Source organism: Synergistaceae bacterium (genome assembly GCA_031272035.1).
Taxonomy (GTDB): Bacteria; Synergistota; Synergistia; order Synergistales; family Aminobacteriaceae; genus JAISSA01.
In genome coordinates this window covers 1-48,182 of record JAISUO010000095.1, presented here as the reverse complement: position 1 = coordinate 48,182, position 48,182 = coordinate 1, and the positions used below count along the sequence as shown (strand labels likewise).

46 protein-coding genes are annotated in these 48,182 nt (G+C 56.0%); 1 reads left to right on the top strand and 45 read right to left on the bottom strand.

The window, feature by feature from the left end:
* Positions 1 to 244: 244 nt before the first annotated feature.
* Complete coding sequence (locus tag LBR61_11260) at positions 245 to 1,159, bottom strand: dihydroorotate dehydrogenase (GenBank protein MDR1732659.1); 915 nt, start codon at positions 1,157 to 1,159, stop codon at positions 245 to 247.
* Between the two features lie 109 nt (positions 1,160 to 1,268).
* A complete protein-coding gene (locus LBR61_11255; protein MDR1732658.1) occupies positions 1,269 to 1,988 on the bottom strand; it encodes a dihydroorotate dehydrogenase electron transfer subunit in 720 nt (239 codons plus the stop codon).
* A 181-nt stretch (positions 1,989 to 2,169) separates the two neighbouring features.
* Here LBR61_11255 and greA point away from each other — a divergent pair, with 181 nt between their 5' ends.
* A complete protein-coding gene (gene greA / locus LBR61_11250) occupies positions 2,170 to 2,676 on the top strand; it encodes a transcription elongation factor GreA (protein MDR1732657.1) in 507 nt (168 codons plus the stop codon).
* A gap of 18 nt (positions 2,677 to 2,694) precedes the next feature.
* Here greA and LBR61_11245 read toward each other — a convergent pair whose 3' ends face one another.
* The 43 genes from LBR61_11245 to LBR61_11035 form a co-directional block, all read right to left on the bottom strand.
* Positions 2,695 to 3,408, bottom strand: coding sequence for a hypothetical protein (locus LBR61_11245; protein MDR1732656.1), 714 nt, complete (start codon positions 3,406 to 3,408; stop codon positions 2,695 to 2,697).
* A gap of 46 nt (positions 3,409 to 3,454) precedes the next feature.
* Positions 3,455 to 5,164 carry a hypothetical protein gene (locus tag LBR61_11240; protein MDR1732655.1) on the bottom strand — a complete coding sequence of 570 codons (1,710 nt, stop codon included), beginning with the start codon at positions 5,162 to 5,164 and terminating at the stop codon, positions 3,455 to 3,457.
* A complete protein-coding gene (locus LBR61_11235; protein ID MDR1732654.1) occupies positions 5,143 to 5,634 on the bottom strand; it encodes a hypothetical protein in 492 nt (163 codons plus the stop codon). The genes LBR61_11240 and LBR61_11235 overlap by 22 nt, the downstream gene beginning before the upstream one ends.
* A gap of 102 nt (positions 5,635 to 5,736) precedes the next feature.
* A complete protein-coding gene (locus LBR61_11230; protein MDR1732653.1) occupies positions 5,737 to 6,972 on the bottom strand; it encodes a hypothetical protein in 1,236 nt (411 codons plus the stop codon).
* Between the two features lie 2 nt (positions 6,973 to 6,974).
* Entirely contained in the window at positions 6,975 to 8,105 is a 1,131-nt protein-coding gene (locus LBR61_11225; GenBank protein ID MDR1732652.1) for a hypothetical protein, read from the bottom strand.
* Between the two features lie 103 nt (positions 8,106 to 8,208).
* Positions 8,209 to 9,813 (bottom strand): CTP synthase, encoded by a 1,605-nt coding sequence (locus LBR61_11220; protein ID MDR1732651.1) that lies wholly within the window; start codon positions 9,811 to 9,813, stop codon positions 8,209 to 8,211.
* 254 nt (positions 9,814 to 10,067) lie between these two features.
* Positions 10,068 to 11,729 carry a LysM peptidoglycan-binding domain-containing M23 family metallopeptidase gene (locus tag LBR61_11215; protein MDR1732650.1) on the bottom strand — a complete coding sequence of 554 codons (1,662 nt, stop codon included), beginning with the start codon at positions 11,727 to 11,729 and terminating at the stop codon, positions 10,068 to 10,070.
* A gap of 307 nt (positions 11,730 to 12,036) precedes the next feature.
* Positions 12,037 to 13,725 (bottom strand): transcription termination factor Rho, encoded by a 1,689-nt coding sequence (gene rho, locus LBR61_11210; protein MDR1732649.1) that lies wholly within the window; start codon positions 13,723 to 13,725, stop codon positions 12,037 to 12,039.
* 566 nt (positions 13,726 to 14,291) lie between these two features.
* Positions 14,292 to 15,131, bottom strand: a complete 840-nt coding sequence (locus LBR61_11205) for a DUF4392 domain-containing protein (protein MDR1732648.1) — start codon at positions 15,129 to 15,131, stop codon at positions 14,292 to 14,294.
* Positions 15,132 to 15,232: 101 nt separating this feature from the next.
* Positions 15,233 to 16,189 carry a 6-phosphofructokinase gene (gene pfkA, locus LBR61_11200; protein MDR1732647.1) on the bottom strand — a complete coding sequence of 319 codons (957 nt, stop codon included), beginning with the start codon at positions 16,187 to 16,189 and terminating at the stop codon, positions 15,233 to 15,235.
* A 64-nt stretch (positions 16,190 to 16,253) separates the two neighbouring features.
* The gene (locus LBR61_11195) at positions 16,254 to 17,087 is read right to left on the bottom strand and encodes a hypothetical protein (protein MDR1732646.1); all 834 of its coding nucleotides are present in this window, start codon (positions 17,085 to 17,087) and stop codon (positions 16,254 to 16,256) included.
* Positions 17,088 to 17,143: 56 nt separating this feature from the next.
* Complete coding sequence (gene flhB, locus LBR61_11190) at positions 17,144 to 18,307, bottom strand: flagellar biosynthesis protein FlhB (protein ID MDR1732645.1); 1,164 nt, start codon at positions 18,305 to 18,307, stop codon at positions 17,144 to 17,146.
* Positions 18,265 to 19,053: a flagellar biosynthetic protein FliR gene (locus tag LBR61_11185; protein MDR1732644.1), complete on the bottom strand. Its 789-nt coding sequence runs from the start codon at positions 19,051 to 19,053 to the stop codon at positions 18,265 to 18,267. The genes flhB and LBR61_11185 overlap by 43 nt, the downstream gene beginning before the upstream one ends.
* Before the next feature lie 27 nt (positions 19,054 to 19,080).
* Positions 19,081 to 19,356: a flagellar biosynthesis protein FliQ gene (fliQ, locus tag LBR61_11180; protein MDR1732643.1), complete on the bottom strand. Its 276-nt coding sequence runs from the start codon at positions 19,354 to 19,356 to the stop codon at positions 19,081 to 19,083.
* Between the two features lie 29 nt (positions 19,357 to 19,385).
* The gene (fliP, locus tag LBR61_11175; GenBank protein ID MDR1732642.1) at positions 19,386 to 20,393 is read right to left on the bottom strand and encodes a flagellar type III secretion system pore protein FliP; all 1,008 of its coding nucleotides are present in this window, start codon (positions 20,391 to 20,393) and stop codon (positions 19,386 to 19,388) included.
* A gap of 280 nt (positions 20,394 to 20,673) precedes the next feature.
* Positions 20,674 to 21,036, bottom strand: a complete 363-nt coding sequence (locus LBR61_11170; GenBank protein ID MDR1732641.1) for a response regulator — start codon at positions 21,034 to 21,036, stop codon at positions 20,674 to 20,676.
* A 261-nt stretch (positions 21,037 to 21,297) separates the two neighbouring features.
* On the bottom strand, positions 21,298 to 22,434 hold the full coding sequence (gene fliY / locus LBR61_11165; protein MDR1732640.1) for a flagellar motor switch phosphatase FliY: 1,137 nt from the start codon (positions 22,432 to 22,434) through the stop codon (positions 21,298 to 21,300).
* Entirely contained in the window at positions 22,435 to 23,475 is a 1,041-nt protein-coding gene (gene fliM / locus LBR61_11160) for a flagellar motor switch protein FliM (GenBank protein MDR1732639.1), read from the bottom strand. It abuts the gene before it with no gap.
* Between the two features lie 33 nt (positions 23,476 to 23,508).
* Positions 23,509 to 23,958: a flagellar basal body-associated FliL family protein gene (locus LBR61_11155; protein MDR1732638.1), complete on the bottom strand. Its 450-nt coding sequence runs from the start codon at positions 23,956 to 23,958 to the stop codon at positions 23,509 to 23,511.
* A gap of 21 nt (positions 23,959 to 23,979) precedes the next feature.
* Complete coding sequence (locus LBR61_11150) at positions 23,980 to 24,714, bottom strand: flagellar motor protein MotB (protein ID MDR1732637.1); 735 nt, start codon at positions 24,712 to 24,714, stop codon at positions 23,980 to 23,982.
* A gap of 12 nt (positions 24,715 to 24,726) precedes the next feature.
* Positions 24,727 to 25,509 (bottom strand): motility protein A, encoded by a 783-nt coding sequence (locus LBR61_11145; protein ID MDR1732636.1) that lies wholly within the window; start codon positions 25,507 to 25,509, stop codon positions 24,727 to 24,729.
* Positions 25,510 to 25,539: 30 nt separating this feature from the next.
* On the bottom strand, positions 25,540 to 25,773 hold the full coding sequence (locus tag LBR61_11140) for a flagellar FlbD family protein (protein ID MDR1732635.1): 234 nt from the start codon (positions 25,771 to 25,773) through the stop codon (positions 25,540 to 25,542).
* Positions 25,774 to 25,824: 51 nt separating this feature from the next.
* The gene (locus LBR61_11135; GenBank protein MDR1732634.1) at positions 25,825 to 27,861 is read right to left on the bottom strand and encodes a flagellar hook-basal body complex protein; all 2,037 of its coding nucleotides are present in this window, start codon (positions 27,859 to 27,861) and stop codon (positions 25,825 to 25,827) included.
* 230 nt (positions 27,862 to 28,091) lie between these two features.
* On the bottom strand, positions 28,092 to 28,544 hold the full coding sequence (locus LBR61_11130) for a flagellar hook assembly protein FlgD (GenBank protein MDR1732633.1): 453 nt from the start codon (positions 28,542 to 28,544) through the stop codon (positions 28,092 to 28,094).
* Positions 28,545 to 28,578: 34 nt separating this feature from the next.
* Complete coding sequence (locus LBR61_11125) at positions 28,579 to 30,132, bottom strand: flagellar hook-length control protein FliK (GenBank protein ID MDR1732632.1); 1,554 nt, start codon at positions 30,130 to 30,132, stop codon at positions 28,579 to 28,581.
* A 34-nt stretch (positions 30,133 to 30,166) separates the two neighbouring features.
* Positions 30,167 to 30,865, bottom strand: coding sequence for a hypothetical protein (locus tag LBR61_11120; protein ID MDR1732631.1), 699 nt, complete (start codon positions 30,863 to 30,865; stop codon positions 30,167 to 30,169).
* Positions 30,865 to 31,449, bottom strand: coding sequence for a lytic transglycosylase domain-containing protein (locus LBR61_11115; protein ID MDR1732630.1), 585 nt, complete (start codon positions 31,447 to 31,449; stop codon positions 30,865 to 30,867). Before LBR61_11115 ends, LBR61_11120 begins: the two co-directional genes overlap by 1 nt.
* The gene (locus tag LBR61_11110) at positions 31,446 to 31,970 is read right to left on the bottom strand and encodes a flagellar FliJ family protein (GenBank protein ID MDR1732629.1); all 525 of its coding nucleotides are present in this window, start codon (positions 31,968 to 31,970) and stop codon (positions 31,446 to 31,448) included. Before LBR61_11110 ends, LBR61_11115 begins: the two co-directional genes overlap by 4 nt.
* Before the next feature lie 26 nt (positions 31,971 to 31,996).
* Entirely contained in the window at positions 31,997 to 33,322 is a 1,326-nt protein-coding gene (gene fliI / locus LBR61_11105; GenBank protein ID MDR1732628.1) for a flagellar protein export ATPase FliI, read from the bottom strand.
* The gene (locus LBR61_11100; GenBank protein MDR1732627.1) at positions 33,315 to 34,334 is read right to left on the bottom strand and encodes a hypothetical protein; all 1,020 of its coding nucleotides are present in this window, start codon (positions 34,332 to 34,334) and stop codon (positions 33,315 to 33,317) included. The genes fliI and LBR61_11100 overlap by 8 nt, the downstream gene beginning before the upstream one ends.
* Positions 34,327 to 35,346, bottom strand: a complete 1,020-nt coding sequence (fliG, locus tag LBR61_11095; protein MDR1732626.1) for a flagellar motor switch protein FliG — start codon at positions 35,344 to 35,346, stop codon at positions 34,327 to 34,329. Before fliG ends, LBR61_11100 begins: the two co-directional genes overlap by 8 nt.
* Positions 35,347 to 35,389: 43 nt before the next feature.
* Positions 35,390 to 36,952, bottom strand: a complete 1,563-nt coding sequence (gene fliF, locus LBR61_11090) for a flagellar M-ring protein FliF (GenBank protein MDR1732625.1) — start codon at positions 36,950 to 36,952, stop codon at positions 35,390 to 35,392.
* 47 nt (positions 36,953 to 36,999) lie between these two features.
* Positions 37,000 to 37,311 (bottom strand): flagellar hook-basal body complex protein FliE, encoded by a 312-nt coding sequence (gene fliE / locus LBR61_11085; GenBank protein ID MDR1732624.1) that lies wholly within the window; start codon positions 37,309 to 37,311, stop codon positions 37,000 to 37,002.
* A 316-nt stretch (positions 37,312 to 37,627) separates the two neighbouring features.
* Positions 37,628 to 39,460 carry a response regulator gene (locus tag LBR61_11080; protein ID MDR1732623.1) on the bottom strand — a complete coding sequence of 611 codons (1,833 nt, stop codon included), beginning with the start codon at positions 39,458 to 39,460 and terminating at the stop codon, positions 37,628 to 37,630.
* Between the two features lie 170 nt (positions 39,461 to 39,630).
* Positions 39,631 to 40,230 (bottom strand): nitroreductase family protein, encoded by a 600-nt coding sequence (locus tag LBR61_11075; GenBank protein MDR1732622.1) that lies wholly within the window; start codon positions 40,228 to 40,230, stop codon positions 39,631 to 39,633.
* Positions 40,231 to 40,415: 185 nt separating this feature from the next.
* Positions 40,416 to 41,234, bottom strand: a complete 819-nt coding sequence (locus LBR61_11070; protein ID MDR1732621.1) for a glucose 1-dehydrogenase — start codon at positions 41,232 to 41,234, stop codon at positions 40,416 to 40,418.
* Positions 41,235 to 41,246: 12 nt separating this feature from the next.
* Positions 41,247 to 42,764 carry a tripartite tricarboxylate transporter permease gene (locus tag LBR61_11065; protein ID MDR1732620.1) on the bottom strand — a complete coding sequence of 506 codons (1,518 nt, stop codon included), beginning with the start codon at positions 42,762 to 42,764 and terminating at the stop codon, positions 41,247 to 41,249.
* 14 nt (positions 42,765 to 42,778) lie between these two features.
* Positions 42,779 to 43,351, bottom strand: coding sequence for a tripartite tricarboxylate transporter TctB family protein (locus LBR61_11060; protein MDR1732619.1), 573 nt, complete (start codon positions 43,349 to 43,351; stop codon positions 42,779 to 42,781).
* Positions 43,352 to 43,421: 70 nt separating this feature from the next.
* Entirely contained in the window at positions 43,422 to 44,486 is a 1,065-nt protein-coding gene (locus tag LBR61_11055) for a hypothetical protein (protein ID MDR1732618.1), read from the bottom strand.
* Positions 44,487 to 44,548: 62 nt separating this feature from the next.
* Positions 44,549 to 45,433 carry a 2-hydroxy-3-oxopropionate reductase gene (gene garR / locus LBR61_11050; protein ID MDR1732617.1) on the bottom strand — a complete coding sequence of 295 codons (885 nt, stop codon included), beginning with the start codon at positions 45,431 to 45,433 and terminating at the stop codon, positions 44,549 to 44,551.
* Between the two features lie 63 nt (positions 45,434 to 45,496).
* Complete coding sequence (locus LBR61_11045) at positions 45,497 to 46,432, bottom strand: transketolase family protein (GenBank protein ID MDR1732616.1); 936 nt, start codon at positions 46,430 to 46,432, stop codon at positions 45,497 to 45,499.
* A 16-nt stretch (positions 46,433 to 46,448) separates the two neighbouring features.
* Positions 46,449 to 47,285 (bottom strand): transketolase, encoded by an 837-nt coding sequence (locus LBR61_11040; protein ID MDR1732615.1) that lies wholly within the window; start codon positions 47,283 to 47,285, stop codon positions 46,449 to 46,451.
* Positions 47,286 to 47,326: 41 nt separating this feature from the next.
* Positions 47,327 to 48,037 (bottom strand): FCD domain-containing protein, encoded by a 711-nt coding sequence (locus LBR61_11035; GenBank protein ID MDR1732614.1) that lies wholly within the window; start codon positions 48,035 to 48,037, stop codon positions 47,327 to 47,329.
* Between the last annotated feature and the right edge of the window lie 145 nt (positions 48,038 to 48,182).

Sequence of the window (48,182 nt, the reverse complement as noted above, 5' to 3'; positions counted from 1 at the left end):
CGACCTTCGGCTTCTTTCCGCGGCTCTTCAGCCTTTCGACCTCCGAACGGACTTCCGCCTCACTGCTCTTTTACCTCTTTTGGCTCGCCTGTAATTTTGTCAAGTTGCTTTTGCCTATATAGGCTCACCCTATAAACACCGATTATCACCGTGTTTTTCGGGCTTCGTCGTTGCCGTTCTCGCTGACAACGTTCGGTATAATACCACGTACAGCAAAAGTGTCAATACCTTTTTTGAACTTTTTTTATATCGATCCGCGAATTTCTTCGAGGCTCTCGATGCGCTCCTCTTTCATGAAGGCCGCCGTCCCTTCGATGACATCCAGCGCCACATCCGGCTTTATGAAGGTCGCCGTGCCGATCTGAACGGCTGTGGCCCCCGCCATGATGAACTCCACCGCGTCCTGCCAGGTCGAGATCCCTCCGATGCCCATAACCGGAATCGAAACCCCACGGGCCACCTGATGGACCATCCGCAGGGAGATCGGCTTTATCGCCGGGCCGGAAAGACCCGCGTAGGTGTTCTCGAAGACCGGACGGCGCCGGTAAATGTCCACGGCCATGGCAAGGAAGGTGTTCGTCAGGGACAGGCCGTCGGCGCCCTCTTCCTCACAGGCGCGGGCCAGCTCGACAATATCCTCCGCGTTCGGCGACAATTTTACGCTCAGCCGGTGACGGCAGACCCCCCGGACCCTGCGGACCACCTCCCGGGCCACCTCCGTCTTCACCCCGAAGTTCATTCCTCCCTGTTTCACGTTGGGGCAGGAAATATTGAGCTCCAGAATGTCAAAATCCAGGTCGTTCAGGAGCGATACCCCTTCCAGGTAGTCGTCCAGGCAGTGTCCCCCCAGGTTGACGATTCTGGCGGTATTGAGGCTTCCGAACCAGTCCAGTTCTTTCTCGATGAAGCCCTTTACCCCGGGATTTTCCAGCCCGATGCTGTTCATGATCCCGCTGGGGGTCTCCCAGATCCGAACTCCACTGTTGCCGTCCCGGGCCTTCAGCGTCAGCCCCTTGGAGGCCAGCCCTCCCAGTTTTTCCACGTCAAAGCGCTCGGCCAGCTCTCTGCCGAAACCACAGGTCCCGGAGGCCAGAACCACCGGGTTCTTCATTTTTATGCCCGCAAAGTCCACGGAAAGATCCACCGCTCCGCCTCTCATGGCGCAAACCTCTTCCTCATACCGGCACCCTCACCCCGTAAAAGATCTCTTCATAATATAAGTACAAATATTGCATCAAATAAAAACTTCTCTCACATAAAGACTTCTCTCATATAAAAACTTCTTCGGCGGGAAAAACGGGGCCGTCCACGCAAACTTTTTTCCTGCCCCGGCTCGTGTCGCAGCCGCAGGCCAGGCAGACGCCGAAACCACAGGCCATCCTTCTTTCCATGGAGACGTAGAGTTTCGTTCCGGCCTTTTCACATTTTCCGTAAAGGGCCCGCATCATCGCCTCCGGACCGCAGGTCAGCACCCAGTCGTAGTCCTCCGGGGAGATTCGGTCGGTGATGAACCCGCCCACATCGGTCACCACCCGGTCTCCCACCTTTTCGAACTCGCCGCAGAGCACCGCTTCGTCGCTGAAACCGAGATACAGGTCGAGTCGAGTGGAGGCGTCCATTTTTTTAAGCGTTTTAGCCGTCAGGTAAAGGGGCGCGATGCCGACCCCTCCCCCCACCAGCGCCACTCTGCCCGTCACGACGGGAAAAGTGTTGCCGAGAGCCCTGCCCGTGGCGACAGAATCCCCCGCCCTCAGCCCGGAGAAAAGTTTCGTCCCCTGCCCCACCACCTTATACAGGAACGTCAGGGTTTCGGGGTCCGCATCGTACACGCTCAAGGGCCGGGAAAGCAGAGGATACATCCCCCAGGAGCGCAGCATGTAAAACTGCCCCATCTTTGCCTCGTTGGGTTCCGCAACCCGCATGAGAAAAAAATCCCTCGAAAGCTGCAGGTTCGACAGCACCCGGGACATTCTTGCCGTATCCGTCACGCAAACACCTCCTGCAAAAAATCGCTGCCGCGTTTTGTCTGTAATCTTAGCATCGAAAAAGGTAATTTGACGTGATTCGATTCCTATTGCCCAGCCTGGCGATACCTGTTAAAATACCACGCGATTTTGAAAATACGGAGCATGAAATATATGAAGTTTGAAATATATGGAGGACGGATGAATGGCAACTTCTAAAACAGTCGACAATGAAGCGACAATGACGCGAAGCGGCTACGAGCGCCTGACCGCGGAACTGGTGGAGCTGAGGACGGAACGCCGGGCGGAAATTGCGCGACAGCTGGAAGAGGCGCGATCCTTTGGAGACCTGAGCGAGAACGCGGAATACGCCACGGCCAAGGAAGAACAGAACAAGCTCGAAACCCGGATTCTTCAGCTCGAAATGCAGCTCAGCAAGGCGCGAATACTGGACGAAGACACACTGGACACGGAAAAAGTCTCCATCGGACTCACCGTCACACTCAAGGAAATGACCAGCCCTTCCAAAGTTTACACCTATACCATCGTAGGCTCCGAAGAAGCCGACCCCAAAAACCACAGCATCTCCCAAAAAAGCCCCGTGGGGCAGGCCATTTTGGGTAAGAGCGTGGGCGAGGAAGTTTTCGTCAAAATCCCGAAAGGCGTACGCCACCTGAAAATCACGAAGATCGCCCTGCTGGACAAAAAATGACCGACGCCCGCCCCCTCGTCAATACCCCTGAAAGATCCGGATAACCTCCTCTACAGACTCGGCGTCGAGAATTTTTTTCTGCCTTTCCCCTTCGTCCAGAATCATTTTGCGGCCATTCTCGACCACCTCCGCCAGTCGGTCGGAGGGAAACTTCACCGCCCCGTTCTCGTCCATGTGGATGACGTCTCCCGGCGCCACGTCCATGCCGCAAATATTCACCGGCACGTTGACCCCGTATATCGCAAAATCTCCGTGCCCCGGCGTGACCCCCGTGAGCATGTACTGAATGCCGAAGGGGCGTACCTCGTCCAGGTCCCGGGAAGGGCCGTCCGAAAGTACCCCCACCGTCCCCAGAGACTTGAAGGAGGACATCATCATCCCTCCCGCCAGCCCGTTGATATTTTTGATCTCGTCGGGAAAATCCTGTTTGATTGCCAGGATGACGGGCTTGGGAGAGGCATCGATGGCCCGAAAAATGTCGGCGATCGTCAGTTTTCCGTTGAAATCCGGGTCGCTTGGACCGTAGACGCAGGTGACGGCATAGCCCGCCCGCCGGCCAAGCTCCGGAAACATGCACTTCAGACTCTGATTCGTATACCATTTGCCCTTCCAAGGGTGGTATAGCTTCAGGCAGTTCGGATTTTTCGGATAGGTGGCGATGACGTTGGTGATGGTCGGGGTGTCAAAATCCAGAAGCCGTTCGATCAGTTCGGGCGTTTCATACTTAACCATCTTAAATGCCCCCTCAATAATAAAAGAATAAAAATCTGCACAAAACTCACTTTTCCGGAAGATCGTCCGGAGAAAGAAAGGGATCTTCCTCCTCGTACTGCCCAAAAGACGCGGGAGTCCGGGGAAACGCCAGAAGGGACACGCTGAGGCTGACCCGATCCTCTCCCCCCGACGTGCGATCGTTCAGGTAACGCAGCTCCCATTTCATGCAGTCGTTGATCCACTGCAAAGCGTAGTTGACCTCGTCGATCATGGATTCGTTCAGGTCGTAGCTTCCCCGTACCTGCAAAAAGAACTCCCGGCCGACGGGAAACCGTATTTTTTGATGGACCCGTTCCGCCTCTTTGAAGCTGTCCCAGAGCATTGGAGAATACCCGTCGACATAACGCCGCTGATAACCGGTCCCCAGCTCAAAAATGCCCAGCCGGTACCGCAGCCCTCCAAACACGTCCAGAACCCGCTGCTCGTCGTCGCTTTCTCTGTAAAACCAGGCGCTGCCCGTAAGATTCCAGAAAAAATCCAGGTTCCGGCCCGCCGGCGTTTCAAACCAGTGCTGCAGCTGCGCGCCGCTTCGGGTGGTCCATCCGCCGGAAAAATCGAGAGTTTTTTCCCGGTATTGTCCCCAGAAGGCGTTGAGGCGGAGCCAGGAGCCCTGAACGGCCGGGTCCCTGATCCAGGGCGAGGCAATTTCGATTTCCGGTCTGCGATCCAAGCGCCCCTGATACTCATAAAGGGATGTTTTTCGATCCTCCACGAACTCGTTGCGCCTCCAGGAGACGGAGGCCCGCCAGTCCTTCCAGCCGTAAAACAGGCTCGCCCACGGACGCCACTCTTTTTCCCTCCAGGCCTTGTCCCAGGAGTATTCCACCCCTGTCCGGACGCCCCATCCTCCGCCCAGCTCCTGCTCGATTTCCGCCATTCCCTCCAGGTCCACCCGGCTCCACCAGGACAGCCCCAGATCCAGAGCTCCCGTGCTCCAGCCGAAGGTTCCGCTGAGGCCGAAGCCCGTCCCCTTGCTGCCGCTGCTTTGAATGTAAGGCGTCACCGACTGCCGCAGAGCCCTGCGGTCGATTTCCACGATGTAATCCGCTGGCCAGGTGAGCAGATAGGTTTCCCCCAGGTAAAGGCGCGGGCGTTTCGCCACCACCAGACGGCCGGGAATGAAGGTGATGCTTTTTGTCTCGATGCGGTAGTGGGGATGATCCAGAGCGCAGGTCGTGGCTGTGACCTTCGTCCACCGGGCAATGAGATCGGGAGCGTCCTTCAGGGAGTTTCCCCTGACGAGCCCCCGCTCCCGGGCCATATCCCAGGGGATCACGTCCAGTCCTCCTCCGAAAACGTAAAGCGTCCCGCTGCCCAGAGGGACGGCGCTTTTCGCCCCCTGCAGGAGCCCCTCGCCGGTATCGAGGTCGTACTCCAGAGAATCGCCCATGAGAGTCCGTCCGCCGTTGCGCAGCACCACCGATCCCCCCGGAGGGGAAGATGCCCTCACTTTTTGAGTGGAGGCGTCATAATCGATGCGTTCGGCCTGGATGGTGGTCTCTCCCCAGGTCAGATGCGCGTCGCCCTCGGCCGTCGTCGTGCCCGATTCGTCGTCGTAGCGAACCCTTCCCGCCTCCAGGCGGAGACTTTCCGGCTGCTCCGCCAGGGAAAAAGCGGCGGCGGGAACCGGAGAAAAAAACGAAGCCGCAAAAATTCCGCGGAACAAAACCGCCAGGAGAAAGCACCGAACTGTCATTTTCCATTTTGTGTCCACCGGATCGTGCCTCCCCTGTCCAGCAATACGATGCCGCTGCTGTCGATACTCGCTGTATCGGCTTTCAGTATAAATTCCGCATCGTAGATCGTAAACCCCCCGGAAAAGAGAAACTCGTTGGTTCCTTCCGACCAGGAGAGAAAGGGACTCTCCAGGTTCCACACCCGCGTTCCTCCCTCCAGCGTCCCCAGAAGGGAGTACAGTTCCGCCTTCCGGGAGGCCTCGCGAAAAACGCCCCGCCCGCTTTTGAAGTACCATTCTCTGCCGTCCGGCATCTGACGCAGAATGTCGATGGAAGACGCGCTGACCACCCCGTCGCTTCGTCGGGCGAAAGGAACCCGCACCCGCCAAAGGTCTCCGGAGATTTCCCGTTCAAACTCCAGGTTCTCCAGCACGATCTCCGGCAGCCCCGTCTCCAGCCCCAAAAGGGCCACGTCCAGGTGAAAATCGCGCCAGGCGTATTGAATCATCAGCCCTGCCCCCAAAAGGAACAGCAGCAGATAAAAATGAGTTTTTTTTACCTTCATATTTTTATGTTTTACTTATATTTTTTGCGTTCAGGCCGCTCCGCCTTACCATACGATCTTCCAGGCCGACCCCTCCCGCAGAACTCCCAGCGTCCGCACGGCCAGCGTTCGAATCACGAGCAGGCGCTTAACCGCCGTGATTTTCGCGCGGTCGGGCCCCGTCCAGTTTATGCTGTAGCCATCCCTCAGCGCCGCGCGAAAATCCGCGCCCTTCCGCATCTCCTCTCCGAAGGCCTCCGGAGAATAGCTCTCCCTTGAAGAAGAGGACAGCATCGCGTACATTCCGTCGGAGTCGCCCTTCATCCAGAGATCCAGGAAGGAGCGAATCGTTTTTTCTCTGGAGACGTAGACGTTATCCTTATTTTCATCTTCCCGGGGAGCTCCCGTTTCGTCGGCGCTGCTCAGGCCTTTTTCCTCCCCGCGCACGGACGCGATAAAATCGGCCATGCTCTGGGGTTCCGGCTCGGAGATGACAATTTCAGGAACGTTTGGACGGGTCACCAGAGGCGGCGCCGGCTGAGGCCGTTCGATGACTTTGGGGGCGTCGGGGAGACCGGCCTTCCGGACCGAATTTTTCTCGGGCGGCGCCTTTTTTACTCCAGACTCTTTGGAACCGCCGTTTGCCCTGTTTCCGTCCTTCGCCCGCGGAAGCTCCACTACCACGACTTCGGGCTCCGCCTCACCGGCCGCGGGAGAGCCGTAAGGCTGGGAAGGATGGCTTCCAAAGGCGAAAAGGCGCTCGTCGTAGACCCCCATTCCCTGCACCGCAAGGGCATATTCCTCACCTTTCTGCTTCGGGAAAAAAACCAGCCCCTGAGCGATGCCGGACACGGGCTGATCCAAAAAACGGTCATAACGCACAGGTTTGAAGCGTTTCCCCTCGGAGGTCACCAGAGCCACCTTTTCGGAAAAGGGGGCAAAGCTGAGGGGGCGGGGACCAAAAGCGTAAACGGTGAACAGGAACGCCTCCGCCTTCCCCATGGAAATATCGGACATAAAACTCTCCCTGTAGGCCCGCCGCTCGGCCTCCGACATGCCGGCCCGGCCCGCCTCGGCGTCCACCCAGGGGTCCACCAGATCCTCCGGGTAATGGACGATCCACACCAGGCAGTCGCGCCCCCAGTGGAACGAGGTTTCCCGCTCCAGAATCCGTACGGTGTCCTCCAGGGGGCCGGCAAAAGCCACGGAGAAGCTCCACAGAGAAAAAAGCAGGAGCGGAAACGCGCTTAAACAGAGTAACGAAAATTTTCGCGCCGGCGTCCTGTTTTTCACTCGAACCACGCTCAGTTGATCTTCTGCTCGGGAGGCAGTTCGATGGTCTCCCTGCCGCCTGTCCCCGTGCCGTGAGTGGTGGTTGTTGTGGTAATGGTGGTGGTTGTGGTGGTGGTCGGCACGACGCCCTCTTTGATGGTGGCGTTCGGGTCGATGTGGAGACTTTCCGGAACCGGCCAGCCGGAAATTCGGACGTCGCCGGAGGTCTCTACGAAGGTAACGGATCCCTCCGGAATTTTGACGGCGTTACCTCGAACGAGAGCTCCTCCGATGAGCCCCACGGGCCCCAACAGAACCGCTCCGCCAATGCTGGCTCCGGCCGCGCCGATGATGCCGCTCTCTCCCTTGTCCTTACCCTTCTGAGCCTCTTCAGTGGCTTTTTTGGAGGCGTCTCCCACGGTCACAGGCGGTTGCTGCGGCCCCAGCGGAACCAGGGAGCGAAATTCCAGAAGAACCTGACCGGGAACCCCAAAAGCCCGAGGCTGTTTCACCTCCCGAACCCGGGTGTCGATGAAGCTGCCCCTGGGAGCGACCAGTATTTTATCCACAAAAAGATCGTCCGCCAGCACAAGTTTCACCGAATCTCCTTTTTTGGAGGTGGCCGGCCCGAGCTCCTCAAGGAATTTTGCCTTCAGCACCGTGGCTGTGGGCAGGATAGCCTCCTGAAAAGTTACAGGATCGGCCACCAGGGTGGCAAGAATCCGCTCAACACGCATGGCTACAGGTTTTCCATACTGCATTTCGCCGTCCAGCTCTTTTTCCAGACTCTCCACCCGCTTCAGAGCGGATCCATCGGGCTGTATGGCCTGCCGGACGATCCACTCGGCCACGCCCAGCTTGAAAAGCATGGAGGGCTGATCCGCCGTCCCGACCTCAAGAAAATTGAGAATCGCCGTATGCCGTTCGGAGATGCTCCCCGGCAGGCTTCGTCCAAAAAGCTCCTTCTCCAGCGTGTTCAGACGGTCGATGAGTCCTCCCTTGCCCGCTTCTCCGTAGACCACCATCTCCACGCGTTCCATCATCTGCATGGAAGAAGATTTGCCCTCGTTTTCGGCGGCATTGGCAACTCCGCCGCAAAGCAGGAATACCAGCACAAAGAGTGAACTCAACACCTGCTTCTTTATAATCCTTACTTTTTCCAAACTTCATCCCTCCGTTCTCATGAAAACTCTCCTGAAAACCCTCCAGAAACCCCATCGCGGATACGAGGCAAAAACACGCGCAAAGGTCGCCCTGCGTATTTTATCAGTTTGAGTCGCGATTTTTTATGGAAGCTCCGACAAAAGCGGCAAATAACGGATGAGGCCGGATGGGGCGGGACTTCAGTTCACCGTGAAACTGCCCACCCAAAAACCAGGGATGTCCCGGCAGCTCCACGATTTCCACCAGGTTCCGCTCCGTACAGATTCCGGAAATCCGCAGCCCGGCGTCTTCCAGGCGTTCTCTGTAGGTGTTGTTGAACTCGTAGCGGTGGCGATGGCGCTCGCTGATGCGCTTCGCGCCATAGGCCAGGGCGGCCGCGGACCCTTCGACCAGGTCGCAGTCGTAAGCTCCGAGGCGCATGGTTCCTCCCATCTTCTCAAGGCCGATCTGCTCCGGCATTCTGTGGATAACGGGATGGACCGTGGCGGGGTCCATTTCCTCGCTGTGGGCCCCCGCCAGGCGGCAGACGTTGCGGGCGTACTCCACCACCATCATCTGCATTCCCAGGCAAATGCCGAAAAGGGGAATTTTGTTTTCCCGGGCGTAGCGAACCGTGGCGATTTTTCCCTCGATGCCCCGGGAGCCGAACCCTCCGGGGATCAAAATGCCGTCCACGCCCTCCAGCATGGCGTCCACGCCCTGTTTCTCCACGTCCGAGGACTCCACGGAGCGAACCTTCACCTTCACGTTGTGATGAATCCCCGCGTGGTGAAGGGCCTCCACGACGCTGAGGTAAGCGTCCTTGTGCTGGATATATTTTCCCACCAGCGCAATTTCCACGGACTCAGGGGCGTTCATGAAGCGGTCCACCACGAGACGCCAGTCCTCCAGGTCCGGGCCGCTTTCACAGGGGATGGAGAGGTACTGAAGAACGAGGGTATCCAGGTTCTGCCGGTGGAGGCTGATGGGGACGTTGTAAATCGTGGGCTCGTCCCTGACCTCGATCACCGCCTCCGGAGGGACGGTGCAGAAGAGCGCGATCTTGTTCTTCATGTCCGTGTCCATGGGATGGCTGGTCCGGCACACCAGAATATGGGGCAGTATGCCGATGCGGCGAAGTTCCTGAACGCTGTGCTGGGTGGGTTTGGTCTTCAGTTCCCGGGCGGCCTCCAGCCAGGGGACCAGCGTGACATGGCAGTAAATGGCGTTTCCCCGTCCCACCCGGTCGGACATTTGGCGGATCGCCTCCAGAAAGGGAAGGCTTTCGATGTCCCCCACGGTGCCGCCGATTTCCACAATGACCACGTCGCGGCCCTCTCCCGCTCGAATCAGGCGTTCCTGAATATCGTTGGTGATATGGGGAATGACCTGAACGGTGCCCCCCAGATAGGCTCCCCGACGCTCTCTGTCGATGACGCTGGAATAGATTTTCCCCGTCGTAATGCTGTTTTCATCCCCCAGAGACTCGTCGATGAACCGCTCGTAGTGCCCCAGATCCAGGTCCGTCTCCGCGCCGTCGTCGGTGACGAAGACCTCTCCGTGCTGAAAGGGATTCATCGTCCCCGCGTCCACGTTGAGATAGGGGTCCACCTTGATGATGGATACGCGAAAGCCTCGTTTCTTCAGCAGCGTGCCTATTGACGCCGCCGTTATCCCCTTGCCCAATGAAGAAACCACACCACCCGTTATAAAAACGTATTTCGCCATCTTCTTCACTGATCCTCCCATAAACTAAACATAAAAAACTGAAACATAAAAACCGATTAAATCATACTCGTACACAAAACAAAAACCGGACCAGAAAAAAAAAATTCCAGTCCGGTGCTATTCTTGAAAAATCACATTCTGCGTTTTGAAATATTCTATTTAAGATATTCTAACCGTTCAGGGCTCACTTCGTCAAGAAGCCAATTTCCCCGATTGTCAATCTCCCAAAAATCTTCCCAAATTTCTGCGGGATTTTACCTCAGATACTTGAGCGGATTTTCGGCCCTGTTGCCCAGGCGCACTTCAAAGTGGAGGTGAGGTCCGGTCGTCCGGCCCGTGGTACCCACTCTGGCGATATTCTGCCCAACGGAGACCTTCTCCCCCTTCTGCACCAGAAGGGAATTGCAATGGGCGTACAGAGTGGACTGACCGTTGGCGTGCTCCACAACAACGACCTTACCGTAGCCTCCCATCCATCCGGAGTAAGCCACCCTGCCGTCCCGGGCGCATCGAATCACCGTATCCCGGTTGGCCTTGATGTCCAGCCCCGTGTGGAAGTCCTTCCGCTTCGTGATGGGATGACGGCGCCATCCGAAGGGGCTGTTGATCTTTCCCATAACCGGCCACCGGTAGAGACGGGCTCCCTTATTTTGAACCGTCGCGGCCGGGGAAGCGGTTTTCTTTCCGGGCGTATCGGCTTTCTTCGCCTCGACAATGGCCTCCGGCCGGGCTCCCGGCAGGAAAATTTCGTCCCCTGCCTTCAGAGAAACCACGTCCACCGTCGGATTTACCTTTTTGATCTTGCTGAGGGACACCTGGTATTTTCTGACGAGGCTGTCCATTGTGTCCCCTTTTTTCAGTTTGTAAAAAATACCATCCTGATTGGGGATTCTCAGCACCATGCCCGGCTTCAGAACGGTGGATTCCCTGAACGTGTTGCTCCCGATGAGCGTATCCAGTTCCAGATCATGAGAGTTGGCGATGGACCAGAGGTTGTCCCCCGCCGTCACCACGTAGGCGGCCACCTTCAGGGGAACCACCTGTTCCCGAAGCGCCGCCACCCGGGACTGCCGAATGCGCACCTCTTCCAGCGTATCTTCAATGTATCCGGCATCGTCCGGAATGAGAAGAATCTGCTGGGCCGTAAGGCGGTTGGCGTCTTTCAGACCATTGGCTCTGAGAATATCCTGCGTCGTGACCCCGCCGTACAAAAGCGCAATGTCCGACAGCGTTTCTCCGGTTTTGACCACGTGCTCCTTCCAGTGAGGCCCCACCTGCGCCAGAATGATATCTTCGTCCGGAAGATCCATGGAAGGAAGATCTCCCAGAGAATCGTCCGGAAGGCGTAAACCATCTTCAGTGGTATTCAGAACGATGGACTCAAAATCCGAAAGATCCCGGGGCAGAGGCCCGAAATCTCCCACTGGTTCGCTGAACGGCGAAGGAAGCGGGATGGACGTCATTTTTGTTGCGGCGGAAGGCAATTTCAAATCCGATTCGATCTTCTCCGCTGCGGGCAGATTGGCCCCCGCGTTCACCTCCGAGGGAAGCGAACGTCGAAAGAACTCCGGGGTCCCTGTTTCCCCCTCGCCCGGAAGAAATTCCCCGTCGTCGGCAGGGCGCTGAAACGCAAACGCCGCGCCTCTCATCGACGCCACCATCGCGAACGGATTCGTATCCTGCTCCACCGTGTCGCTCAGGTCAACGGCCATAAAACCGTCCGCTGAAATATCATCGCTGCCGTCGATTGGCAAAATTCCCCAGGCGGCTTCGGAAAAACGGCTTCCCGCCGATACCATCAGGAAAACCGACAATCCAAACATCAAAACTATCAACAAGCAAAATCCCCATCGAAACTCTTTGACGCTCATTCTCTTCTCGTCGACGGAGACTCGCTTCCGTCCGGATGTTTTCAAACACATCCCTCCCGGTTATGCAGGCTGGACTATCACACACATTCCCTCAACAGGCATCTTTTTTCTGGAAATTAAAGATAGTCAAATTAAAACTACACACAAATTAAAAATTACATACAACAGTTGTTGCCCCAAAAAACTCACACAAAAATAATATCTGCTTTTCAGAGGGCAAACTCCCGTTTTCCTGATTATACCATAGTCGGAAGTTCTATGCCTTCATATTTCCCTGATTTTGTCACGTCCCGATTAAAAGCGGACTTTTGTCCCAATTCAGATGTTTATTCCGCTTCAGGACGTCCCTTCTTCAGGGCAGCTTAATGGAAAGTAAAAATTCCTTATTGTTCTGAGTCTGCCGCAGTTTATCGAGAATGAGATTCAGAGCTCCGGCCTCGTCGACGCCCACGATGCGCTTGCGCAGCACCCAGAGGCGGGCGAGTTCGTCCTCCGGCATCAGGAGCTCCTCTCTTCGGGTTCCCGACCGGGTGATGTCTATGGCGGGGAAAATTCTCTGCTCCGCCAGTTTGCGGGACAGGTGCAGCTCCATGTTGCCGGTCCCCTTGAACTCCTCGTAGATGACGTCGTCCATGCGGCTGCCCGTATCCGTCAGCGCCGTGCCCACGATGGTCAGACTGCCGCCCTCTTCGAAGTTGCGGGCCGCGCCGAAAAACCGCTTGGGGAAATACAGTCCGGAGGGGTCCAGACCGCCTGACAGGGTCCGTCCCGAAGGAGGAACCGTCAGGTTCGAGGCCCGCGCCAGGCGCGTAATGGAGTCCAGCAGAATGACCACGTCCCGTTTTGCCTCGGCCAGACGTTTGGCTTTCTCCAGGGCCAGGTTCGCCACACGGATGTGTTCGTCCGCGGGACGGTCGAAGGTGGAGGCGATGACCTCTCCGTCCACCGATCGCGCGATGTCCGTGACTTCTTCGGGGCGCTCGTCAATCAGGAGAGCCATCAGGATCACGTCGGGGCAGTTTACGGAGATGGCGTTGGCGATTCGCTTCAGAAGGGTCGTTTTTCCCGCTTTCGGAGGCGAGACGATCAGAGCCCTCTGCCCCATTCCAATGGGAGCGAACATATCCACCAGCCGGGTGGCCAGGTCCTTGGGCCCCGTTTCCAGGTTCATGCGGATATTGGGGAAAATGGGCGTAAGCTGCCCGAACTGGGCCCGACGCCGGGAATGCTCCGGATCCGAGAAATTCACCGTCTCCACTCGAAGAAGAGCCTCGTAATGTTCCTGTTCCCGCGGAGGACGAATGAGCCCCCAGATCACGTCTCCGTTGCGCAGCCCGAAGCGTCGGATCTGGGAAACGGACAGATAAACGTCATTGTCCGTGGGCAGCATTCCCTTGGGTCGAAGGAAACCGAACCCCTCGGGCAGAATTTCAAGGGTGCCTCCGCCGAACTTGTAGTTCATGCTTTCGGCCTGGGCCTTCAGAACGGAAATAATGAGATCGTCCTTGCGGAGTGTCGTCGCTCCCGGCACAGAGAGTTCTTTTCCGATTTTTCGCAGGTCCACCAGAGTCTGAGCGGCGAGGTATCCATACGAATGCTTGGGTTTGGGAGGAGAATAGACCTCCACCGCGGGAGCAGGAGGTTCCGGAACGGCTGCAGGGGCCGGCAGATTCGAAGAAGGGGATTCCGTCGCGACGGGCTGGGAAGCAGGGGGCTCCGGCGTTTCCTGAGAGGCGGGGGGAGCCGTTTCCTGCGCCTTCGAAGGCTCCGGCGCCGAGGGCTCCGCGAGCAGAGGCAGAAGAGGCGTCTCTCCCCCCGTCAGCCGAGGTCGTCGTCCCCGGGGTTTCGGCGTCGCTTTGGGGCTTTCCTCCGGAGGAGCTTCCGCCGTCGCAGGCTCCTGAGGGACATCCGGGGAGGGAGTTTTGGCCGTCACTCGTCTCCTCGCAGGGGTCTCCGCAGTCGTCTCCCGAACGGTCCGGGTTCGTTTCCGGGTCAGAACCGTCTGTTCCGCGACCTCCTTCTTTTCTTTAGATGCAACCATAACGATATGCCGCCCTGTACGAAAAAATATAAGCCATATTCCATTTCACCTCATGATTATAAATACACGTTTCTCCGCGCATGGGAGAGGCGGAGCGACGCTTCAGGATCGCAAAAGCGGCCCTAATAAATTTCAAATCTGAACTCGGAGAGACGTTCCTCGTTGCTGATGATACTTATGGAATAAGAACCTCTGGGCAAAGGCTGACCATTTTCCCGCACCAGTCCATAAATTTTCGAACCCGACGGGACCGAAAGAGCATAAGTATCCGACTGAACACGTTTCTCTCCCAGAAACCAGTGTATCCTGATAGTACTGTTCTTCGCGGCTTTTCCGTAATCAAAACGCAGACACACCTGCCTCGTTCCGTAGGGAAACCGCGAAACAGCGCCTGTCAGATGGAGCCTGTTATCCACTTCAGTACTGACTACAACATTACGAATCTCCAGAGATTCTCCCGGCCGAGTACTATTCTGTCGGATAACCCAGAAGGAAAGGAACGCTAAAGCTGCGGCAAAAAGCATAACTATCAATAAAAATGGCCGTCGCTTTTTTGACATTATACCTTACAGACTCCCAAAATACCAGTTTTTTATGGCCAATGAAACCTCATTCAATTCAGGAAGAGAAATGCCATCCACCGAAGGATTCGCAAGCCCCAAAATACCGTCGACGGCCCCCGCTTTCAGAAGCGCCTGCAACATTTTGTCCTCTTCGTTTTCGTCGAGCCCCAGCCAGCGATGGTAAAAAACGGACAGAAGCGCCGCCAGCGCGTAGCCTCCCCAGTTCGAGACATCTACGGGCAGGCAGACGTTTGAGGGAACTTTTGAGATACAGATCGAGAAGTCGGGGAGAAGGGCCTTCAGCGGATCATAAAGCGCTCCCATACCGGCTTCGTTGCCTCCGTCGCCAATGGAAAGGACCGGAATACCCCGCTCTGACGCGGATTCTGCCAGATCATCCAGGGGAGCCACCACATCGCTGATGTCCACTCCCTTCATATTATAATAGCATCCGTCGACGGCTCTCCCCGGGCGCTCGATGAAAACCAGGAGGTCCATGGGAGCGGATACCGCCGCGGCATCGTCGGCGCAAATCACGGCAGGCCCTCCTACGCTTCGGGAACAGGCCTCCAGATACACGCGACACCGGCTGTCGGTCAGCAAAAGAACATCCCTGCCCGCCGAGGCCAAAGCCCGACCCAAAATAACGGCGCCGGGCGGCCCGTCCGTTTCGGAGGCCTGCATTCGACGGATATAAAACCCCGTGACGATCACGACCCGGGAAGATTTTATCAGCAGCTCCAGCGCCCGTTCCCAAAAGACGGGCCGACAAAGAGACGAGGCCCCCCGAGCCTGCGTGTTGGGCGCTACAATCGCCTGCAGCGCAGCAATATCAATGTCCACCGAAAGATCTACCCCCTGGTTATCGCCCTCCGGATTATAACGGATTGCGTAATCGTGTACTGAAAAAAGACGCGTGACACCGGGAACAAGGTTCAACGGCTCTAGTTCAGTTTCTCCATCAGACCCAAAAGTTCGGGGCTCAGGCTTTTGCGCTCACTCCAGGTCCGTTCCAGGTCGGTCAGAACCATTCTGTGGTTCATGTTCCCCACCATCACGCCGGACTTTCCCACAAACAGGGATTCCGCCGCGTAAGCGCCCATCCGCGAGGCCAGAATGACGTCGAAGGAGGTGGGACTGCCTCCCCGCTGGATATAGCCCAGCACCGTGACGCGAGCGTCATAGCCTCCCGTATCCTGGAGTTTGTCCCTCATATCGTTGCCGTGCATCACGCCCTCCGCAAGGATAATGAGAGTATGGCTCTTCCGCACCTCGTGAGAAATGCGCAATCTCTGGCAGAGGTTGCCGATGCTCAGGGGCAGTTCGGGAACCACCACGTACTCCGCGCCGGAGGCCACCGCGATTTCCAGAGCGAGGAACCCCGCGTTGCGCCCCATGACCTCCACGATGAATAGGCGGTCGTGACTGGACGCCGTGTCCCGCAGGCGCATGATCGCCTCCAGCGCCGTATTTACGGCCGTGTCGAAACCGATGGTCTCATCCGTGCCGGCCACGTCGTTGTCGATGGTTCCGGGGATGCCAATGACAGGAAATCCCTTGTCGTGCAGCCGTTTGGCTCCATGGAAGGAGCCGTCGCCTCCGATCACAACCAAACCCTCTATTCCTGCTTCCCGCATTTTGGCGATGGCGGCATCCTGTCCCTGTTCGGTCATGAACCGCTCGCTGCGGGCCGTTTTCAAAATCGTGCCTCCCCTGTGAAGAATGCCCCCCACCGAGGCCCGGTTCAGGGGAATATAATCCCCGTCAATAAGCCCTTCAAAGCCCCTCATGACGCCTATACATTCTTTTTCGTTAAAAAGACACGTCCGAACCACCGCCCTTATGGCCGCGTTCATTCCGGGCGCGTCCCCCCCGCTGGTGAGTACCGCAATGCGTTCCATATTAAAAATGCCCCCTTAATATTGAGAAAAACCTTCCGCAGTCAGCAGTCAGTCAATTTATTCATTAATCGTTCTGTGTTTGCAGCGTATCGATGCGGTTGTCCACCTCGCGCAGTTCCTTATCGATGGCGTCCAGCTGCTCCTGCAGTTTTGCCCTGTCCGTGCGAAGCTTTTCGGTGCGTTTAATCAGCCGGTCCATCTCCAGTCTCGATGCGGCCAGCCCCTTGTTGAGCGAGGAGGGGTCGTCGCCCCGGATGTCCCAGACGAACCGGACGTCTCCTGCTCGGGTGGTGGCCTGACTGATGGAGCCGTTGATGGTAAGCCGCAGATCCTTCACGCCGTCCAGCAGATTTTTGCCCGTTTTTCCGTCGAAACGGGGAAACCAGATCATGCCGTCCCGCTGCCCCTGGAGTTTGAAATTGAAACGTTTGTCGTAATCTACGGGCGTCAGAGTTCTTTTGCCCGCGTAAAGTTTGAGCTGTCGGTCAAAGGGCTGAAGGTACACGGCGGTCCCCAAAACGTCAAAATCGACGTGGAACGCGATTTTCTCCTCCAGGTCCAGAGTTTTGAGGAGGTTATATCTGTACCGCTCTTCCTCGTCCCGGGTCCAGAGGTTTTTTTCGGCCTCGGAGCGAATCAGGGCCTCAATGTACTCCGCCGCGTAGTAGGTGACTTTGATCCGCACCACCTGCCCGCCGCTGGAATCGGTGAACTCCAGACTTCTCGTCCAGTCCTTCAGAACCTTGTCCTCCCTGGCCGCAGCCGCGGAAGAACAGGTCAAAAACACCAGAGCCAGAGCCAGCAGAAATTTCCACCGGGCCAGCCTGCGCCCCTCTTTATTTTTCCCCGCAGGGAGCTCCGGCATCCCAGGCATCAAATTTTTCATTTTTTTTAACATAATGGTGTAATACTCCTTTCATGACATCCCTTTACATTACAAAAATCTTCCTGCGATTATACAACAACAGAAGGTTTTTTCTTCAGCCGGTAAACCATGGCCAGGATTTCCGCAACACCGCGATACAGGTTTTCCGGAACTTCTTCCCCGATCTCGACTCCCTCGTAAAGCGCCCAGGCGAGGGGTTTGTCTTCGACGATGGGAATGCCGTATTCCTCAGCAATTTCACGAATTCTTCGGGCGACGAAGCCCTTGCCCTTGGCCGTGAGCTGGGGGGCGACCATCAGTTCCCGATTGTACACCAGAGCGATTGCCAGAGTTGTGGGGTTGGTGATGACCACGTCCGCCTTCGGAACGGAGGACATCATTCTTTTTTTCGCCAGTTCCCGCTGTTTCTGGCGAATCTTGTTCTTGATCTGGGGATCCCCCTCCATCTGCTTATACTCTTCCTTGATCTCCTGCCGGCTCATTCGAATGGATTTTTCAAAATCCCATTTCTGGTAGAAGTAGTCGATGGCTCCCATGACCAACAGCATGAGGGCCAGTCGCATGGACAGGTTCCAGAGCAGATCCCAGAGCTGAAGCGCCCCGTTTTCCGGTGGGATCTGCATCGCCCGGATCGCGTCGGGCAGCTTGTCCTTCAGCGCGATGTAAATGATGAGGGCAAAAATCGACGCCTTCAGCAGGCCCTTGAGAAGCTCCACCACAGACCTCAGGGAGATGATCTTTTTCATGCCGGTGACGGGGTTCAGACGTCCGAGATTGAAACTGAAGGGCTCAAAGGTGATGCTCCAGCCCACCTGCCGGATTATGACGGCGATGACGGCAACGACGATAAGAAGGCCCACGAACACCCAGGAGCTGACGTAAACCCGCACCGCCGTATCCGCCGTCCAGCTGAACCAGCCATCCCGCAGCAGCGTTTCCTCCCCCAGAAAGGAGAGGGTTTCCCGCAGGTAGCCCACCAGTCCCAGAATAATGGAAGAGCCCATGGCCAAAAGCCCCAGCAGCCCCGCCAGAATCTCCACAGCCGCCGTCAGGTCCACGCTTTTGCAGACCTTCCCCTCGGACCGCACCTTCTGACGTTTTTTCGGGGTGGCGGGTTCCGTTCGCTCCTGCGCAAAAAACTGCAGGTCGAAAAAGAAGGCCCGAATCCCCATTTCTTCGCCGACGGGCGTCATCGCCAGATCAGAGCGGTTTTGAGCGCGAAGTCGATCCACCGCTCCAGCTGTTCGTGAACCAGGTCCACCGTTAGAGGCAGAGCCAGCATCAGCACGAAAAGTCCCAGCCCGACCTTGAGGGGCAGTCCGAGAATGAACACGTTCATCTGAGGCACGGTTCGCGCGAGAAAACCCAGCCCCACGTCCGCCAGCAGCAGGGCGCAGTAATAGGGAATCACCATTTTCATCGCCAGGCGGAAAACGCCCTGCACCCAAACGCCAAAAGCGATCTCACTGGCCGGAATCAGGGAAAGTTTCGCCAGGGGGATGTAACGCAGGCTTTCCACCACCGATTGAACCATCAGCAGATGTCCGTTCCAGCGAAAGTAGAACCAGAGCCCCACCATAAACTGAATTTGCGACACCAGAGACGTCTGGCTCTGGGTCATGGGGTCTATGGCGTTGGCCATGGACAGGCCCATCGCCATTCCGATCTGTTCTCCCGCCGTCTGGAGGGCAAACAGGGGCAGGCCGGCCAAAAGACCGATGAGGGTTCCGATCAAAAATTCCCTCAGGGCCAAAATGGAAATCGAGATCCAGTTTTCGAAAAGGATCATCGGAATAAGGCTCTCCCGGACCGTGCCGGCGGCGATAACGGTCAGGAGGACGGCTCCCAAAAAACGCAGCGGCAGAGGCGCCCCCGCCGCAACAAAAAGCGACGACGTGAACATCATTCCCACAAAACGCAGGTGAATCAAAAAATACACCATCAGCAACTGAACGGGAATTTCGAGCCTGTCCATCATTTATTCCCCTTATTCATTCAATGCCCTTCATCTTATGAATCGTTCAAGCTGTCCCAAAATATCCCGGGTCATCTGCAAAATTTTTCCGGACATCCAGGGACCGGCGAGGACGAGAAACAAAAATACCGCCAGAATTTTGGGAACAAAAATGAGGGTCTGCTCCTGGATGGACGTGGCGGTCTGTAAAATGCCGATAATCAGTCCCACTCCCATAGCCACCAGCAAAACGGGCAAAACGACGTAAAGCATCGTCCACACCGCGCCGCTCAAAACATCATACATACTGACAGGAATTATTTCCATGGCGATTTTTCACCCTTCGTCCCGAAGTATCAGGGCACGTTCGTAAAACTTTTAAGAAGGCTCACGACTACGAGATTCCAGCCATCGGCCATGACGAACAGCAGTATTTTAAACGGCAGGGAGATCGACATGGGAGGCAGCATCATCATGCCCATGGCCAACAGGACGCTGGAAACCACCATATCCACCACGATAAAAGGAATGTAGATCACCACGCCCATCTGAAAAGCGGTTTTGAGCTCGCTCAGCATAAAAGCGGGAACCAGAACTCTCGTGGGGACCACATCCTCAGAAGCGGGACGTTCCATCCCGGACATGGAAACCATCAGGGACAGCTCCTCCTGGCGGGTGTAGCGAAGCATGAACTCCCGCATCGGGGTCACCGTCTCCGTCCAGGCCTGGGATGAATTGATATTGCCCGCCATATAGGGAGCGAGACCCTGCTCGTAAACCCGATTCCAGGTGGGGTACATGGTAAAAAGCGTGAGAAAAAGAGCGAGTCCCACCACGACCTGCTGAGGCGGCGTCTGCTGAAGGCCGATGGAACGCTGAACGAAGCCCAGAACGATGACAATACGCGTAAAGCTCGTCAACATCAGCAAAATTGCCGGCGCCAGGCTCAAAACAGTCATCAGCGCCAAAATTTGCAGGGATAAAGCCACGTCGCGCGGAGATTCCGCAGGCGTAAGGCTCAACTGCAGCATCGGAACAGGTATCCGTGGAGCCTCCTCCGCGACGGCAGCCTCGACGGGAAAGGAGAACGTCAGGCAGGAAAAGAGGGTCAGCGAGGCCGCAAGGATAAGGATCGTAAAAATTCGATTTTTCTGTTTCTTCCAGTCTAAAACCAAAGACGGAACCGAAAACCTGAAGACGAGACAGTCCCAAATACCCCTGTCAACGCCTCCGGAGTTTTCAAAAAACCTCCCCGCACGCGGTCCGGCGTTCATTCCGGAATCGATCCCGGATTCACTCCGAGACCGGCCCGCGCTCATTCTTTGGGAGCTCCGTCTTTCCGTCATACTGTTTCCATTCTTCATATTTCCACCTGCTTATCAGACGGGTCCCCCCGGAACCGGAAGTCAGGGCAAAGACCTCCGGGCCACAGCGCAAAACGAAAAAAACATCCTTACCCAACGGCAAGGATGCCATAATTTCAACATACGTCTGATTTTGTTTCGCCCAACCTTTTTTTCTGGCCCATGCAACAAAAACCAGTGCCGCCAGGGACATCAGACCAAGAGCCAAAACAACACGTATTACGTAAGAAGCGAGACTGACCTCCTTCGTAGTCACACAACTCCTCTGAGGACAAATAAATCAGCCAAGAACTTTGGAAATAGCCTCCACAACACGCTCCGGCTGGAAAGGTTTGACGATAAAGTCATTGGCCCCCGCCTGAATCGCCTCAATAACCATGGGCTGCTGGCCCATAGCGGAAACCATGACAATCTTTGCCCCGGGGTCAAGCGCCTTTATTGCCTTCACCGCATCAATCCCGTTCATTTCCGGCATGGTAATATCCATCGTCACGATGTCCGGCTTGAACTTCTGGTAAGCCGCAACGCCAAGCTTTCCGTTCTCAGCTTCGCCAACGACTTCAAAATCATTTTTTTGAAGGATATCCTTCAACATCATACGCATAAAGGCTGCGTCATCCACTATAAGAACCTTTTTGCCCATGCTGCACCCCTCGTTCAGTAAAAGATTCTCTGACCTCAAAACGAGCTTCCCGCACCTCAAAAGCTATCGAAAATCCCCGGCCAGTCACCACTCGTATAACCTGTTTTGGATTTCAGGTAATTCTCTTGAAGATTATACCACGAAGCTCCGAAGTTATTCGAGGGGATAATTACGTTATTTAAAGAGATAAAACATGCCTCACGCTGTCGAAAATATTTCAGCGGATCCTGATGAATTTCCGACCGTAAAACCCTCAGCCGACTACATCGCGTAGGTTTTGGAAGCCGCGTTCAAAACCTCGGTGATACGTACTCCAAAGTTCTCGTCGATGACCACGACCTCTCCTCTGGCGATGAGCTTTCCATTAACCAGTACATCTACAGGTTCTCCCGCCATTTTGTCCAGTTCAATTACAGACCCCGTGGTCATGTTCAAAATTTCGGATATGTTTTTCCTTGTTTTCCCCAATTCCACCGTCACTCGCACCGGGATGTCAGCGATCAGATCAATCCTGCTGGCGGAAGCTCCCGCCGGTCCCCTGGCAGCGAGAGGCGTGAACTCCGCGGGATGCACGTCCACCATGGGCCCCGGCTGCTGTGCGCCTCGCACGGGTGGCATGGACATCGACGGTGCAGAGGCCGGCGCGGCGAATCCTCCTCCAGCCGGAGCGCCGGACGGCGCAGGGGCCGGAGCGGGGGCGGGGGCCGCAACGGATGGGGCGGGAGCACTGGAGGCGTTCATGACCTGATGGATCGCCTGGGCCAGATTTTTCGCCGACTCCGCCGGCATGACAGTCCACACGGAAAAAGGTTCCAGTCCGTCGATTTCCACCTTCACGGAAGAAACCCATATCTTTCCCTCCGCTCCGGCGTCGGTGAAAGGCAGCCAGTCTTCTTTCTGCAGCGCGGAAGCGGTGTTTTCCGGCATCAGACGTCGTCCGCCCAGAAGCCCGCTACTGAGACTGGTAAAGGAAGACCCCAGAACCTGACTTAATCCCTCCTGAGCCGCGTTCAAATACAGTTCACTGGGGGACTCCGGAAGCTCTTTGCCTTCCCCGCCCATCATCAGGTCCGCCAAAGTCAGCGCCCCGCGAACGTCTACCACAAACGCCAGAGGCATGTCGTCGAAACCGCCGAAAGTCGCCCGGAACAAAAACGGCGCCTCAGCAAACTGTCCCTTGAACTCCGCCTGGGTCATGACTTTTGTTTCTTCGACCTTCGCGTTGACGTCTTTTCCCGCCAGCATTCCAAAAACACTGCTTTCCGAGTTGGAAAAGACGGACCCGACTTCGTCCAAAACCTGAGAATCCTCCATGGACAGGTCGGAAGAGGACGAAGGCGTGAACGAACCTCCCGAAAGAAGCGCGTTTATCTCATCCTGACTGAGCAGTTCATCCATCTAATTTTTTCCTCCCTCGGTTCCGGCCGCTGATTCCGCCGTACTCATATCTGCTTCCGGATCCACGTCGACTTTACCCGTAATTTCGGCGGCAAGACGCCCTTCGACGGTTCCCGGTTTTGCCTTGAAACGAACGTAATTTCCCACTCTGACATCGACATCTTCATTCGTCATCTCATCCAGGCGAATGACGTCTCCGGCTTCGAGAGAATAGACGTCGGCCAGGCTGAGGATGGTATGTCCCAGTTCCAACGCCAGCGGAACTCTCACTTTCTCCAGAGATTTCATGAGATTTTCTCTCACGCTCTCGTCACTCTTGCGACTCGTAGAAACAAACCACTGCTGTGACGAAAGTTTATCGATAATGGGCTCCATGAGGAAGTAAGGGATGCAAAGGCTGATCATACCCTCCACTTCGGCCACCTTCAGCTTGACGATGACCAGAAGAACCATATCCCGCGGGGGACAAATCTGCACAAAGAACGGATTACTCTCCATGCTTTCAAACCGAAAACGCACGTCCACCACGGTACTCCAGCTTTCTTCGAGGAGTTCCAGCATCCGCATCAGGACGCGCTCCGTCACCGTTTTCTCTATATCCGTAAGCTCTCTGGCCTTGCCGGAAAACTCTCCTTTTCCTCCCAGAAGTCTGTCGATAATCGCGAAAACGAGGTTGGGATTGATTTCTATAAGGGCGTTCCCATTGAAGGGGTACATCTCCAGCGTACCGATAACCGTCGGCTGAACCAGGGAGTTGACGAACTCCTCATAAGCGAGCTGATCTACAGACGCCACCTCCGCCGAAATCATGGAACGCACCAGCGTCGACATGACGGTGGTCAGCTGACGGGCAAAAGCCTCGTGGATCATCTGTATGGCTCGAAGCTGGTCCTTACTGAACTTGTCCGGACGCTTGAAGTCATAAACCTTAATTTTGTACTCGCTGGAGTCCCGGGTCATGGAGTCGAGATCCACGGACCCGCTCGTCAGCGCGCTCAACAGGGAATCAATTTCACTCTGGGACAACACATCGGGAGTCAAGAACTCTCACCTGCCTTAAAATAACACTGACTGTCACTGCAAAACAAACGTTTCAAACAAAACACGTCTCACGGGAACTTCGCCTTTGATTTCCGGCAGCTGCGCGTTCAGGGATCTCTTGATCTCCTCGGCGAAATGCAGAGCCCCCTCGGCGCTCGTGAGGTCCTCGTAAATTTTATCCTTCACGATCAGAAGGATTTCGTTCTTTATCCTGAGAAGCCAGCCCGGAGAATTGAGCAGTTCCGCAGCTTTGTCGTTCAGGGCCTCCAGAGACACGGTAAAACTGATGACGTGTCGGCCCGAACCCGCAAGATTACTCGTGAACTCTCCCACGGACACCACCGGCCCCGGAGCGTCTATTTTTTTGTTCTCGGCCTCTGCGGCCGCGTTGGAGGCCATGGAACGACCCAGCATCATTCCGCCGCCAAAACCGACGCCAAACATCACCAGTCCCACAATGATAAAAATAATGATCCTTTTCATGGTCTTCCGGTCAACCCCTTATTAATGTTTCGGATACTGCGACAGAAACACAAGCTCTACCCGGCGATTCAAAGCCCTGTGGTCGGGAGAGTCGTTGGGCACCACCGGATGATTGGAAGCGTAACCCACCGCCTGAAGTTTCTGAGAAGGAAAACCACTGGAGGCCAGAAAGGAGGCTACAACCGCCGCTCTGGAGGAAGACAGCCCCCAGTTGTCTCTGTAAATCCCCCCATTGAGAGGGGTTGAATCCGTGTACCCTTCCACCGAAAGAGCGGGGACCTCGTTTCTCACCAGGGTCGCCATTTTACTGAGCAAACGCTGCCCTTCCGGTTTCAGAACGGCGCTTCCGCTGTCGAAAAGGAACTGCTCCGAGAGAGAGACGGCCACGCCCCGCTGGTTAACGGTGACCTGGATGGCCTTGTCCAGACCCTGGGTCCGCAGGAAACTGGCCACCGTCTGAGCCACATGCTGGGTGTCCATTTCGTAGCGCTCCGCGGAACCGGCGTCCTTCCCATCTTCCCGCCTGGAATCATTGGGCGTTTCCATGGTGGACTCCTCCGTAGTGACCCCGCCCTTCAGAACTCCGAGAGAGCCTCTCAGAGAAATCAGCGCCTTCTGAAACTTTTGCGAGTCTATGGACGACATGGCAAACAACAGCACGAAGAAACACAAAACCAGTGTCATCATGTCTCCATAGGTCGCCATAAAGAGAGGTGCGCCCGGCGGAGCTTCCGGAGCTTTTTTCTGTCGTGCCATGTTCGTTCCCTTCTACTCTTTCTCTTTCTGCTCGGCCTCCAGCCTGGTGCGCAGTCTCGGCGGCAGGAAGACCTTCAGTTTTTCTTCGACTATACGAGGGTTTTCTCCCGCCTGAATCGCGAGAATCCCCTCCACCATCAGCTCCATGGAAACGATTTCCTTGGCGGAGCGGGCCGCCAGTTTCTTGGAGGTGGGGATGGCAAACATGTTTGCGATCATGGAACCGTACATGGTGGTGATAAGGGCCACCGCCATGCCCGGCCCAAGGGCGCTCACGTCCGACAGGTTCCCCAGCATGGCGATGAGACCGATCAGAGTTCCAATCATTCCGTAGGCCGGAGCCAACTCCGCCATAGCGTCGAAAATTGCCTTGTTGGCCGAGTGCCGATCCTCCAAAATACCGATTTCCGTGTCCAGAATCGCTTTCACCAGCTCAGGGTCCGTTCCATCCACTACGAGCTGAATGGACTTGCGCAAAAACTCGTCGTCCAGATCCGCAACATCGCTTTCAAGTGCCAGCAATCCCTCCCGCCGCGCCTTTTCAGCAAAGCTGACGATCGTTTGCACCATCGCAAGAAGGTTGGGCTCGTTGGATACGAAGGCGCTTTTGAAAGCACCCGCTGCCGATTTCAGGACATCGGAAGAATGCGCCATGGTGACAGCTCCCGCAGTTCCTCCTACGGTGATCAGGATGGAAGGGAAGTCGATATAGGCCCCGAGGTTTCCTCCTGAAGCCATAGCTCCAATGACGAGTATCCAAGCCATAAGGCAACCAATGACAGTGGTTAAATCCAAGTTACGCGTCCCCCCTGCATGACGAGTTTTCTAACGTTGCTGCGGACCGTCCGACTCCAGCGGCATACCCGAAGGAATACAGGTATAACCGGCTTTTTTACGAAAATCGATCATGTCATTCCGAATATCGTCGAAACTTTCCCTGACAACGTAACGATGGCCATTGATGAGGCGCACTACCGTATCCGGCGTCACCTCCACAGTCTCAATCATATCAGAATTCAGGAGAAAAAGCTCTCCGTTCAAACGATGGAGTTCGATCATCCATTCGGCCTCTTTATCCGTAAGCGATTCTACCAGTTATCCGGGTTTACCCTAACGCTTCAGGTTGACGACTTCTTCAAGAATCTGATCGCTGACCGTTATCACGCGGGTATTGGCCTGGAAGCCGCGCTGAGCGATGATCAGGTGCGTGAACTCCTCCGTCAGGTCGACGTTCGAGCCCTCGAGATAACCGCTTTGGGTTTTACCCGCGCCGTTGACCGTAGCCGCGTTGATGTTCGCTTTTCCGGAGTTGATCGTCTCGGCAAACATCGTGTCTCCTACCTGATCGAGCCCCATGGGGTTGGCGAACTGCGCCAGCGCCAGTCTGTAAAGGGGCATATTCTGCCCGTTGGTGTACTGCCCCGTGATGATCCCGTCCTGGCCGATGGAGTAGTTGTTCATGACGCCCATTTCATAGCCGTCCTGGTAGTATCCCTTGGTCGTGGTCTCAGAGGCGAACTGCGTGATGCCCTCCATTTTATCCAAGCCGAAGGTCTTTCCGCTGAAGTCCAGGGTGATCGTTCCATTGTCCCGCCCCAACAGGCTGTAGGGCACGTTGATGTCCACCGTTTCAGGCTTGAGCAGGAGGCAGCTGTTGTCAAAAACGAGCTCCCCGCTGGAAGGAGTCGGCACCAGATTGGGATAATCCGGGAAAAAGACCTCCCAGCGCCAGGTGTTCTCCGACACCTTTTTGAACTGGACCTCCATGGTGTAGGCATACCCCTGGCAGTCGTACACGGTCATCTTGGTCTGGTGGATTCCCCCCATGGTGATCTGCCCCACCGTGGACATCGGAGCGCCGGTTGTAAGGTTCGCCGCCTTGATCTCCAGCCCGTTGCCGTTTGCTGTGGGAACAATTTCAAAATCTGTACCCGCCGTAAATCCACCCGGAAGAGTACCCGTTATCGTCACGGTATCAAAGGTTCCGTCAGATTTGAAGGAAACTTTCGTCTGCACTGGAGTCATTGTTCCGGTCCCATCGTCAAACCACAAGATCATATCTACAGGCGCATCCCTGTTGGTGAGGGTCGACTCGTCGAATTCCGCGATCACGGTATAGTTTTGTCCCCCCGTCCCCGTCACGCTGAAAGACTGATAGCTCATGCTTTCGTACAGGTTTGTTTCCCACAACAGCGCGTTTGTCGGCGTTGGCGGAGTGGAGTCGGTAAACTTCAGGGTTCCCGTCACCGCATCGAAAGTCGGGGTTGCCTGCAGAGTCCCCCCTGGCAGCGCAGCGCCCAACATCGTCGAACTCGTAGTATTGATCTCAAGCTTCGGGACAGTTTTCCCGTCAGGGTCGGTCGTCGTTCCCACCATGTCGAATACGAGTGTCAACCCCGTGCCGGTCCCCGGAGGAACCGTGTCGAAGGTATAGGTCAGATACCCCTGCCCGTTGGTGCTGGTCAGGTCCGTCGTCACCGTCACGTCGTAAGACTGGCCGTTCATCATGATCTGCGCGTGTTCTCCGTTTCCGGAGCCATCCGCCCAGGGAATGTCCTTGAACCCGATGGGCAGATAGACGTCCGATCGGCTGTCCAGGTTGCACTTGAACGCCGCGACGGTGGTGGCCCGGGCCTCCATTTTGGTCCCAATGGGGATGCGAATATCTCCCAGTTCGCTGCCTGTGTTGAACTGCAGCGGGTTCAGCGGGTCACGCTCCATTTGATAGCCCTGCACCAGGTAGCCCGTGCCCGAGTGGGTCAGCCGATATTCCGTTTCGGGCCCCACGTAGAAGTTGCCAGCCCGGCCGTAGACGTTGGCCCCGCTTCCCGTACTGAATATAAAATACCCCTCGCCCTCGATCATCACGTCCGATTTGTTGCCCGTGTACTGCGCGGCGCCCTGACTGTGAATGGTTTCGATAGCGGCGACCTTGACGCCCAGACCGACCTGAACGGGGTTGACGCCTCCTATATTGTCTCCGGGACCGGTGGCGCCGCTGCTCGTCTGATAAAGGAGATCCTGAAAAATGGTGACATCCTTTTTGAACCCCGTCGTGTTGACGTTCGCGATGTTGTTTCCCGTCACGTCGAGCATGGTCTGATGCGCGCGCACTCCCGTCACTGCCGTCATAAGCGATCTTAACATTTTATACTGACACCCTCCTGCGATAAGGCTTCATCGCTCCGCGAACTGTATACCCCATTCCATGAGGTCAATCTTCTGAATGCTCCAGTTTACGTTATTGCCTCAGTCTGTTTAAATGTCGGATGCTCCACATCGAAACTGAAATTGAAATTGCCATGACAGCCATAAAAAAACGGTATCCCGCCAAAGGCGAAATACCGCGGGCCGCTCTCAAAATGTACAGGGCGCTTTCAGAGGGAGTCGGGAGATTCGTTCATCACGCCTTCAATATTTTTCAGCGCTATTTCTCCGTAGGTCGTTTGAAGAATAGTCCCCTGCGTAGCGTCGTACCACACCGCTATCACCTTGTCGTAGGCGGAAATCGTGTTCCCCTCGGCGTCCTGGTACGGGAAAAATACCGTCTTGCCGATGTAACTGACGGCCGAATACTGCTCCTGAGTGGAGGCCAGTCCCTCCAGGGCCTTCGTCATGTTGGTCATCTGCTCCAGACTGCTGAACTCCGCCATCTGTGAGATAAATTCCCGGTCATCCATCGGATTCAGCGGATCCTGATTGGACAACTCCGCGATCAGGAGCCTCAGAAAGGCGTCCTTGTCCAGTTCCTGCGAAACGGAGCGCGATGCAGCCTCAAGCTGACTTGAGGACAATCCCCCCGTGGGGTCCGTAACACTGTTTACAGCCATTCTCCCATACCTCCCCGTAACATGGCGAATCTTTTCAGGCCACCCAGTACAGCAGCCCCTGATTCAGATCCACCCTGAAAACTGTTTCTTCTTCCACATCCGGGTTTTCCCCCGGAACTCTCCGCGCGTTCCGGCTCTGCTGCTGCCCGGACTGTCGCTGATGCTCGCTGTCCTGCTGAACATCCACTGAAAAATGGGCCACCTGGACCCCCTGCTGCTCCAGAGACATGCGAAGCTGTACAATCTGATCCTGTACCAGTTGTCGGATCTGTTCGCTGCTCACTTTAATGGAAGCATCCAACCCCGTGGCACCGCTGGTCAGCTCCACACTGATGCGCCCCAGCGCAGGTGGGTCCACGATCAGCGAGGCTTTTTGAGTGCCGTTGGTGCGAACGAAGCGCACAACGTTGTCCAATCCTTCACGAAGAGTTTCGTTTCTCGACAGAGAGGCTCCCCTGGAAAGGTCCAGAACCTCCCCGGAAGAACCGGACTGCTCCCCGCGCGTCACGACCGCGCTGAAAAACTCGTCGAAACTGCTCGTTCTGCGCTCGGCGGAAGACGTTTTCCCCAAGGTTTCGTCCGTTTGTCCCGATTGAGCGACAGCCTTGTCCCCGTCCTTCGATGAACTTCGAGCAACCTCCGACCGACTCCGGGACGAATCCTTTTCAGGATTTTCAGTCCCCTCTCCGGTGTTGCCGCCGGCGGCTTCATTCGGCGCGGCAACCGGAAGGGCGTTCTCTTTTTCCGTCGGGCCGGCTTCCGTGGAAGCGCCTTCCTTTTCCGGATTCAAATTTTTATTTCCCGTTTCCTCTGAAAGAGCGCGGGCGCCGGATTTAAGATAAGAGTACACTCTGGGCGTCAGAACGCCTCCCAGGCCCTCCGCGCCCTTTCCCTGCTCCGCTTTGTCCGCGGGGCTGTCCGTCGTCACCCCGGAGAGATTCGCAAAATTCGACAGAGAGGCCAGAAGCCGGGCGGAGGCCAGAGAGGCATCGGAGGCCTCTTTTTCTCCGGATTTGTCGTCGTCCTTCGCTCCGTCGTCATCCACTCCGCTGAGGGCCGCATCCAGGGCCAGCGTCAGGTCATCTCCCACCGCAACGTCCACATTGAGGTGATTGGGGCCGTCGCTTCGCACGGAGGTCAAATACCGATCACGCAGCCGGGACAGCGCGGCGGCCAGCCGGTCCGCGTCCAAGTCCGAAAAATCCTCTCCAAGCCACTCCTTCACCTCTCCCGCAAGGTTCGTCATGTCGACGCCCTGGGCTTCCATGTCCTCCTTCACCGAGGCGAACAAATCCAGAATCGAGTTCGAAAGGGACGGGCCATCACCGGTGAGGATCAGCGGTAAAGTCGCCGACCGTTCCGTTCGCGTTTCCCCCTGGAGGGCCGCCAGAGTCAGATTCAGGGATGCGTCGGAAGTCCCTTCGGATTCGGATTTCTCCAGGGCCTGAGAACTGCTTGACAGAAACGACGCAAAAAGCCCCGCTTCGAAATCTTCCGACCCTCTGTCCGCCGACTTCGAACCGGAGGAACTGTTTTGCGCGCTCTGTACGCTCTGTATCGGCACGGGAAGAGACATTATATCCTGCATCCGTTTTCACCCCTGTATTCTGTTTCGGTTCACTTCATTGCCGACCAGGTTCCAGCGCCATGCGTTCCGTCAGTCTGGCCGCCTTTTTCGGTTCCATCTTTCCAAGGATGGAGGCCCGGGCATCCACGGGAAGTTTTCTCAAAAGCCCCACCGCCAGCCCTTCATCGATCTGCTCAACGATTTGGGCGGCGCTGCGGGGAGATATATCCTGATACGTCCTCGCCACCTGATCCAGCAACTTTTTATCCGCGTCCGAGGCGGAGTTTTCCGCCTGCTGAGGCGAGGTCTGACGGGACGCGCTGTTCTCCTGTTTGGACAAGCGCTCCGCCCGCTGACCCAAGTCGCCGGAAAGGGTTTCCACCTTCGATTCCCGATCCGTAAGGCTGCGCTCCCGCTCGTCCAGACGCTTCTGCCACTCGGTCAGTTCGTAAGCCCGCCGTTCCGCCGTGGTCAGGGTATATTCCTTCGGCACTCTGAAAAATCGGGAAACCGGCTCTCCGATGTAGGGAATCTTTGGAAGAATGCTCCACATCAAAGGACGGGCGTCCCACATGCCGCTGAAATGCAATCCCGCTCCCACCCCAAAAGCCAACAGCAGCGCCAGGAAAAAAAGAGTCAGTTTACTCTGCTTTTTCTTCTTCTTTGGAACAACCGGCGCTTTTTCATCCTTCGCCGCTTCATCCGGGCGTCTCTCCTGTCGGGAAGGTCTGTCCTCCCGTCGCTCTTCGCCCATCAGTCTTCCTCCCGGTAACGATGGTATAACGCCATCACGTTTTTAACATATCGCTCAGTTTCCGCGCTCAGTTTCCCGCCTGAATCCACCCTGGTCGGACCGGCATTGTAGGCCGCCAGAGCTTTTTCAATGTCGCCTTCATATTTATCGGTCAAATCGGAGAGGTATTTTACCCCGCCCTCGATATTTTGTTCGGGATCGAAAGAATCCTCCACTCCCAGCATAGACGCCGTACGGGGCATGAGCTGCATCAACCCCTGGGCTCCCTTGATGGAAACGGCGTCGCTTTTCCAGCCCGACTCCACCTGGATAACGGCCCGGATCAGCTCTTCGTCCAGCCGGTATTTATCCGCGGCGCGGGCGGTGTATTTTCTCAGTTCGTCCATGTCTCTCTGACCCTGAGTTTTCTTTGCCTCGCGTCCCTTAGCCTGCTGGGAGTCCAGAACTTCGACAAAACGATTTCCCGACTCGCTCTCCTTCACGGATCCGCCCCGCATTTGCTGTTCGAGGCTGAAGCTGCTCTTCCGAAGAATTTCTTCGATACGATTCCGTACTTTATCGAGATTGACCGGTCTGGACCTCATCTGTTCTCTTCCTTTCGCGTTTCTTCTTTCCGGATTTCTTTTTCATGACGGAGGAGGACCGCGCTTCCGGATTTTTGAACCCCGGGTCTGGTGTATCGCATCACGGCGATGTCGTCCAGTTCGATCTGCTCCGTGGTGATTTCCGTCTGACGCAGATTTTCCTTCAGGCGGTCCACGTAACCCTCCATCATGCGAACGTCCCGGTGACGCTCCACCAGACGCTCCTCCGTGAGGGTTATTCTGTGCTGTATGTCGCGAAGGTTTTCCTTCCCCTCGCCGATATGTTTTTCCAGAACCTCGATGGCCTGCCTCTGAAACCAGATTTCACTTCGGGAAAAAATTTTGTCTTTGTTGCCGCTGAAGGACGCCATAGCCTGATTTTTTTCCTGCCCCAGCAGGTCGAGACGCTGAAGGGCTTCTTCCTCTTCCCTGCGCTCGGAGGCCAGGATTGTCTGTTCCGTTCTGCGGTCGTTCTCCCGAAGTTTCAGCATTCGGCTGAACTTTTGAATACGCTGCTGCATCTTCGAACATCTCCTGATTTCTTACCTTACGATTCTTCCGGGGCCAGAGCGATGATTTGCCGCGTGGTTTCCTCAAACGAAGAGGATTCTTCCACTTTTTGACTCAAAAACCGGCGAACCGATTCCAGGTGTTTCAAAGCCCAGTCCACCTGAGAATTGGCTCCCGTTTTATATGCTCCGATGTTGATGAGGTCTTCAGCCTCGGCGTAGGTGGCCAAAAGACTTCGCACCCGTCCCGCGGCGTCGCGGTGGGCCGGGGAAACAATCACCGGCATGACGCGGCTGACGCTTTCCAGCACGCTGACGGAGGGATAAAAATTGCGAGAGGCGATTTTTCGGGACAGAACGATGTGCCCGTCCAGGACACCCCGCACCGTGTCCGCCACGGGTTCGTTCATGTCATCGCCCTCCACCAGCACGGTGTAAATGCCCGTAATGCTCCCACGCTCCCCCGCTCCGGCCCGCTCCAGCAGACGGGGCAGCATCTCGAAAACCGACGGCGTGTAGCCTCGAGTGGCCGGAGGTTCTCCGATGGCAAGCCCGATTTCACGCTGGGCCCGGGCCACGCGGGTCACGGAGTCCATCATGAGAAGGACGTCCTTCCCCTCGTCCCGGAAAAATTCGGCGACAGCCGTGGCGGTCTGAGCCGCTTTCAGACGAATCAGGGGCGGCTGATCCGAGGTGGCCACGATGATTACGGAGCGTTTGAGCCCTTCCTCGCCCAAATCCCGCTGGATGAACTCCCGCACTTCCCGCCCTCGCTCCCCCACCAGAGAGATGACGTTGACGTCGGCGGTGGTATAACGGGCCATCATCCCCAACAGGGTGCTCTTCCCCACTCCCGATCCGGCGAAGATACCGATACGCTGGCCTTTTCCCAAAGTCAGAAGCCCGTCGATGACCTTCACTCCCACCGACAGAGGCTTGTCCACCATCTGTCGTCTCAGAGGGTGAGGCGGGTTCGCATAGAGAGGATAAAAATTCGTGGCAACAAGAGGTCCGGCATCGTCGATGGGCTCTCCAAGACCATTCAGAACCCGGCCCAACAACGCATCTCCCACGGATACCCCCAGAGGGCGATCCATGGAAATGACATCACATCCCGGGCCGACCTCTCGCAGGTTCCCCAGGGGCATCAAAAGCACGCGATTTTCCCGAAACCCCACGACCTCCGCATCCAACCCGTGAGAGCCGTCCCGGAAACAGATTTTGCATAAATCACCCACACAGACATCCGGCCCCTGAGACTCCGCCACAAGCCCAACGACCTGCACGATGCGACCGTTGATCCTCACGAGCCGGGTTTGCTCCAAATCTGACTCCAAAATTGTAAAAAGATTCACTTCATTCATTGTGCACAATATCCGCCTGGTCCGTCGTTTCGGCGCCTTCAACAGGGGCTTCCACCGGTTTTCCCAGTCTGTGGAAAAGGCTTTCCACCGTGGAGTCGATCTGATCCAGCTGAGTCCGCCAGCGCGCATCGTAAACACCCAGATTCGTCTCCACGATGCAGCTTCCCCGGTCCACGTTCGCGTCGGATTTAAGTTCGATGTGACGAACGCCCCTCAAAACGTCTTCAAATTCTTCATGCATTCTATTTTCCAGGAGCGCCGTGTCCTCGGGATTGACGTAAATCACCAGGCGATTCCTGTCGCTCAGGCGTTTCAGCAGGTCGCCCAGGACTCCCAGCACCGCCTCGGAGTCCATTGCAACCTCCCGCTGCAGCATTTTTTTCAGCATTTCCTGCCAGAGGCGAAGCATACGCGGCTGGTTCATCATCAGCAATTCAGCAAAATTTTCGTCCAGTTTCGACGCAAAGCTTTCGATCAGCGTCACAAGACCCGACAGTTTGTCCCGGTACTCTTTCGCAATCTCAGTCCGGGCCTGACTCAGAGCCGCTTCACGGCCACTTTTCAAACCCTCGGCGTGACCTTTTTCCCGACCTTCCCGTTTTGCCTGCTCACGATTCGCTTCAACGCCGGCCGCCAGTTCCTGTTCCTTTTTGGCGACGGCCTCCCGGTTTTCGGCAAGTTCAGCCTCCAGAGAGGTGATCCGGGAAACAACCTGGGCCTTGGCGGATCTGGTTTCCGCCAGTTCGGCCTGGAGAGCTGCTATCTGGTCCTTCAGTTCCTGCAGGGGATCTGCAGGAAGTTCCCCGGAGGTTTCGCTTTTTGGCGCCTCCGGGGTGTTTTCACCGGCTGAGGGATTTTCCTTTTTACCGGCAGACCGGTCTCGATTCGCTCGATTCGATGGATGACTTTCCTCTCTGAAAGAAGCAGAATCTCTTTCAGGTTCTGCGCCTATCTTCACCACGTCCGGAAGAAGGCGCACAGCACGCAGGACCCCCTGACGCAAATCAGACAACCAACTCGTCCTCTCCGCCTACCGCTACAACGATTTCTCCCGCTTCCTCCAGCGCCCGGACCACGTTGACGACCTTCTGCTGAGCTTCTTCCACGTCTTTTACGCGCACCGGCCCCATGTAATCCATATCTTCCTGGAGCATTTCGGCGGCCCGTTTGGACATGTTCTTGAAGAATTTCGTTCGAAGCTCTTCCGTGGCGCCCTTGAGGGCCAGTCCGAGCTCCTTCATTTCCACCTCGCGCAGCACGCGCTGCAGCGAGCGATCGTCCAGACGAATAATATCCTCGAACACGAAGAGGCGCTTTTTAATTTCCTCCGCCAGTTCGGGATCGTTTTCTTCCAGGTATTCCATAATGTTGCGCTCGGTGGTGCGGTCGGCGCTGTTGATGATGGCCACCACCGCGTCGATACCTCCCGCCAGGGTGAAATCCTGTCCCATGACGGTACTCAGCTTGCGCTCCAGCACTCGTTCCACCTCCCGAAGCACTTCGGGCGTGATGCGATCCATCTTCGCTATGCGCCGGGAAACCTCCGCCTGCATCACCGCGGGCAGTCCGCTGATGATCATCGCGGCCTGCGCGGCGTCAAGATAGGAAAGAATCAGGGCGATGGTCTGAGGATGTTCTCCCTGGATGAAACCGAGAATCTGCTGGGGGTCAGTGTGACGCATAAAGTCAAAAGGCCGGACCTGGAGACTGGCCGTGATGCGGGTGAGAAGATTCTGCGCCCGCTCCGGCCCCAAAGCCCTCTCCAGAACATCCCGGGCGTACTCTACGCCGCCCCGGGCCATGAACTCCCTCGCCATCAGGACTTCCTGGGCCTCTTTCATAACCTCCAGTTTCAGGTCGGGCGAAATTTTCCTCAGATTCGCTATTTCGAGAGTGATCAACTCGATCGTCGCATCGTCAAGCTGTTTGTAAACATCCGCGGCGATGTCATTCCCCAACGCAACCATGAGAACCGCAATTTTTTCTCTGTTGGATATATTGCTTACCTTAGCCGACTTCGCCATCGGAAAACTCCTTCATTATATATCGAGTACCTCGCCATCATTCTCAACTATCCGTCGAAATCCACTCGTTGACCAGGTTCGCGACCTCAGCAGGATTATTCTTGGCATAAGCCTTCAATTGTTCTTCCAGAACCGCCATCTCTCCCTGAAACGCCAGCATATCAGGGGAAGTCAACATTTCCTGAATCGTAGGAACATGTTTGTTTTCTTTTTGCATTGCATCGAGTGCAGCACGCATTTTTCTCCTCCGAAGCCACCAGAGACCCGTCGCTGCCACACAGGCCAGAACAAGCAGAGCGATCAGAGAGCCGATGGCCATGCGAAGCAGCCGATCCCGGCGCAGTTCCGCCGCAAGAGTGTCAGCCAGGGTCGTGTCGAACTTCATGGCCTCCACGACAATGCTGTCACCTCTCGCTTCATTGTAGCCCAACGGTCCCGAGATGAGCATCTTCAACTGAGAAAGTTCGTCAGCGTTCAGTTCCGCGTTGACCAGAACCGAAGCCGTCAGCCTTCGGGTTCCGCCCTGCGTTACGACCTCTTCGCTTTCGCGGGACGAGATCTCAAAATTGTTAGTGGTATCCGTTCGGTTATATTCGGTATTCCTGTTCTGGGTGTTGACCGGATAACCGGGGATATTGGTGGTAGTTCCCGGCGTGCCCACCGGTACAGGATCTTCTCCCGTATAGCTTTCATCCGTTTTGTTGGTGCTGCGCACCAGTCCCTGTCCCGTATCGCCGTAGGGCAGATACTCCTTCACGGAAATTTTCCTTTTGTCAAAGTCCAGGTCCACTCGGACACCTACGACCACATTGCCGACGCCATAGCGCTTCTCCAGCATGATGCGCACCTTGGTTTCCAGTTCCTTCTCATGCTGCCGCTCGGTTATCCTCTGGAGGGACACCACCCGGCCATCCGCGGAGTAGACGAAGGGTTCTTCGGCGATCATGTCGGAGAGGTTGCGGCCGGCAGTATCGATGATCGTCACGTTTTCCGGCTGCAGACCATCGACGCTTCGGGAAACCAGATGGATAATGGCCTTGATCTGATTGGGGCCCAGCTGCGCCCCCGGCTTCTGGCGCACCAGAACAGACGCCGTCGAGGGCTGCTGCTGCTCCAGGAACAGACGCTGCTCCGGGATGACGATGCTCACCCGGGAAGAATCGATGGCGTCGATCTGAGCGATGGTACGCTGCAACTCGCCCTCCAGGGCGCGCAGGTAGCTGATTCTTTGCTGAAACTCGCTCATTCCCATCTTGGATTCGTCAAAAATTTCAAATCCTCTGCTGCCCCCTTTGGGTAATCCCTCCTGGGCCAGAGAAAGCCTTACTTCATACACTTCGCTTCGGGGAAGAAGGATGGCGTTGGCCGCCGGATCCAGTCGATAGGGAATTTTATTTTCTCTGAGGTAGGTGACGATAGCGGACTGATCCTCCACCTCCAGGCCGGTAAACAGAGGTTCATAAGCCGTACGGCCCGCCCAGAGAACCGCCATTCCCAGGAGAGCAAACACCAGAAAAATCGCCAAAAACAACGACGCTTTCTGCCAGACCTTCAGCGTCGCCCAAAAAAGCAAAAATCTGGCGAACAATTGTTTCAGGCTTTCCATTTTATGGTATCCATAACCATGACTTTAATCAATGTCCGTTTTTGAACTCAAACCGACATTCTCGACAGTTGCTGATAAGCATCCACAAACTTGTTGCGCAGCTCCATAAACATCCTCAGTGCGACTTCCGCTCGCGAAGAAGCCAGCACCACTTCGGAAATATCTTCTACATCTCCGGTTGCAAGCCTGTGAACCATATCGTCCGCCTCCAGCTGCAGCGTATTGACTTTCTTCATTGATGTGGAGAGCAATTCCTCAAAGGAAAGTTCTCCCTGTCTGACAACGGGCGAAGCAGATACCTGACGTTTTTCTTTTTCTCCGGTTTCGAAATCTGACAGCTTTGCGATATCTACCATCATGGGGCCCCACAAACCTCCTGCTGAGAGCGATAATTTCTCCATATCCTGCACAGATTACAGCGACAATGCACATATCTTACGACAGTCCATTTTATAAACAAGCGACAGCACTACTTAATCTAAAATGCTTCTTTTCGCTGTTCTTTTCGCAAAAAATCCCTAGTATCAGAATAAACAATACAACTTTTTTTATTGTAACATATATTTATCTTGATATTTCTACATCTCAAGAATTTTACAAAAGTTTACAAAAGCTGTTTCAGGACACCAGATACGGAATACTTTTCTCATACCGTTTGCGGCCGTAAACCTGAGATTACGTCTCCAGCAGGCGACGGACGGTTTTTTTGAGTTCCCGAATGTCGAGGGGTTTGGTGACGTGCCCATTCATCCCCGCCTTCAGGGTCGCCTCCCGATCCTCCACCATCGCGCTGGCCGTCATGGCAACAATGGGAATCGTCGCCGCGTTGGGACGACCGGAGGCACGAATGCGTCTCGTGGCCTCCAGCCCGTCCATGACCGGCATCTGAAGATCCATGAAAATCAGCGAGTAATCCCTTTGCAAAAACGCATTCAGCCCTTCTTCTCCATTATCGGCGACGTCGATCTCGGCTCCAAGTTCGGAAAGAACCGCGACGGCTATCTCCTGATTGATGACGTTGTCCTCCACCAGCAGGAAACGATGTCCTGTATAATCCCCGTCCTCCGAAACGGAGCCTTTTCCCGCGTCCGAAGCGTCTTCTTCCGTTTTCGGAACGCCAGGCTCCAGCTCCACGGAAAAGAAAAAGGTGCTTCCCCTGCCCGGTTCGCTCTCCACGCCAATATGCCCGCCCATGAGCTGCACCAGCGTCCGGCTGATGGAAAGGCCCAAACCGGTTCCGCCGAATTTTCGCGCGATGGAATTATCTGCCTGAGTGAAGGGCGTGAAAAGCATTTTCTGCTGCTCCTGCGTCATTCCGATGCCGGAGTCCCGAACGGAACAGTCGAGCCTCAGACGCCCCGAGGACAGAATCTCGCAACCCATGGTCAGAACAATGGACCCGCTGTTGGTAAATTTTACCGCATTGCCCAGCAAATTGAGCAAAACCTGCGAAAGGCGCAGTTCATCCCCTATGGCGTATTCCGGAACGGAGTCCTCCAGAAAAACCTCCAGTTCCAGGTTCTTTTCCACGGCCCGGGGCAGGATCAGATCCCGGATGTTCTCCGCCATTTCCCGAACGCAGAAGGGGCGTTTCTCCAGAACAAGACGGCCCGCCTCGATTTTGGAAAAATCCAGAATGTCGTTGATGACCCCCAGCAACAATGAAGCGGAAGACTCTATTTTTTTCAAATAGGCTTTTTGTTCCGGAGGAGGGGAAGCCTGAAGCGCCAGATGCGTCATGCCCAGCACTCCGTTCATCGGCGTGCGGATCTCGTGACTCATGCGCGCCAGAAACTCTTTCTGGGAGGTATTCGCGGCCTCCGCCATGAGCAGGGCCTTATGCTCCAGGAATACGGTTCTTTTGAAAATCATGATGACGAGAATGACCATCAGGATATAGGCCAGCCCCACGATGATGAAAACGTTGCGACTGATCTTTCTGAAATGGAGCACGATGTCCGTGACAAGCTCATTGGCCCAGATGTAACCGATGACCTCGCCCCTTCGCTCCACGGGGAACATCGCGTTCAGGATGTTTCCCCGCACCATGGTTCCCATCGCGACCTTCGGCACGTTGGTGGCCATGACCACCCGGCCGCCGTGATCCGGGGCAATGGATCGCCCCACCATCTGCGAAAACTCAGCCGACGGACCATAGGTGAGGATGGCGTCCAGGTTCCGCGAGTAAAACCCCACTCCCAGTCCCGGAGAACTGAGGGCCACGTCGTCTGTGGCCTTCTCCAGAGCCTGGTTCAGCACTCTTATCTGCTCCGCACGGTCGGCGGATTCCGCCCCCGCCGCCTCCAGGATCGCCGAATAACCGCCCTCATCCAGACGTGAATTCAGCACCCTGGCCAGCGTCATCAGGTTTGCTTCCTTTTCCTGCAAAAGCGTCCCTTCCATGACATGCTTCACCACGTACCATGTGGCAAAACAGGGCACATTGATGCACAAAAAGAGTAACAAAAATACCCTGCCCCGAAACAGAGAAAGAGGCGATCGTTTCACTCAACTATCCTCCCACTTTACCGTCCGCGTAAAAAACCTTGTTCAGACCTCACCTCACGGCATGAACCGTATTCAGAATATTGTGTTAATGCGAGGAAAGACCGTAAAGCCTCTCCCCACGCTGACAGCATTGGCGTTTTTATTTATATTTTATTTTTACTCGAAAAATTTTACCCGAAAAACTTTCTTCGTTCGTCCGGAGAGTGAAATTCCTTCGCGTCCGGAGCTTTCACTCTGCCGCCAAAGGGCATCTGCCCCACCAGAGTCCAGGCGGGATCCAGAGACCAGACCCGACGCGTCTCCTCGTCCACAAGAGGATTGTAATGCTGCAGAGACGCCCCCAGTCCCGCGTCTTCCAACATCATCCAGATCACGATCTGGTGCATGGCGGAAGTCTGCTGAGACCAGGCGGGGAAGTTTTTCGCGTAGCCGGGAAAACGACTCTGCAGGTCCTCCACCACTTTTTGATCTTCGTAGTACAAAATCGTCCCGTACCCCGCCGCGAAAGAGTTGATTTTCTGCTCCGAAGGGGCGAATTTCTCCGGGGGAACCACGGCTCTCAACGCATTCATGACAATGTCCCAGAATTTTTTATGATGCTCCTTCAGCAAAAGCACGAGACGCGTCGACTGCGAGTTGAAGGCCGACGGGACGTGCAGCAGAGCAAAATCGACGATTCCACGGATCTGCTCGTCTGTAACCGGAGACTGATCGTTGATGGCATACCATGACCGTCTGTCCTGCACAACTTTTTCGATACTTCCGCCCATTACTGCTCCTCCAGGTATTTAATTTCCAATCTGTTCAGATACTCAATTCCTTCAGCTACAGATTACAACGAAATTATAACAGAAGAAATTCTACGAAAAAAAGCTATTTCAAAAAAGCGGCAGGCCTTTTCGACGGAATTTACTCAGATAGATTTTAGATTTTCTTCAGATTTTCATCCAGATTTTCATTTAAATTGCGTGTCGAAGTCCCAGGGTGTTCCGCCGGCAAGGCATCCACCGTCCACGTGAACCATCATTCCCGACATGTAACTGGAGGCATCCGAAGCCAGAAGAATGGCAATTCCAAGGATTTCTTCCGGGTCTCCCGGGCGCTGCATGGCGATCCGGTCCTTCAGGTAGGCGCTTCGTGTCGGATGCTCCCAGGTCACGGTGGTCAGAGGGGTGAGAATATGGCCCGGAGCGATGGCGTTGGCGCGTATTCCAAACTTCGCCCATTCCACCGCCATGGATCGGGTCAGGGCGGTGACAGCGCTCTTCGTGGCGCCGTAGACGCTGCAGCCGCCCAGCATCCCCACGGAGTTATGGGACGCCATATTGATGATGTTGCCTTTTCCCGCCGTCCTCATGTGCTTTGCCACTTCCTGGGAAATGAAATAAAGCCCCTTCAGGTTGATCTGCATGATGCGGTCATAGGTGCTTTCGTCCACGTCCAGGATCCCCTCGCGTTTGTTGATGCCCGCGCAGTTGAACAGAACGTCGATTCTTCCGTATTTGCGAATCACCTGATTCACGCAGTCCGCGATGTCTCCCTGATGGGTCAGGTCGAGCCTGAAAGAAGACGCCTCCCCGCCCGACTCGCGGATTTCCTTTTCCAGCTCCGCCAGTCTGCCGAGGTCCACGTCGCAGAGCGCCACCGTCGCGCCGGCCTTCGCGTACCCCCTGCACAGAACGCTTCCAATACCGCCCGTGGCCCCTGTAAAAAGGATGATTTTATCCTTCAGAGAAAAGACCGTTTCAAGATACCCGCCAATAGAATCCGTCAAATCACTCACTCCTCATTCATCTCCAATCGCAATTTCCTGATCCATTTTTCTGTAATAGGCCAGGGCGCGGACAACGCCGCTCCAGATCAGCCACGCCACGGACGCCATGAGGATCAGCCCCAGAGGGCGCTGAAGAAGGGGCAGAATCATTCCCCGGCTCTGCATGAGGGCCTGCCGGAAACTCACGTCGGCCAGAGGCCCCAGAATGAGCCCCAGCACCAGCGGCGCAAGGGGATAATCCATCTGACGGAGAAAATAACCGATCATTCCGGCAAAAAGCATCAGATAGACGTCGAAAATGCGTACTCCGCCGCCGTAAGCGCCGATCACCGTCAGAGGGACCACCAGCGGCAGAAGAATCTCGCGCTTGACCTTGAGGACGCCCACCATCGGCTTGGCCAGCAGCAGACCCCAGAAAAGCATGGCCAGGGAGGCGCACATCAGCGAGGCCCCCACCATCGGAAGGAAGGCCGGATTTTCGATGTTGAGCATGGGACCCGGCCGCACTCCGTGGAGGTTCATGGCGGCCAGGAACATGGCGGCGGGGGGGCTCCCCGGAACGGCCAGGGTCAGAAGGGGAATCATGGCTCCGCCGATAACCGCGTTGTTGGCCACCTCCGGACAGACCACCCCCTCCAAAATTCCGGTTCCGAATTTATCTCCGTCCTTCGACCGCCGCTTCCCCATGTCGTAGGCGAGCCACGAGCCCACGTCCTCCCCCGCGCCGGGGATGATGCCGATGATGACGCCGATGACGCCGGAGCGTAAAATAGAAGGGATGAGCGATTTGAACACCCCCAGGGGAGGGATGACGCGCCCCACTTTGCCCTCTATCCGGTAGGGCACGCTTTCCTGAAGGACGCCCAGCACCTCCGAAATGCCGAACACACCGATCAGCGTGGCGATCAGGGGAATGCCGCCCTTGAGCTGCAGGTTGCCGAAGGTGAAACGGGGAAAGGCGAAGATCTCCTCCATTCCCACCATGGACAGGGCAAATCCAAGAAATCCCACGATCCAGCCCTTGATGGGGTCCTTGTCCGTGCTGAGGGAACCGCAGATCATGATGCCAAAGAGCGCCAGAAGAAACATTTCCCAGTGTCCGAACTTCATGGCGATGAGGTAGAGGATCGGGGTGAGCAGAAGCATGACGAGAATACTGAAAACCGTACCGACAAAAGAAGCGATGAAGCCCGTCCCGATGGCCAGTCCTCCCCTGCCCTGTTTGGCCAGGGGAAAGCCGTCGAGAGCCGTGGCCGCCGCAGCCGGAGTCCCGGGAATGTTGATCATGATGGCGGAACACAGACCCCCTGACGTGGCTCCCACGTAAACGCTCAGCAGAAAGGCCACCGCCCGTTCCAGAGGCATTCCGTAGGAAATATTGATCAAAAGAGCCAGGGCCATGGTGGCGGTCAGACCGGGAATGACCCCCACGAGAAGCCCCATGATGGAACCGCCGAAAATCAGCGCGATGATCCAGGGATCCCGCGCCATGGCGGAGAACATGCTCGTGATGTGCCGGAAGTACTCCATATCGTCCCGCCTCCCTATGGCATGGGAATCCTGAAAACGTGGCTGAAAACGATCTGGACGATGATGGGGGCAACCGCGGAAATGATGAGAATCCAGTACCATTTTGCCGCCTTCAGAAAAAAGAACGTGAGAAAAAGATACGCCATGCTCAGATATACAAAACTGATTTTCCCCAAAAGAGCCACGTAGCCGAGAATCAGCAAAAAAACGATGCCGCCTTTTTTGAACACGGGAGAAGTGAAGCCCCTTTTGAGATTGCCCCCCGAAAGGATGCGGCGGGCATCAGCCCGACCTCTCCGCCGTGACGAAGAATACATGAGAACCAGGCCGAAGACGATAAAGAGAATCCCCAGAATCATCGGGAAAAAGCCGGGAGAAACGAGAATCGTTCGGTACACCCGCATTCCCGCCGCCCCCGCAAAAAATACCGCCCCAAAAACAATGAGCAGAACCGCCGTGATGAAGTCCGCTCCGGCCAGTCTGCCCGCTGTACGTTTTTTTCCGCCGGTCCCAGAGGGTTCGCCGCCCGCGTCCGGAACCCCGCTCTTCGGAGTCGGCCCCTGCGACAGATCGGTCAGGTCGGTCAAGAAAACACCTCCTTCGCAAAATCAGAACGGGGAGCGGAAAACACCCCGCCCCCCGGGTTTCAGTTCATGTTTATTTGTACCCGTACTTCGCTTTTTCCTTGTTCCAGTCCCAGTCCGCCGTGCGCGGAATCCCGAACTTTTCCGGGGAAACGTCCGCCAGCCCGGCGTCGAACATCACCCAGGCGTAGGCCGCGTACTGGTAATCCAGGACCTTGTCGGCTTCCTCTCCGTAACGGGTGATGACCTGATAACCCATTTTCTCGGCGAATTCCTTCATCTCCGGCTGAGCGCAGGCCCAGAGGAAGGCCTCCTGCAGTTTGTCCACAATGGCCTTCGGGGCGTCCCGCGGGATCATGACGGGCCAGGTTTCCGCAAGGTCGGGAATGCTGGCGAACTGGGGCCCCAGGTCGGTGATGGGGGGAATGCTGAGGGTGTCGGACAGTTTGAGCAGCTCTCTCCGGTTGAGGAAGAGGGCCTTCAGCTTGCCGGAACGAACGTAGTCGATACCGGCCGAGAAGGAAATGGATCCTATTTCGATTTCTCCGGCCATGACGGAGACGCAGGTCTTGCCGTCGCCGCCGGACGTGACGTAATTGATGGGCGTTTTGACTCCCGCCGCCCCGGCAAAGGCCTCGACGAAAGCGTGGATACCCGCCCCCAGAGAGGAGACTCCGACGTTGGCCTTACCTTCCTGCAGGGCTTTGATCGCGTCTTCCACCGTATTGATTCCCGATTTTTCGGGATTCACAACCAGAGCCGCCGGACCCTGAATGTGATGGAAGCCCCACCAGTTCCAGGGAACGCCCTGCTTCGAGGTATCGGTGATGAGGAAGCCGCCGAAGCAGCCGGATCCCGTGGCAAAAAGGCTGTAGCCATCGTGAGCCTTGCCCTGAACTTCCTCCGCGGCGAGGGCGCTGGCCGCCCCCGGCATGTTGACGACGTTGACGGTTTCACCCAGGCGCTTTTCCATCAGCGCGATCAGGGGACGAACCGCCGTATCCGTCCCGCCGCCGGCTCCGAACCCGACGTAGACCGTGGGAGTCCCCTTCTCCCATACCTTGTCCGCCGCAAACGCGGACCCCGACGCCACGAAGACGAGAAGCAGCACTGCCACCCAAAAACCGTACTTCTTCATTTATTCCGCCTCCTTTTAGGTTTTGGGGGGATGGGGATAAAGATCTCCCGTTCCCCCCTGACTCACTTTTTGAGAGAAATGTTATTCAGCTTTTCGTAGAACAGCCCCAGAGAACCGTGATCCAGCGTTTCATGCCCGTCGGCCGCCAGGTTTTGCATCATCTCCATGACCTGAGCCACCAGAGGCATGGAAAGGTGCAGGCCCCGGCTCGTCTCCTGAACATTTCCCAAGTCTTTAATATGAAGGTTGATGCGGAAGCCCGGATTGTAGCGGCCCTCGAACATGCGGGGAGCCTTGTCCTCAAGGCACTGGCTGCCCGCAAGCCCTCCGCGGATGGCGTTGAACACCTTTTCGGGGTCGACGCCGGCTTTTTTGGCCAGGCTCATGCCCTCCGCCACCGCCGCGATGTTGATTCCGACAATGGTCTGATTGACCAGCTTCGTGATCTGCCCCGCGCCGCTGCCCCCGACGTAGTTGCTCTTTCCCATGACGTCCAGAACGTCCTTCACCTTCTGAAAGATCTCTTCCTTTCCCCCCACCATAATGGCGAGGGTGCCCTTTTCCGCCTTTTCCTGCCCGCCGCTGACCGGAGCGTCCAGCATGTCGGCGCCCTTTTCCTCCAGAAGGGCGCAGAGCTCGCGGCTCACCAGAGGCGCGATGGAGCTCATGTCCACCAGAATATGCCCCCTGCGAAGGGAGGACAGCACTCCGTTTGCACCGCAGACGACCTCCCGCACCTGGGGAGAGTTCGGCAGCATGGTGACAATGACGTCGGAAGCGGCGGCCACCTCGGCGGGAGACCCCGCGCCTGTCGCGCCTGCCGCGACCACCTCGTCCAGCGCGGTTTTCACCACGTCAAACACCACCAGAGACTTTCCGGCCTTCAGAAGGTTTTTCGCCATGGGCTTCCCCATGATCCCCAGTCCGATAAATCCAATTTTGCTCATCGCCAAAACTCCTTTTCTGTTCTGTATGCGTATGTGTTCTGTATGTGTGTATATCGTTTAAGGTTACTTTCCCCGGGACAGAATTTCCCTGGCGGCCTTCGCGATGGCCAGAGGCGTCAGCCCGTAGTGTTCCAGAAGCATTTCGTAATCCTGAGCGGACTGGCCGTAACGATCGGCGATGCCCACGCGCTTCATGGGAAGCGGATTTTCGGCGAGAGTTTCGGACAGGGCCGCCCCAAGGCCGCCTATGACGCTGTGTTCCTCCGCCGTGACGAGGGCCCGCACTCCGGCGAGGGCCTTTTTCACAGCTTCCGCGTCCAGCGGCTTTATGGTGCTGAAGTTCACGACCCTGGCGCTGATTCCATCCGCATTCAACGATTCGCGCGCCTTCATGGCCAGATCGGTCATGAGCCCCGTGGCACAGAGCGCCACATCTCCGCCTTCGGCCAGCACGAGGGGTTTGCCCGTCTCGAAGGGCGTGGAGTCCTCCGTCAGAACGGGCACGTCGTTGCGGTTCAGACGAATGTAAACCGGACCTTCGATGGCGAGGGCCGCTCGAACGACCTTCGGCACCTCGACGGCGTCCACCGGAGAAAAGACGGTCATGTTGGGCAGCACCCGCATAAGCGCCATATCTTCAAAGGACTGGTGGGTCGCGCCGTCCGGAAAATCGGACAGTCCGGCGCTGGAACCGACAATCTTCACGTTGAGATTGGGCAGGCAAACGCCCTGACGGATCTGGTCAAAGGGTCGTCCGGCCACGAAAACCGCGAAGGAATGGACAAAGGGAATTTTGCCGCACAGAGCGAGGCCCGCCGCGGCGCAGATCATGTTGGCTTCGCCTATGCCCATTTCAAAGTACTGCCCCCGCAGATTCTTCTCGATCTGGACCGACTGGGTGGAATTGCAGAGGTCGGCATCGAGAGCCACGATACGGCGGTCTTTTCCGGCAAGCTCCAAAAGCGCGGCGCCATAGGCCATACGAGGATTTTTTTCCATAACCGTTCCTCCTTTTTCACTTCGCCGACATCGCCGAGGCCATGACGGAAGCGATGGCTTTCTCGCGCTCTTCGACGTTCAGGAGATTGTTGTGGTACGCGTGGGTGTTCTCCGCGAAATCAACGCCTTTTCCCTTCACCGTTCGGGCCACAATAGCCGTGGGAAGTCCCCGAACCGCAGCGGCCCTGTCCAGCGTATCCACGATCTCCGCCATGTCATGCCCGTCGATTTCGAAGGTTTTCCAGCCGAAGGCCGCAAAACGACCGGGAATGTTGCCTATCGCGTAGCGGTCGCGGGTTTTTCCCATGGCCTGGATGCCGTTCATGTCCACGATGGCCGTCAGGTTGTCCAGCCCGTAATGAGACGCCGCCATCGCGGCCTCCCAGATCTGTCCTTCCGCCAGCTCGCCGTCTCCGACGATTACGTAAACATGATAGTCGAGCCCGTCGGCTTTTCCGGCGAGGGCCATCCCCACTCCCACGGACAGACCCTGCCCCAGCGAACCGGTGTTTGCCTCGATGCCGGGGGTTGTTCTCTCGGGATGCCCCTGAAGAATGCTGCCCAGCGTCTTGGTGGTTCCAAGGATCTTTTTGTCGAAATATCCCGTCTCCGCCAGCGCGGCGTACTGCGCGAGAACGGAGTGCCCCTTGCTCATGATGAACCGGTCGCGGTTGGGATCGTCCTGCTTCTGCGCGCTGTGGCGCATTTTGTAAAAGTACAGCGCCGCCACGATGTCCGCGCAGGACATGGATCCCCCCAGATGACCGCGATTACCAACGCCGAGAGCGTCGATGATCCCCAGGCGCACACTCCGCGCCTTTTCGCTCAGCGAAGTTACCAATTCCCTGTCCACACCCTCACCTCCAGTGATATCATCACAAAAAACGATTTTGTTTATGCTTTTTCCGCCAACATCTGAAAAACGTAATTCCGGGTGTCTTCGATGTGTTCCTGCATCACCAGCGCCACTCGTTCCGAATCACGCTTTTTGAAAGCTCGAATCAGCTGTCTGTGGTATTTCAGCGCTCTGTTGCGCCGCCACTCATAAGACCCCGACAGGCTTTGCTGTTTCCTGAAAATATCGAGGATCATCTCGAAGGTGTGGATGTACAGGTCGTTGCGCGTGGACGCCGCTATAGCCGAGTGAAAACGAATATCCGCCATCTCGAACTCATCGGACTCCTCCGCCGCGGATTTTTCCTGAATCGCGATAAAGTCGGAAAGCAGGTCGATTTCGCCGTCGGTGATTTTTTTTGAAGCCAGATACGCGCAAAACGGCTCCACCCCTCTTCTGAAATCCAACAGTTGCAGCATATCTTCCATATTGGTGAGGTCGAGTCGTGGAATGGGGTTTTGGGAGTCGATGTTTTCCGAGACGAAAGTTCCCAGCCCCGGTACCGTATAGATGAGGTTCCCCGCCTTCAGGTGGTTGAGAGCTTCCCGGATCGTAGAACGACTGACGTTGAAGGCCTTCATCAGTTCAGCTTCCGTGTAAATTTGTTCCCCCGGCTTCCAGAATCCGCAGAGAATTTTTTCACGGATACTTTCACAGACGATGACGTTGCGATTTTTTCTTTCCAGCGGATCGAATACGGCACGTTCCATCTGTTTTTTCCTTAATCGTTATTTTTTATCGAAATATTCCTAATACATTCACCCTCTGATGTCTGACAACCTACACCAGATAATCCGATTTGTCAATGTATAAAAAATTCCCATAAAAAAAAGCTCCCGTGAACAGGGAGCATGT

Excerpts from the sequence above, each read along its gene's own strand:
- LBR61_11260 (MDR1732659.1), bottom strand. The coding sequence starts at position 1,159 with ATGAGAGGCGGAGCGGTGGATCTTTCCGTGGACTTTGCGGGCATAAAA.
- greA (MDR1732657.1), top strand. The coding sequence starts at position 2,170 with ATGGCAACTTCTAAAACAGTCGACAATGAAGCGACAATGACGCGAAGC.
- LBR61_11245 (MDR1732656.1), bottom strand. The coding sequence starts at position 3,408 with ATGGTTAAGTATGAAACGCCCGAACTGATCGAACGGCTTCTGGATTTT.
- LBR61_11235 (MDR1732654.1), bottom strand. The coding sequence starts at position 5,634 with ATGATTCAATACGCCTGGCGCGATTTTCACCTGGACGTGGCCCTTTTG.
- LBR61_11220 (MDR1732651.1), bottom strand. The coding sequence starts at position 9,813 with ATGGCGAAATACGTTTTTATAACGGGTGGTGTGGTTTCTTCATTGGGC.
- rho (MDR1732649.1), bottom strand. The coding sequence starts at position 13,725 with ATGGTTGCATCTAAAGAAAAGAAGGAGGTCGCGGAACAGACGGTTCTG.
- pfkA (MDR1732647.1), bottom strand. The coding sequence starts at position 16,189 with ATGGAACGCATTGCGGTACTCACCAGCGGGGGGGACGCGCCCGGAATG.
- LBR61_11195 (MDR1732646.1), bottom strand. The coding sequence starts at position 17,087 with ATGTTAAAAAAAATGAAAAATTTGATGCCTGGGATGCCGGAGCTCCCT.
- LBR61_11185 (MDR1732644.1), bottom strand. The coding sequence starts at position 19,053 with ATGATGGACAGGCTCGAAATTCCCGTTCAGTTGCTGATGGTGTATTTT.
- fliQ (MDR1732643.1), bottom strand. The coding sequence starts at position 19,356 with ATGGAAATAATTCCTGTCAGTATGTATGATGTTTTGAGCGGCGCGGTG.
- fliP (MDR1732642.1), bottom strand. The coding sequence starts at position 20,393 with ATGAAGAATGGAAACAGTATGACGGAAAGACGGAGCTCCCAAAGAATG.
- LBR61_11170 (MDR1732641.1), bottom strand. The coding sequence starts at position 21,036 with ATGGGCAAAAAGGTTCTTATAGTGGATGACGCAGCCTTTATGCGTATG.
- fliY (MDR1732640.1), bottom strand. The coding sequence starts at position 22,434 with ATGGATGAACTGCTCAGTCAGGATGAGATAAACGCGCTTCTTTCGGGA.
- LBR61_11155 (MDR1732638.1), bottom strand. The coding sequence starts at position 23,958 with ATGAAAAGGATCATTATTTTTATCATTGTGGGACTGGTGATGTTTGGC.
- LBR61_11150 (MDR1732637.1), bottom strand. The coding sequence starts at position 24,714 with ATGGCACGACAGAAAAAAGCTCCGGAAGCTCCGCCGGGCGCACCTCTC.
- LBR61_11140 (MDR1732635.1), bottom strand. The coding sequence starts at position 25,773 with ATGATCGAACTCCATCGTTTGAACGGAGAGCTTTTTCTCCTGAATTCT.
- LBR61_11135 (MDR1732634.1), bottom strand. The coding sequence starts at position 27,861 with ATGTTAAGATCGCTTATGACGGCAGTGACGGGAGTGCGCGCGCATCAG.
- LBR61_11130 (MDR1732633.1), bottom strand. The coding sequence starts at position 28,544 with ATGGCTGTAAACAGTGTTACGGACCCCACGGGGGGATTGTCCTCAAGT.
- LBR61_11125 (MDR1732632.1), bottom strand. The coding sequence starts at position 30,132 with ATGCAGGATATAATGTCTCTTCCCGTGCCGATACAGAGCGTACAGAGC.
- LBR61_11120 (MDR1732631.1), bottom strand. The coding sequence starts at position 30,865 with ATGGGCGAAGAGCGACGGGAGGACAGACCTTCCCGACAGGAGAGACGC.
- LBR61_11115 (MDR1732630.1), bottom strand. The coding sequence starts at position 31,449 with ATGAGGTCCAGACCGGTCAATCTCGATAAAGTACGGAATCGTATCGAA.
- LBR61_11110 (MDR1732629.1), bottom strand. The coding sequence starts at position 31,970 with ATGCAGCAGCGTATTCAAAAGTTCAGCCGAATGCTGAAACTTCGGGAG.
- fliI (MDR1732628.1), bottom strand. The coding sequence starts at position 33,322 with ATGAATGAAGTGAATCTTTTTACAATTTTGGAGTCAGATTTGGAGCAA.
- fliG (MDR1732626.1), bottom strand. The coding sequence starts at position 35,346 with ATGGCGAAGTCGGCTAAGGTAAGCAATATATCCAACAGAGAAAAAATT.
- fliF (MDR1732625.1), bottom strand. The coding sequence starts at position 36,952 with ATGGAAAGCCTGAAACAATTGTTCGCCAGATTTTTGCTTTTTTGGGCG.
- fliE (MDR1732624.1), bottom strand. The coding sequence starts at position 37,311 with ATGATGGTAGATATCGCAAAGCTGTCAGATTTCGAAACCGGAGAAAAA.
- LBR61_11075 (MDR1732622.1), bottom strand. The coding sequence starts at position 40,230 with ATGGGCGGAAGTATCGAAAAAGTTGTGCAGGACAGACGGTCATGGTAT.
- LBR61_11065 (MDR1732620.1), bottom strand. The coding sequence starts at position 42,764 with ATGGAGTACTTCCGGCACATCACGAGCATGTTCTCCGCCATGGCGCGG.
- LBR61_11055 (MDR1732618.1), bottom strand. The coding sequence starts at position 44,486 with ATGAAGAAGTACGGTTTTTGGGTGGCAGTGCTGCTTCTCGTCTTCGTG.
- garR (MDR1732617.1), bottom strand. The coding sequence starts at position 45,433 with ATGAGCAAAATTGGATTTATCGGACTGGGGATCATGGGGAAGCCCATG.
- LBR61_11045 (MDR1732616.1), bottom strand. The coding sequence starts at position 46,432 with ATGGAAAAAAATCCTCGTATGGCCTATGGCGCCGCGCTTTTGGAGCTT.
- LBR61_11035 (MDR1732614.1), bottom strand. The coding sequence starts at position 48,037 with ATGGAACGTGCCGTATTCGATCCGCTGGAAAGAAAAAATCGCAACGTC.